The organism is Rhodococcus sp. MurmanLake-1 (genome assembly GCF_056945715.1).
Window position 1 is genome coordinate 1 of record NZ_JBWZNF010000011.1, and the last position, 56982, is coordinate 56982.

Here is a 56982-nt window from a genome sequence, read left to right on the forward strand (position 1 = left end):
AACCCGGAAGCTAAGCCCTTCAGCGCCGATGGTACTGCACTCGACAGGGTGTGGGAGAGTAGGACACCGCCGAACACAAATTACGAGAAGCCCCCCAACCAGTGATGGTTGGGGGGCTTTCTCGTACCCAAAACACCCCGAAACATCCCGTCGCCGGCACCCCCGGCTTCGAGCGAACGGTACATTCGTCGCCTCAGATCGACCGAACGCCCCGTTCGCACCATCACGAGCAGAAGAGCACGGCCGGCACACCCCCGACTTCGAGCGAACGGTACATTCGTCGCCTCAGATCGACCGAACGTACCGTTCGCACGATCAGGGCAGGCTCGGATTCAGGACCGCGGAAGTTGCCATGCGGGATCGCATAGCGACTGGTTAGCCAAGGTACAGATTGTGAACCCTCTCATAGGTGCGAAGTACTCTCCGATTTTGTGCCTTTGTCCCTAGTACTTTGGCCTAGGCTGAGTGTCATGGTGGGGTTGAGCAGCTCGCGGGTGTCGCATTTGCGACTCGTTCCGACGGAACCTGAAGAACTGCAAAGGTTTGTACAAGAAGCTGGCGGAGTGCGTGGGGGCATTCAGATTGCGCGATCGTTACGTTCGAAGAGGCGCGCGGTACCGGCGCAATACGCGATACGTATCAGCGTCGACAATGTATCCACTCAGATCTGGCGACGAATTCTCGTCGCGTCGGATTTGAATCTGGGCGACCTGCATTCGGTGGTTCAACGGGCAATGGGGTGGAGTGACCGTCATTCGCACTCGTGGTCCAAGTCAGGAACCCGATTTCCCGGCGAGGTCGAAGAGTATGTAGCTTCCGGAAGCAACGCCGAGCAGCGCCTCGCCGGACGAGTGGCGATCGTAGAGTCTGCGGTACGTCTGGACGAGGTCATGGTCTCGCCCGGCGATGAACTTAGATATCGCTACGGACGCTTCGGAAACTGGAGTCACACGCTGACAATTGAATCTTCGGAAGTACTGCCCGACGGATTCCAAATTGTGTGTGCCGCGGGTCGCGGTGCGTGTCCGCCGGAGGAATGCGTCGGGCCTGACGAGTACGAGCAGCTCCTCGGTGTCCTCGCTTCGGAGAAGTTGCGCTCCCACGAATGGACCCTCGAATGGCCGCAAACCGAATTCGAGCCGACACGATTCGAGATCGCTGAGGTCAACAATCGACTTCATATACCTCAACCGGACGAGATCGTTGCGCCGTACGACATCGCAATGCTCGTCGAATGCCTGGAACCCTCGCGAGTCCCGGAACTGCGCGCGGTCCTCGCTCGAGCCGGCATTGACGATGAGTCGGCAATCGGAGAGTTGGTCCACGTCGAGGCGGGCCAACGCCTTCAAGCGGTCTTGACGCTGATCGGTGTCGAAGGGGTCGACGCTGATGACTTCTTCACGACGGTCGACGCGATGCTCGACGAACCCGAACTAGGTCCTGTCAACCTTCCCAAGGGGCGATCACTCTTCGCAGTACTCAAGAGGTTTGGCCTGGTGCGAAAGCACAAAGGGCAGATTGTGCTGACGAAGCGGGGACAGTCAGCGCAGCGGGACGCATCAATCATGTGGTCGGTGATCGTCGACAGCGTTCCGGTTGCGCCGGGCGGCTCGCAGCGAGCAGTGGAACTTCTTGTCCTCCTCGCCGTAGCCGCTGGTTTGTCGCCGGCAGATCGTCATCGCTTCGTCGCGGGAGCACTGGAGTCGATTCGGTCGTCAAGCCTCCTCATGTCCGGCGCTCAGACTTCCAAACGTGACACGTCCGGGAGCACCGTAGAGGTGCTCGGTTTGATCGGCGCTACGGGGTACGAGCTGGGGAAGTTCGGCACCAAAGCGGACTCTCCCTGGGCAGCTCACCTCGCGAGGGCGATCCTGCAGCGTTAAACTCGCGCGTTCGATGCAGACAACCGAAACGGGGTTCGATCCGGCAATGCCGAATCGAACCCCGTTTCGTGTCCTGGTAGAGATCAGATGTTGACGCCGTAGTCGCGGGCGATGCCGGCGAGTCCGGATGCGTAGCCCTGTCCGACTGCGCGGAACTTCCATTCGCCGTTGTGGCGGTAGAGCTCACCGAAAAGCATGGCGGTCTCGGTGGAAGCGTCTTCCGAGAGGTCGTATCGTGCCAGCTCGGATCCATTCGACAGATCTACGACGCGGATGTAGGCGTTGGTGACCTGCCCGAAGGACTGGAGTCGGGCATCGGCGTCGTGAATCGATACGGGGAAGAAGATGTTGGTGACGTTGGGCGGTACAGCCGGGAGGTCGACGTTGATGACTTCGTCGTCGCCGTCACCTTCACCGGTGAGGTTGTCGCCGGTGTGCTCGATGGATCCGTCGGGCGAGCGAAGGTTGTTGTAGAAGACGAAGTGCAGGTCGGAAAGAACCTTGCGTTCCGGGCCGGTGACCAACGCGCTGGCGTCGAGGTCGAAGTCGGCACCACTGGTGCTGCGTGCATCCCAGCCGAGACCGACTGCGACCTTGGTGAGGTTGGGTGCGGCTTTCGACAGAGATACGTTGCCGCCCTTGGCAAGTGTGACGCCCATTCAGGTTCCTCTCGTTCGAACGAAGTGGATTTCTTCGTTCGGGAGTTCTGTGTTGTCCGTTCTCGACTCACATTACCGTGAGCGGGTAGGTGCGGTTCGACCGAATAGCTACCTCACTCGAACAGCGCGCGAAGATCCTCGGCGTCGAGTCCGGTGCCGAGTGTCCCTTCGGCGTCCATGACATTCGAGAACAATGCCGACTTCTTGGCTTTGAGCGCCATGACCTTCTCTTCGATCGTGTCTTTGGCAATGAGACGGTAGACCATGACGTTTCGTGTCTGCCCGATGCGGTGAGTGCGATCGACCGCTTGTGCCTCGGCGGCCGGGTTCCACCAAGGGTCGAGAATGAAGCAGTAGTCGGCCTCAGTGAGGTTGAGGCCGAAGCCACCAGCCTTGAGGCTGATCAGGAATACGGGGGCTACGCCAGACTTGAACTCCTCCAACACTTCACCGCGATTGCGCGTCGAACCGTCGAGATAGCTGTACGGAATTTTTTCCGCTTCGAGTCGTTTGCGGACAGAACCGAGGAACCCGGTGAATTGGCTGAAGATCAACGCACGGTGTCCGCCCGCAATGACGTCGTCCAATTGCTCGACGAGAGCGTCGACCTTGGCTGAGGGGACAGGTCCGCTTTCCTCGTCGACCAGCGAGACGTCGAGACTGAGTTGGCGTAGCACCGTCAGCGATTGCAGGATCGTGAATCGGTTCTTGTCGACGTCGTCGAGCAGTCCGAGAATCTTCTGCCGTTCGCGTTGCAGGTGGGTGTCGTAGATCGCGCGATGGCTCGGATGCAACTCGATCTCGAGTATCTGTTCCTGCTTCGGCGGCAAGTCTGCAGCCACCTGTTCCTTGGTGCGCCGAACCATCAGCGGTTTGACGCGCCGCCGAAGTTGCGCCAATCGCTCTGTGTCGCCTTCCTTTTCGATGGGGTTGCGGTAGACGTCGGTGAAGGTGGTGGGACTGGGGAACAGTCCTGGTGCAGTGATCGCGAGGAGCGACCACAACTCCATGAGATTGTTTTCCATGGGAGTGCCGGTGATCGCGAGTTTGAAGGGTGCGTTCACTGCCGTCGCACACTTGTGGACCTTGGACTTGTGGTTCTTGGCGAATTGGGCTTCGTCGAGTACCAGTCCGGACCAGACGCCCGCCGAATACGCATCGGTGTCGAGGCGAAAGAGAGCGTACGACGTCACGACGATGTCCGCCCCGTCGACGAGTGTTGCCAGGTCGGTTCTTCTGCGCCGCAGAGTATCCGTGATGACAGCGGTGTGGAGGGTTGGTGCAAACTTGGCCACCTCGGATTTCCAATTGGAGACCACGCTGGTGGGAGCAACGATCAGAAAGGGCGGCGCCGCTGGATTCGATTGCCGTGCAGTGCAGATCATTGCGAGAGTTTGCAGGGTCTTGCCCAGGCCCATGTCGTCGGCGAGTATGCCGCCCAGGCTGTGCTGCCGGAGGAAGTTGAGCCAGCGGAATCCGTCGACCTGATAGGGGCGCAGTGTTGCCGTCAACGTGGCGGGGACGTCGACGGGATCGATCCCGGAACCGCCGAGCAATCCTGCGATCTGCTTCTTCCAAGCTGCTGCCTGATGTTCGACTCTTCCCAGTGCCGTCAATTCTTCCCACAGCCCGGCTTGAAACTTGCTGATCGCGAGTTTGCCGGTTGGTCGATCGAGCAGCGACCGCGCTTCGGTGATGAGTCGGTGTAGACCGAGAAGGTCAGGTGCGTCGAGTCGGAAGAAGGCGCCGTCCGGCAGCAGTATGTGAGTCTCACCCTTGCTCAGGGCGGAGAACAGCGTGGTGAACGGAACGCCTTGTCCCGCAACGTCGACGGTGACGTCGAGGTCGAACCAGTCGGATCCGCTGCTCCCGTCGGGGGCTGACGTGCTGAGGCCGATCACGACAGCGTCGTCTGCGGGCCGATAGTCGGCGGGAGTGCCCACGACGGTGAGGTCGACGTCGTCGTTCGCGTCGAGTTGGGGGAGGAGGTCGAGTGTGAACTGCATGGAATCGAGGCCGGCCAACGTTCCCGCGAGAGTGGCCTTCGCCGCGGCCGCACCGAGGCTCTTGGCAATGGCGTCTTCGGCAACGTGGTTGCGGATCTCGGACTCGTCGGTGGTTGTGTCTGCGGTAGAAATGATCAGTTCGTCGGCATCGACTGTGTACTTCCATGCCGATTCGATGTCGATGCGGTGGTTGTCCGCGTACGTGGCGACCAGTTGTAGCCGAGGACCGGACACAGTCGGTGGGTTGTAGGCGCCGTCGGAAGATATGACGGGAGCGAGGTTTCCGAGTTTGAACACGAACCGCGAAGTGAATGCATCCCGATGCTCGGCGGGTATGTCGACCGATTTTCCGGAGTCGATCAACTGCCTCAGTTGGTGGGTTATCGGCGTGTGCAGTGGTGCGAGAGTGATCGCGTTGGCGGCGTCGAGCGCGAAGACGCCATGTGCCGGCGTGCCGACCAGTCCCCAGTCGGTATGGGTGACGATGTGCCCACCGGCCTGAATTCGGGGCGTCAGGCGGAGGTTGTTGTCTTCTGCACCGTGGACGTCGAGGCAGATGCTGGCATCGTCGAGTAGGGAGATGTTGCCGAGGCCGGCCTTCGAGTGAACGAGTGAAACGCCCACGGTGATCGCCTCACGAAGAAGAGACCAGAGTTGCGGGCTCGCGAACCCGGCAAGATCGATTTCCGCGGCATTTTGATTTCTGTAGTAATTGCCGGCGCTGTGGAGGAGATGTATGTCGCGTAGAACCCGGAGGTGATCTGCGGGGAACTGAAAAGTGCTTCCGAGTTTGTTCCAGGCGAGCCCGCCGGAGATCCACCCTCTCGCTCCTGGTTGTACGGGTTTGATGATGAGCCTTGTCGATGCGCCCTTGGTTCGGGTGGTGAATTGAATGCCAAGTCCACGTGTAGTGCGGCCGGCCGGGTCTGGTCGGAGCAACTCCTCGAGCGCGCTGTCCCATCCGAGGTGTTGTGGAGTCTTGTTCGCCTCGGCAACCGCTGCGAGCACCAACGCGACTACGTGCTTGCAGTTCATCCGCACGGGACACGTGCAGAGGCCACGCGTGAACGTTGCTGTACCGGCCGCGCTGCGACTTACCGAAATCGTGCAGGTGTACGGCTCTCGCGCAGTTCCCGATACAGCGCCGGTCAAGGTGTCAGCGGTGTCGTTCCATGCGATGGATTCGACTGCATTCTGCCGCAGGTAGACAAGTCCGCGTTCGTAGGTGGTTGTGCCCACGACAGCGCGAATTCGGTCGAGGTCGAGGGCCCTGACTGAATCCGGTTGCACGGGGGCCAGCCTAGTAGCGGTGACCGACAGATCTTGTCGTGGTCGTTTGTCCAAGAAAGTCCGAACTGCACGGTATGTTCACGGAAACATCTTTGACTGGTTTGGGAGTTTCATGAGGACTGAGCGGCGTGCGTGGATCCGATCTGCGCGCACAGGTGCGGTGTGTTTGGCCGTTTGTGCACTTTCTTTGCAGTTGGGCGGACTGTCGACGGCAGCGCCGAGTTCCGGGAGCTCGGGAAGCTCGGGAAGTCTGGGCAGCGTCGAGGGCAGCGTGAGTTCGGGGTCGACGATCCCAGGACCGCTTCAGGAGGATCCGGGCCCCAAGCCGGAGCTGCGCGACGACATCGTCGTCCCGGCCATCGTCGGCGAGAAGGTGACCGCACCGCAGGCAGTCAGGCTGACGGTGGCGTCGCCTGCACTTCGACGCGAGGTCGGCGTCGAGATCTTGCTACCCGCGGACAATTCGGTTCCGCGCCCGGCGCTGTACATGCTCGAGGGTGTCGACGCCGGTGAGAAGAGCAGCGGATGGATGACGATCGGCGGCGCCCCGGCGTTCTTCGCCGACAAGAACGTCAACGTCGTGATGCTCAACGGTGGGATCGCGAGCCTGTACTCGGACTGGGAGAATCCGGATCCGCGGCTGGGACTGCACAAGTGGGAAACCTTCATCACCGAGGAGTTGCCACCGCTGATCGACGCGCGACTCAAGACCAACGGAATCAACGCGATTGCCGGCAATTCCATGGGCGCAATGGGTGCAATGATGCTCGCCCAACGCTTTCCGGACATGTATCGCGGCGTTGCCGTGTTCAGCGGCTGTTATTCCACGATGGATCCGCTCGGCCGAACTGCCGTCCAGGCCACGATTTCTTCTCGAAGCGGAGATCCGGCCAACATCTGGGGTGTGCCAGGAGGCCCCGAGTGGGAGGCACACGATTCGTTGATCAACGCAGAGAAGCTGCGTGGCAAGGAAATCTACGTGTCGACGGCAAATGGTCGTCCCGGATCCGACGAGACGCTGCAGACTCCGGAACTACTCGAGCGTCTGGTGATCGGCGGCGGCATCGAGGTTGCTGCGCATGCCTGCACCAAGATGTTCGACGCGCGGTTGCAGGAGCTGAAGATTCCGGCGCAGGTAGATTACGAGCCGAACGGCACACACGCGTGGGCATATTGGCGTGAACGACTACCCAAGGCGTGGCCGACTTTGTCCCGGGCGTTGGGCGTCTGACGGTTCGACAACAGTGCTCGGGTTGTGGGTGCACCACAATCCGAGCGTTGGATCACTCGCAGGCGATGCCGTCGTTGTCCCGGTCGAGATGCGGGGCATATCCGTTCTGGCCCCGGTACAACGGAGCTGCGCCGGCGTTACGCACGGCAGTGCAGTTCTGGTAATACCGCGCCGGTGCGGGAGTGTTCTGCGGCGCCGGCTGGTTCTGGGGCGCTTGCGGAGCGGGCGGTGCAGGCGGTGCGAAGACCGGGGGAAGGAACGGCTGGACTGCGTCGGCAGAGCCAGTCGGAATCATGCGTGCGATCTCGATCGGTAGGAAATCGAAAACCGTGGATGCCTGAGCGGCGGGTGCGGCAACCAGAGTGATTGCGGCGCAACCTGCGATGCTGAATGCCAGACGGCGGAGCTTCATGTGACCTCGTGTTCAACTGGGCAGCCCTTCCACTTCGGAGGGCTGTGCCGGCTGAGCATACTGGCCATAACGACCAAATGGTCTATTTCGGTAAGGGTGAAACCTGGGGTGAAAAGCAGCGTCCCCGCACCGTATTGCTCGGGTGCGGGGACGCTGCTGCTGTCAGCGAGGGTTACGCGTCGACAAGTTCCTCGGCGAAGGGATCACCGTTGCGGGGAGCGTCGAAGCGCTCCTTGTCGAGGATTCCCTCACGCTTTGCGACGATGACCGGGACCAGTGCCTGGCCGGTGACGTTGACTGCGGTACGGCCCATGTCGACGATCGGTTCGACTGCGAGGAGCAGTCCGACGCCGGCCAAGGGAAGACCCAGGGTGGAGAGTGTGAGTGTGAGCATGACTGTCGCACCCGTAGTTCCGGCCGTTGCTGCCGAGCCGATGACCGAAACGACGACGATCAGCAGGTAATCGGTGAAGGTCAGCGGAACGTCGTAGAAGCCGGCGACGAAGATTGCCGCGATCGCGGGATAGATTGCGGCGCAACCGTCCATCTTCGTGGTGGCACCGAGCGGAACGGCGAACGAGGCGTACTCACGCGGAACACCGAGGTTGCGTTCGGTGACGCGCTCGGTCAGCGGCAGGGTGCCGATCGACGAGCGCGAGACGAACCCGAGCTGAGTTGCGGGCCAGACACCGGAGAAGAAGCTTCGAACCGAGAGACCGTGTGCGGCAATCAGGATGGGGTAGACCACGAAGAAGACAATGGCCAGACCGATGTAGATGGCGGCGGTGAAGACGCCCAGCGAGCCGATCGCATCCCAGCCGTAGGTGGCGACAGCGTTGGCGATCAGCGCGGCGGTGCCGATCGGGGCGAGGCGGATGATCCACCACAGGACCTTCTGGACGATCGCGAGCAGCGAAGCGTTGAACTCGAGGAACGGCGCAGCCTTGGGACCGATCTTGAGTGCAGCAATGCCGATTGCGCCGGCGATGACGAGCAGCTGCAGGACGTTGAAGCTCAGCGATGTAGTCGCCACGCCTTCGGCGACGGAAGTCTTTGCACCCAACCCCAGGAAGTTGTTCGGAACCAGTCCGGTGATGAACGCCCACCACGAGCCGGAGCTCTTGGGTTCCTTCGCTGCTTCGGCGGCGACGTCGGTCCGTGAACCGGGATCGGTGATCAGGCCGACGATGATGCCGATGATCACAGCGATGAAAGCGGTGATCGCGAACCAGAGCAAGGTCTGCACGGCCAGGCGAGCTGCATTGGCGACCTGGCGCAGGTTGGCGATGGAGCTGACAATGGCGGTGAACACCAGCGGGATCACCGCAACGGTGAGCAGCTTGACGTAACTCGAACCGATGGTCTGTACGGTGCCGACCAACCAGTTGACGTTGCCGTCGGCTGCATCAGGCATTGCCCGGGCGACGAGACCGATGATGACGCCGAGTACGAGACCGGCGACGATCTGCGGTCCGAATGCCGTCGCCCAGGACGGAAAACGGGACGTGGACTTTTCCGGCACGCCGGTGGAGGTGGAGCTGGGCATGACTATGCCTTTCGAAAATCAAGGGAGCGAAACGCAGCGCGGCACCAGAGGCCGGGCAGATTCGAAGAAATGTTTCCTGGTACGCGTCAGGTCAGAGCGAGCGCGTACACATTGCGCTCGCCTGCAGGCGAAGGTCGACGTAACGCCGACTGGTCAGGAACAACACTGTCCACACACTACTCGCAGCTTCAACTACTCGATCCCGAGGGTCGCCGCGGGAGTTCGCTTCGTGTTCGTCGGGCGTGCCCCGATCAGTCACTGTTGGTCGGTTGACTAGTCTCGACGATCAGTAGGTGCCGCACCGGCGCCTAAGCGTCGGCAAGCGGAAGCGAGAGACCGATGAGCGTTCGGAATGCCGAGTACCCGCGTCCGAAGCATTTCCTGGTGCACCTCAGTGACACGCATCTGGTGGCTCAGGGGGAGTTGTACGACGCCGTGGATGCGTCGACGAGATTGCGGGAAGTGCTCAGCGGGATCGTGGCCTCGGGCGCACGCCCGGATGCACTGATATTCACCGGCGACCTGACCGACCAGGGACACCCCGACGCATACGCGGAATTGAAAGCCATCGTGGAACCCGTGGCGGCCGAGATCGATGCGCAGGTCATCTGGGCGATGGGCAACCACGACGACCGCTCTACTTTCAGGTCTCTGCTGTTGGGCGAGGACGCCACCGATCATCCCGTCGACAACGTCTACGACCTTGACGGACTGCGGGTGATCACCCTGGATTCGTCGGTTCCCGGTCATCACTACGGTGAGATCTCGGATCGTCAATTGGATTGGCTACGCACAGAATTGGCGGTGCCCGCGCCCGACGGAACAATTCTGGCGCTGCATCATCCGCCGGTTCCGTGCATTCAGGATCTCGCGGTTCTGGTGGAGTTGCGCGATCAGTCCCGGTTGGCAGACGTCTTGCGTGGCAGCGACGTCCGGGCGATTCTTGCTGGGCATCTGCACTATTCGACGACGGCGACGTTCGCCGGCATTCCGGTGTCCGTGGCGTCGTCGACGTGTTACACCCAGGACTTGAACGTGGAAGTCGGTGGTCAGCGTGGTCGTGACGGGGCTCAGGGGTGCAACCTGGTGCACGTCTACGACGAGACAATTGTTCATTCGGTCGTTCCACTCGGCGCGCACGTGACGGTCGGTGAGCCTGTCGACGCGGCCGAGGGAGCCCGGAGGCTCAGCGCTGCCGGTATTCGAATCCTCGAGAGCGAAAAGGCGGCACGCTCGATCATCTGAGGTGGCAGGCGGTTTCCGGCACCCCGGCGCAGTTCGGGGTGATTGCCGGGCTGTCGCGTACTCACTACCGTCGAGGTAGGTGCAGAGCTCCAGCAACAAGGACCGGCTAGCTGGACGGCAACCCTTCATGCCGATGGGGTGCCCCGGAATCACACCTGGCGATACGCGCGGTGCGTGTCGCAAGCGGCAGTCGCCACGAGAACCGTCAGTCGGGTGCTGACGGTTTCTGCGGTCGGCACTGTGCGCTCCCGAGTAGTTCTCGAACAGGAGTATGCGCCGATGACCTCCACCCCCTCTTCTCATCTTGCTCCGTTGCATCTCGCCGTAGCGCTGGACGGTGCCGGTTGGCACCCTGCAGCCTGGCGAGAGCCACACTCGCGCCCGAGTGAGCTGTTCAGCGCGTCGTATTGGACTGACGTGGTGACGACCGCCGAGCGTGGTCTGCTCGATTTCGTCACCATCGAGGACAGTCTCTCGGTGCCGGCCAACCCACTCGAGCCCGTCGACGACGCGGTTGATCGGGTGCGCGCTCGGCTCGACGCACATCTCGTGGCCGCCCGACTGGCACCGATCACGAGCAACATCGGCTTGATCCCGACCATCACCACCATTCACACCGAGCCGTTTCACGTGTCCAAAGCCGTTGCCACGCTGGATTACACCTCGCGCGGTCGCGCCGGATGGCAGGTGAAGGTTTCGGCGTCGGAATCCGAGGCAGCACAGTTCGGGCGTCGCGACATCCCAGCGCTCACCGATGCCGACCGTCAGTCGATCGTTTCAGGCGTCCTCCCGGACTTCGTGCGCGACCTGTTCGACGAAGCTGCGGAGGCGGCTGACGTAATCCGGCGACTCTGGGACAGCTGGGAGGACGGCGCCGAGATCCGCGATGTGGAGCAGCGCCGGTTCATCGACCGAGACAAGTTGCACTACATCGACTTCGAGGGAAAGTACCTCTCGGTCCGTGGACCGTCGGTGACTCCGCGCCCGCCGCAGGGGCATCCCGTCGTTACCGCGTTGGCACATCAGCGGGTCGCGTACGAGCTGGCGGCGCGGACGGCCGATCTGGTGTTCGTGACGCCGTTCGACGACGAGCAGGTCACGGCAATCCTGGGTGAAGTGCGAGCCGCCGAAGAACACGTGCAGCGCACCGGCGAACCTCTTCGGGTCTTCACCGACATCGTCGTCTTCTTCGATGCGCCGGAAGAAACCGGAAAGGAACGGCTCGCTCGCCTCGACGCGCAGGCCGGCGCCGAATACCGTTCGGACGCGCTGACCTTCACCGGCTCTGCTGCGGAGTTGGCGGATCTCCTGCTCCGGTGGCAGCAGTTGGGAATCGAAGGCTTCCGGTTGCGGCCGGGCGTCCTCGTGGACGACCTCGACGCCATCGCAGGTGAGCTGGTGCCTGAACTGCAGCGACGCAGCGTATTCCGCACCGAATATCCGCAGACGAATCTTCGCGGACTCCTTGGTCTACCCATCGACGTTCCCAACCGCTACGCCGCCGGCACTCCGGCCGCCTGACAGACGAGGAATAGATTTTCATGAGTTCTCAGAAGCGTAAGCAGGTCATCCTGGGTGCCTACCTCGGCGGCGTCAACCATCACACTGCATGGTGGGATCCGCAGGCGGGCAGCCAGATAGAGTTCGATTCTTTCGAGCACACCGCTCGAACCGCCGAGCGTGGGAAGTTCGACTTCTTCTTCCTCGCCGAAGGCCTCGCCCTTCGTGAGCGTGCGGGACAGATTTTCGACCAAGACATCATCGGTAGGCCGGACACCTTCACGGTCCTTGCATCGTTGGCGGCGGTAACCGAACACCTCGGATTGGCCGGCACTATCAATGCCACGTTCAACGAGCCGTACGAACTGGCCCGCCAATTCGCGACGCTGGATCAGTTGTCCGGAGGGCGTGCCGCCTGGAACGTCGTCACCTCGTTCGACGCATTCACCGGCCAGAACTTTCGCCGCGGCGGATACCTCGACCGCGCGCAACGATACGAGCGTGCGGAGGAGACCGTAGCGCTGGTGCGTGAACTGTGGGATTCGTGGCGAAGCGACGACATCGTGGCCGACAAGGCATCAGGGCGCTTTCTCGCGCGACCGGATGCCGGTGAATTCGCTTTTCATGGATCGCATTTCGACGTGAACGGCCGATTCACAGTGCCGCGTAGCCCGCAAGGGCGCCCGGTTATTCTGCAGGCCGGGGTGTCGCCGCAGGGGCGCGATTTTGCTGCCGGCAATGCCGACGCGATCTTCTCACCGTACGGTCAGTTGCCCGAGGCGGCCGATTTCTATCGCGATATCAAAGCACGTGCCGTCGCGGCCGGACGTGACCCGGGTGACATCAAGATCCTGCCGTCGGCGAGTTTTGTTCTCGGCACCTCGGAGGCAGATGCGATCGAGAAGTACCGAGAGATTCGCGACCAGCAGGTCACCGGCCAGACCGCTTTGGTTCTGCTCGAACAGATCTGGAATCTCGATCTGTCGAAGTACGACCCCGAAGGACCACTACCCGACATCGCTCCGGATCCCGAGGCTCCGCCGATCATCCAGGGCCGCGCCTTCATTCACCAAGATCGTTTCGCGACCGTCGCAAAACTGCGCGCGGTAGCCGAGAGCAAGAAGTTGAATCTGCGCGAAGTGGTGATCGATCAGTTCGAGCGTGGACCGATCGTCGGTACACCGCAGCAGGTTGCCGAGAAAATAGATTCGTTTGTCAGCAACGACGGTTCGGACGGATTCATCCTCGGGTCGCACCTCGTGCCGACCGGCCTCGACGAGTTCGTCGACGACGTGGTGCCGCTGCTGCAGGATCGAGGTGTTCTCCGCAGTGACTACGAAGGAACGACGTTGCGTGACAATCTCGGACTGCCCATCCCGGTGCAGCGAGAGCGTGCGACAGCACGCTGATCGACCGAAGTAGCAAGGGCCCAGCCGAAATCGGCTGGGCCCTTGTTTTGTCTAGGCTTCCCAGGGCGCCGGGATGGGGTAATAGCTCTCCAGAAACTCCGTGATCTTGCGTGTGCGAAGTTCCAGATCGATCTCCGGAGCGCTGCCGTCGTTGAGGCAGAAGAAGTCCATGGAGCGCTTGGCGAGCAGTGAGTCCATGTCGCGCAAACCGGCTTTGACCGTCGTATCGACGTACTTGACGGCTGCGGACTTCTGTACCACCGACCGTCCACTCATCAGTGTGTAGTAGTGATACAGCGAATTGGTCACCGAGATATTGGAACTCGCGCGGAAGGTGCTTGCTGCAGTTGCGGCGAAGTCTTCGGCGAACTCGCGTTCCATCTCGGCCATCACGCTTTTGCGTAGTGGCGTCGCTGCGTGCTCCAGATGCCTGGTGGTCATCAGACCGAAGCGGTCCTGGAGTAGCCGGCGGTTGACGCGAGCCGCATTCTCGAACCCGCTGCGGTCGTTGTCGTTGTGTCCCAATCCGATTCTGGTGTCGGCCTCGATGAACATGCTGATCCCACCGGGGGAGAAGAACATGTCCGGGCCAACGGGGCGACCGAAGAACATGTCGTCATTGGAGTAGAGGAAATGCTCTGCCAGACCCGGAATATGGTGCAGCTGGCACTCGACAGCTTGAGAATTATGGGTAGGCAACACACTTGGATCGGCGAAGAATTTTTCGCTGGGCATGAACGTGACTCGCGGATCGTCGGCAAGCCAGTCCGGACGATCGGAATCGGTTGCGACGAAGATCCGCCGGATCCACGGCGCGTACATGTGGATGGATCGAAGCGCGTATTTGAGCTCGTCGATCTGACGGAAGCGCGCTTCTGATTCGTCGCCCTCTCCGACGATGTAGTTCTGCATGCGCTTGGCGCGCTGAGCCTGAAACTCCTTGGAAGAGCCGTCGACCCAGGAAAAGACCAGATCGATATCGAAGCTGATATCGGAGGCATGATCGGCGAACATGTTCTCGATAGTCGGCCAGATCCGGCCGAATCGCTCGACGGTTCCTCGGACAGCTTCTTCGGGGAGGACGGTTCGTCGTGTCAGTGAGTTCTCGACGGGTAGGACGATTTCTTCGTCGGAAATCGACCACAATTCGATTTGAACTCCGATGTTGGCGCCGTAGTTCATGCCGCTTGCGACGTGAACCCGCGGACGGAACAAGCGGAAGATCCGTGACTTGTTGGTTTTCGACAGGGCACCGTCCGCGACAAGGAGCGCGGGGCTCTTCTTCGCGTCGACGGTTTTGGAATAGAAGGGTGCGTTGGCGCATCCCTCGACAAGTGCCTGCCGCAGGTTTTTGCGCTCGGTCCAGCTCACCGCGATCACGGGGCGCTCGTCGTTTCCGCGGACGAGTAGATACTCGATTCCTGCGGCGTCGAGGATGTCGCGGATGAAGAGGAGATCTTCGACCATCGCTTCGAGCGGCGTGGTGGTCGTGATCGCGAGGGCAAAACGATTCTTGAATCGGACGGTCTCGGGTAGCTCGCCCATCCGTGCGCGTGACGCGGCCGACGCCGGTTCCACGGGATTGGGGCTGTCCTGCTCCGGGGGTACGAAGTAGATGTCGTGCGGAGCGGGAGATTCTGTAATGGGATGCCTTCCGATTCTGATCCAGCTGTGTATCTGTCGCCCCCGACGCTGCGAGAGCGTGGTGGCGACGAGCTCAGTCTATGCCGTCGCCGCCGAAAGTCGGACATGAGTGACGGCGATGGGTAGGGCGGGGCGAGTCGGGTACCCCGAGGACCGAAGCGAGAGTGAAGGAGGAGAACCGATGCGTGTGAAAGCGATGGTCGGAACAGGCGCGATGGCGGTTGCGCTGGCCGCCGGCCCAGTTGCGACAGCGTCTGCGGAGCGAACCGAGGCAGCGGGGTCGGAGGGTTCACCGGAGATGCTGACCTGCGAGGTGGTCTTCGATGCACTGGAAGACATGAGCCCGGAATGGGCGGAAGAGGGGATCGATCAGGTCGAAGACTGGTGTGAGTTGATCACCGGCGAAGAAGACTGACCGTCAGCCGCGCGAGATCACTCGTCGCGACAGTCGCCACCGCCCGTCTTCGAGTTCGAACTCATCGGCGTAGCTCCCGACGCCGCTGAGCTTGGGCGAGGTGGTCGTGTCGACGTAGAACGTCCACACCGCATCCGCGCGGGCTGTAGTTTCCGAGGTCACGTCCACGGCGATCGCCGTGGTGACGTGGCGTGTGAATGTGCCCGGACCTTGAATGCCGGCGGCCCGGCGCTCGACTACTCCAGCGGCAATTTCTTCACGGCCACGTCGTACCTGTGCGGGGATACCGCGATCGGGATTGGCCGGCATGTTCCATTCGGCCTCGCGGGTGAACTGCTCGACGTAGTCCTCGACAGAGCCGGTGTCAGCCAGATGGGCGATCCGAGCGAGCGTTGAACGAATCTGTTCGGCAGGGCCCTCGGGTTGCATGCTGTCCTCCGTAGACGTGGGTGCGGCAGATCGCACGCTACAGCTCATGACGACAACGACGACGGCCTCGTCCCAGTGAGCGGCAATATTCTCCGGCGAGGGAGCGGCGAACTTTGAGATCACCTCGAGTTCAACCGTATTCGAGCCTGCAGCGTAAATGATTGAGTGTTCACAGTAGGCAGCGCCATGACGACTGCCGCGCCCGTAGGCTTGACCGACTCACAGGAGATCGCCATGTCCATCACCGAACTCGAACGCGCCACTCAGACCCCGGAGCAGATCTACGCTGCCGGGGGAATCACTGTCCACAAGGTCGGTGAACTGATCGGCGCCCGCATCGACGGCGTACACCTCTCCGGGGACTTGTCCGAAGAAACCGCCTACGCGATCAACTATGCGCTGGCAGCGCACAAGGTTGTGTTCTTCCAAGGGCAGCAGCATCTCGACGACACGTCGCAGTACGAATTCGCCGGAACCCTCGGCACCCAGACCACCCCGCACCCCACGGTGAAGTCCAAGGGAGACAAGCTGTTGGTGCTCGACCGTGCTGCCAACAGTTGGCACACGGATGTGACGTTCGTCGACCGCATCCCGAAAGCCTCGATTCTGCGAGCTACGACCATTCCCGAGTACGGTGGAGCGACCACGTGGGCGTCCACTACCGCTGCGTACGAACAACTGCCGGCTTCGCTCAAGGTATTTGTCGAGAATCTGCGTGCCGTTCACACCAATGCCTACGACTACGCCGAGGTTGTCAACCAGGCGAACCCAGTGGACGCGCAGCGCCTGGCCTACTACGCCGAATTCACTCGCGAGATCTACGAGACCGAACACCCGGTAGTGCGGATCCATCCGGCGACGGGGGAGAAGACCCTCCTGCTCGGTCACTTCTTCAAGGAGTTCGTCGGCCTCAAGCCGTCGGAGTCGGTTGCTCTCTACCAGCTGCTGCAGGCACGAATCATCAAGTTGGAAAACACTGTTCGATGGAACTGGTCGGCCGGCGACCTGGCGATCTGGGACAACCAGGCGACTCAGCATTACGGTATCGCCGACTACGGGACTCAGGCCCGCAGTGTGCACCGGGTGACATTGGCCGGCGACGTCCCCGTCGACGTCCGCGGCGAGCAGAGTCGAATCCTCCAGGGTGACGCCGCGGAGTATTCGATCATCGCGGACATCGATCGGCTTCCCGGCTTCGCCGCGAACTGATCAGTCGTGCTGTGGGTGATCCGGCGGGAACATCTGTCCCCATGAGTGATTGCATGCTCGGCACGTCCATTCCGGGGTGTCCGGTCCCACGACGCAGCCTGTTCCGGCGAGCCACGGTAGGTGATCGAATGGATGGACCGGCATCCCCGGGGAACACTGAGCGGTTCTGTGTGCACCGCACTCTGGGCACGGTGGATTTTTCGCCAGCATGTAGTCGATGAAGTTGGTGTGCCCGGACGTGGCCATCCTTCCGGTGCATTTGCGGCACAGGACGGCTGGGTAGTCGTCACCAGGTTCAGCCTGCCTGAAGATCCGTGATGCGGAATGAAAGTGAAGGCGATCACCGCTGTTGAACATTCGCAACGGCAGCGGTGAGCGGCAACCTGTGCAGTTTCCCCGCTCGTGCATCAACGTTCGGGCGTGGGCAGCTGTGGACGTCGGATCCAGCGTGTCGATGTCGCCGAAGTAGTGCGCATAGTGTGACTGGCCGGCCGTGAGAATCCGGTCGGCCAGTGCGTCGTCGACCGGCCCTGGATCCGTGGGAAACGTGATGGACCATCGTTGTTCGAGTTCGGGAACGGTGGGCAAACCGTGGAGTTCGTACGGGCGTTCATCGACTTCCATCGGCGACGTGCCGTCGAACGGCGCAGCCACGGTCTCGATGCAGAGCAGCGTGCGAGGAGTGGTGTCGAGAACAGTGATCAACAGGTCGCCGATGGCCATCTTTCCGCGCATGATCCAGGGATCGACACGGGCACGGGGTTCGAGAAACGCGACCACGGCATCGAGCCACGGCGTGCCGAGTGCGATGAATACGTGCTGACCGGAGCTCCGCGTGATCATCGAACGATTCTCGCAAGGGCTGCCGACAACGTCAGGCTTTGACCACCTTGCGCCCGAGCAGCGATGCAACCAGTCCGTCGACGAAGGTCGCTTGCCGTCCGAGGGGATCGGAATCCGCTGCCGCGACGCTGCCGATCGAAATCGATCTCGTCAGGCCGGTCTCGCTGATGAATTCGGCGGCGAGGTGCGCTTCTCGGAATGTGAGGCCGCCCAGATGTGTCGTGTCGTCGACTCCGAGAACACGTCCGTCGATGATGTCCATGTCGAAATGGACGTGGACGCCGTTCACACCCTGGCCCGCCGCGGCGAGGACGCGAGGCATCAAGGCCGCCATGCCACGGCGATCGATCTCGTCGATCGTCACCAGCAATACCCCGTACTCGTCGAGTGCGCGCTTGTGATCGACCGTGGCGTTCTTGACGCCCACCAAGACGGTGTTCTCCAAACTGGGGCCGTGCAGATCCGCCGCTGACGACAGCAATTGTTCGATATCGCCGTGGGAGGCGAAAATGATTGCACCCAAATCGGTTCCGGGTTCGGTGGCGATCGGAATTCTGGTGTTCTGCCAGGCCTCGGTAGCGAGCCACAGCGGCAACGTCGTGAGATCCGCGGCGGCGTTCTCGGCTTGAATGCAGCTGAAACCGATTCCGGACATGTCTTCGCGTAGGCCGTGATCGAGGAGATGGCTTGCCAGCCCGGTAGTTTCGAGGTCGATCAATTCGACGGTCGCATTGGCATCGATCGGTTCGGTGCCCAGGACGTAGCGCTTTTCGACGTAGGGCGATGTCATCGCCATCAAGAGCGCGCCGTAATCGATCGTGAAGTCGACGGTGCCACCCAGTCGGTATTCGTCGCCTGTTTCTCCGGCGTCGACGAGGAGGTGATCGCTACTGGCGCTGATCACCTTCAGACGCGGATCGATCGGGGTCAAGCCTTCCGGCGAGATGTCTTCGCGGCCGATGGACAAGATCAGGCGTCGGCTCGGCTTGTCCTCGTTGTCGAAGACGGGGCGTCGGCCGAATGCGTCTTCCCCTGAGACTCCATACGGCCGCGACGGCTTGACCTTGGCCTCGATGATGTCCGCGGTGAGAGTGAAGGCATCGCTGTTCAGCAGTTCGTACAGTCCGGGGGGAGTAGGTGATTCGGCCAGTACGATGCTGGCACCCAAACGCAGATGGTTGATCCCCTCGGGCATCGTGCCCGTCTCGAGGAGTGGCAGCGAGAACGTATTGCCGCCGGAAACGATCGGCAGTTCGATCGAGAACCGCTTCGTGATTTCGTCGGCTAGGTAGACCAGATTCGACAGGTTGTCGACGGTCGGTTGGATGCCACCGACGCAGGCGAGGTTCGCGCCGATTCCGATCAGTCTGATGCCCTCGATGGGAAGGATTTCAGCGACTACGTCCAACGCCTCCGCCGGCAGGATCCCTTCGCGGAGATCTCCGAGGTCGATCATCAGCACGATGTCGTGGACGACTCCTCGCGTTTGTGCTGCTCTGCCCAGAGCAGCAATCGTCGTCAACTCGGAGTTGAGGCTGATGTCCGCGTAGCGGATCGTGTCGTCGATCTCGTTCAGCGACGGTGCGCGGATCAGCATCAGGGGAACGGTGATGCCGTCGCGGCGAATGCGGGCCAGGTTGTCCAGGCGGGAGTCGGCGATCTGCGTGACGCCGCCGCGGACCATTGCTCGTGCCACTTTGGGGGATCCGCACGTAGATTTGCTGACACCGGCCACCGATATACCGTGAGCGCTGGACGCCTCGACGAGGACGCGCGCATTCTGTTCGATACGACGCAGGTCGACGGTGATGGTCGGTCCGGTCATGATCTCCCCGTTTTCTCCGAAGGCGGTTCACGATCCGGGCATTCCAGACCGGACGGTTGGCGTGAGCTGGGCAACTTTGCTCCAACTGTTGTGTCGCAGGACACTTACGTGCAGTATGAGGATACAACAGTTTCCTACCAGGCACTCTAGAGGAGCGTCGATGGCTACTCTCGTCAAACACGTACTTCGGCGCAAGCCGGCTTTGCAGATAGACCAGGAGACCGGCGCAGATACCAACGGCGGTGAGCTGACCCGCAGTATCGGTTTGGCGCAGTTGTCCATGTTCGGCATCGGCGCCACGATCGGCACCGGTATCTTCTTCGTCCTCTCGCAGGCAGTCCCGGTTGCGGGTCCGGCAGTGATCATCTCCTTCGTTGTTGCCGGTATCGTCGCGGGACTCACGGCGATCTGTTACGCGGAGTTGGCCGGAGCTGTCCCGGCGTCGGGCTCGTCGTATTCCTACGCTTACGCGACGCTCGGAGAGCTTCCGGCCATGGCCGTCGGCGCGTGTCTGCTTCTCGAGTACGGAGTCTCGGCCGCGGCGGTGTCCGTTGGATGGTCGCAATACTTGAACCAGCTGCTTGGCAACCTCTTCGGGTTCCAGATCCCCGACGCGCTGTCACAAGCGCCGGAGCAGGGCGGCATCATCAATCTGCCCGCAGTGATCCTGGTGTGCCTGTGCGGTGTTCTGCTCATTCGCGGCGCCAGTGAATCGGCCAAGGCCAACGCCATCATGGTCTCGATCAAACTCGCGATTCTGCTGCTCTTCATCGTGGTCGGCATCGCCGGATGGAACAGCAATCACTTCGCCGACTTCGCACCGTTCGGATTCAGCGGCGTCATGTCCGCCGCCGGAATCATCTTCTTCTCCTATATCGGCCTCGACGCAGTGTCCACCGCCGGTGAAGAAGTGAAGAACCCTCGTCGCAATCTCCCTCTCGCGATCCTCATTGCACTCGTGTCCGTCACCGCGATCTACATCGCCGTTGTCGCCGTGGCGATCGGTGCACAGGATTCCGCATCGTTCGAAGGTCAGGAAGCCGGACTGTCCGCTATCCTCGAACAGGTGACCGGATCTACCTGGCCGGGAACACTTCTGGCCGCCGGTGCGGTGATCTCGATCTGCAGCGTCACGCTCGTGGTCATCTACGGTCAGACCCGCATCCTGTTCGCGATGTCACGCGACGGCATGATTCCGTCGATCTTCCACAAGGTGAACCCGCGGACTCTGACGCCGGTGCCCAACACCATCATCGTCTGCGTCGTCATCAGCATTCTGGCCGGATTCATTCCGATCAACTTTCTCGCCGAAATGACCAGTATCGGAACCCTGGTGGCCTTCCTCGTTGTCTCGATCGGGGTCATCATCCTGCGGCGCAGTGACCCGGACCTGCCGCGCAGCTTCAAAGTTCCCGGCTATCCGGTGACGCCGATCCTCTCGATCCTGGGTTGCCTGTGGATCATCAAGGACCTCCGAACCGTCACGATCTACGTGTTCCTCGTCTGGGTGACCGTCGCGATCATCTGGTACTTCGCCTACGGTATGAAGCACTCGCGCCTCGGTGCGAAGAACCGCGCCGAATTGGGATCGGAGTCCGACTCATGACGCTGCTCGCGGGATACGCACCCGACGGTGACAGTTCCGGAACCGTCCATCTGGCAACGCTGTTGGCACGCTCGTCCGGTGAACCGTTGGTGATCTGCGCGGTGATTCCCTCGCCGCCACCGCCCGGGATGGCGCGGGTCGACGCCGAATACCACCAGCAGTTGCGAGCCGAAGCCGAAGCGGCACTGGCGAAAGCGCGGGCAGACATGCCCTCCGATGTCGACGTGACCTATGTCGTGCATGAGGCTCAGTCGACGTCGAGTGGCCTGCTCGATCTCGTTCACGAGCACGAAGCCAAGATGATCGTCCTGGATTCGTCTACGGCCGGGGTGTTCGGTCACGTGGCTCTCGGCAGTGTCACCTCACGCTTGCTGCACAGCTCCGACGTTCCGGTCGCCCTGGCGCCGAGGGGATTTCGAACCAAGCCCGGTGAGGTGGTTCGCCGCGTCACCGCCGCATACTCGGGCACACCCGATCAAGACGATCTGGTGCTCGCCGCCGCGACCGTGGCTGCGCGTGTCGATGCCGGACTCAGACTGGCGGCGTTTGCAGTTCGCGCAAACGCGCAGTACACGACCACACTCGGGACCGAGGGGGATTCGCCGATCATCTCCGAGTGGGCCGAGGTGGTCGAGCGCGAGACCAACGCTGCCTTCGAGCGCGTGCGTGCACTGCCCGAAATACCCGACGTCATGGAATCGGTTATCAGCCATGGTCGTAACTGGGCCGAGGCGCTCGAGGGCGTCGAGTGGGACCGAGGTGACGTTCTGACTGTCGGCTCGAGCAAGGCAGGTCCACTGGCGCGGGTGTTCCTCGGCAGTCGGGCGGCGAAGATCGTGCGGTACTCACCGGTTCCGGTGGTGGTGGTCCCGCGATCGGCGTCGACCCGAATAGTCGATCAGGCCGAAGCGGAATAGCGATCAGGGCCGACGAGCGGAGTGCTTGTCGGCCCTGATCTTTCAGATGGAGCGAGCGAAGAGCGCGGGCTCGGAGCCGGGAACCTGAGAGACCTGCTCTCGGGCAACCAGATGGCGAAGGTGAGCTGCACCTTCGGACAACGCCATCGTCTTTCCCATCGGGGAGATCTCGGCCCACGGCTTGTACCACTTCATCTTTGCCGCGACGTCCCACACGGTGAGCTTGTCGTCGGCGAACTCTTGCAGCAGGTGATCGAGTCGCTCCTGGTGATGCTCGATCAGCTCGCCGGCGCGGCCACCGACGTCGTCGATCGGAATGCCGTGAGCGCCGAGACCGCGGGTGATGTTCATGTTCTGCACGCGTGCGAGCGAGTGGAGGAAGTCGGCGAGGGCGTCTCGCTCGTCGAGTGGGTACACGAAATTGCCGACGTGTGGTGTGGTCTTCTGCAGGACGTGGTCGCCGGTGAACATGACGTCGGCGTCGTCGAGGTAGAAGCAGACGTGACCAGGCGTGTGGCCGGGGGTGTAGACAACGCGGAGGCCTCGGCCGGTGAGTGCGATGATCTCGTCGTCCGCGAGAAGGCGGTCGGGAGCCGACTCGGGGCCCACCGGAGACTCACCCGCGGCAGCCAGGCGGAAGGCATCACGGTCGGCTGCGGGTGCTCCAGCGCGTTCCATGTTCTCGAGCTGATATGCCATCCACTCGTCGTTACGCGCAGTCGACATCTGATCGAACAGGTAGTGGTCGTCCTCGTGCATGGCGATCCAGGCGCCGGATGCCTCGCGGACCCGTCCGCACAGTCCGGTGTGGTCCGGATGGAAGTGCGTGACCACAACGCCCTCGATGTCGGTCACCGAATGTCCGATCTCGGCGAGCCCCGCGTTGAGGCCCTGCCAGCCGTTCTCGTCACCCCAACCAGCGTCGACCAAGATCAGTCCGCCGGGGGATTCCATGGCGTAGACGAGCGTGTGCCCGAGCGGATTGTCCGTGATCGGGACAGGAATCTGGAATATGCCATCACCGATGGCTGCCGCACCATTCATAACAAGTACCTCTTAACGAGTAAGGGAACGCACTCTTAGTACTTCATGTTTACCGTGCGCTCGTTTGGTTGGTGACACAGGTCCTGCCTGGCGGGAGTTCGGCATGTTTTGGGTCGACTTCGGATCGGTGAGAATTTTATCGACTGAATGGTCTCATTGAGTCGAAAGATCCTGCTGAATAGCGTGTTTCGCGAATTCGTTGCGTTGGGCGCGTCCTCGGATCGCGGATCCGTCGATGAGCCGCGCACTAGCCTCCGAGGGACAGGCGCGCTGTGCGGTTATCGAGAAAGACGGGTCATGCGTTTTCAGGTTCTGGACATCATTTTCAACCCACCCCATCCAGTGACCGGCGAGGAAGTTGCCCCGTCCGATCGGCTCAACCGCGTCGTCGAACTGGCAGTTCTCGCCGAAGAACTGGGTATCGATTCGTTCTCGGTAGGTGAGCGCCACGCCGGGCCGGTTCTTTCGTCGGCGCCAACCGTCGTTTTGGGGGCGATTGCGCAGGCCACGGACAGAATCCTGCTCTCGACGGGTGTCACGGTCCTGTCGCTACTCGACCCGATCCGAGTCGCCGAAGATTTCGGAACCATCGATCAGCTGAGCCGGGGACGCCTCGAGATCGTGATCGGCAAGGGCAACGAGGTTCTCCAATACCCGCTCCTCGGTCTGGACATCGCCAAGCAGTACGAGTACCTCACGGAGAACTACGAACTCCTCAAACTGCTGATCAGCGAGGAAAACGTCAAGTGGGTGGGTACCCACCGACCATCGCTCGAGGACGCGACGACGCTACCGCGTCCGTACGACGGCCCGTTCCGTATCTGGCATGGATCGGCTACCTCGTTCGAGGCCGTCGAACTGGCGGCGAAGTGGGGCGACCCCATCGTCACCGCCAACGCCTTCCAGCCTCGTGAGAACTACAAAGTGCTGATCGACCACTACCGCGAGCAGTACCTGGCGTACGGGCACGACCCGTCCAAGGCGTACGTCGGTTCGGGTTCGGGCGGATTGTTCCTCGCCGACACGACCGAACAAGCGATCGAAGAGTTCCGTCCGATCTACGAGGGCGCCGTTGCGCAGGCCGACAAACGCAAGCACGATCCCAAAGCTGTCGGAAAGTCGACAAGCTTCCGGACCATCGAGGAAGCTGTCGACCGTGGGCCGGCGTTGGTCGGGTCTTCGGAGCGAGTCGCCGAGAAGATCATCGATTACCACCAGAGCTACGGCCACGATTTCCAATCGGTGTCGGTCAATCACGTGCTCGACTTCGAGCAGCAGAAGGACACGCTGCGCCGATTTGCGGAGGAGGTGATCCCGCTGGTGAAGGCAGAACTGTCGACGACGCTGTGGACCTCGGCCGACAAAGATCGGGCGAAGGGTTTCACCGCCGTCGCCTGAGCCGTCAGATTTCGGTTGTGCCATTTGTGCTTCAGTTTGCGCGGCATATGGTCGTCTTCCTCCCGGGCGGAGGCAGTAAAGCAGCTTCGGATCAGGATTCTGTCTTCTACAGCAACACCGTGGATGAGGACGGCGCAGTCAAACTCTCCGTCGGCAGTGCGAGTGATAGGGGCCGAGTGTCCGCGTAGATTTCGATGCTCTACCTGCGGGTCGCCAACTTGTTGTCCCCGCAGCGGCAGTCGACGGCGACAATTCTTTCGGCGACTTAGGAGCAGTCTCAGTCGGCTTAGGGTCCCGACGGAAACTTGCCATTTATGTACTCGGCCTCGTGACCGTCGAACGAACGATGGTTCTTGCCGATCTATCCGCCGCGCAGATGTTTGGCGCCGTCGGGCGGCAGGTCAGGGGCATAACCACGGACTTGGCGCTATTGCTGTCCCGGTTACGGTGTCGAGGTGGGCGACTGACCTCGATTTCGTTCTCTGAAAAGTGAAGTGAGATCCAGCCGCATTGCAGCGAGTGCGGGCCAGCCGAAACGACTCGGAGCTCGCCGATATACCGCCATGCGAAAATAGCCGGCTGCGCCGCTCAGCATCGAGGCCCTGGCGTTGACAGCGTGGCTCATACACTGACAACGCGTCGACTGAAGTTACGACAACGATGACAACTGCGGAGCCTGCAAGTACACCGAAACCTCGGCTCTCAAAGCGAGAACCAGGCAGGTGCCGGTGCCGTTGGGTCTTGGTGAGCAAGCTCAGAGCAGTTCCGGAGCGGTCACGTTGCATGGAGTTGATTACCCGGTTACTGCCAGTGGCACCGCAAGCCGGATATAACCAGCCGGTATAGAATTCGCCGTCGCAGATCTCAAGGGTTGCCCGAGATTCAGTACTGATTTTCTGCATCGGCCTTCAGATCCGCCGCATCGGGCGCTGTCACATATACGTTCGGGAATGTTCAGGTTCGGATCGCACGATCCGAACCATTGTCACAGTTTATGCTTGTGGATGGTTTGCGATCCCCGATTACTTGATCGTTGACGTAGCCGCATGACGGATGCCGCGACATACCCGCAAATAATCGCGAGGACCCCATTCGAGCGAAGCCGATCTCGATAATTGGCTGACCTCATGCTGTGGTCGCGAACCAAATTTGGCAAGCTGGTCGCGGAGGTGTCGGTCCTCCTCTGTACGGTATTGCGAAGTTAGCGCAGAGAACCCGTTCGAGATTTTCGGCGGTGCTCATCTTTTTCGAATCTTTGTAGCGAATAACAGTAGTGGTTTAGGTGATACCAGGGTTCGACCTTCGAGAGGGACATGGTTGTGAAGATTGTTTTTCTGCACGGAATCGGTGACGGCGACCCGGAATCGAGTTGGCTCGACGGTCTCGACCGCGGTCTCGAACAGGCCGGTTTCGGCGTGGTCAATCGGGATATGGTCATCGCACCTCACTACAGTTCGTTCCTCACAACAAACGGTATTGGTGAGAAGCTGCCCCCGGTGACGTACAAACCGCGCGACGACTCGGCCAGTCGCCGCGGCTTTGAGCGGCGTCAGGCGAGAGTCCAGCGGATTCTGGGTCTCGAGGGCGGGGTCCGCACCTTCGGTTTCCATCGTGTGCCCGGGCAGGTTCTCGCTCCACTGCAGCAGGCCGCGATCGGATCGCTATCACTCTTGGATCTGCAGCAAGTACGCAAGTACGTTCGGGAGGAACCGGTCCGCGGAGCGATCCTGCGGCACATCCTTGACCATCTGCCCACCTCTGGCGAGATCATTCTGATCGGCCACAGCCTGGGCAGCGTCATCGCGATCGATCTTCTCGACCACCTTCCTGAAAATGTCCATGTCCGCAGGTTCATCACCATCGGTAGCCCGGCGAATGTGCAGGCCGTTCACGAAAGCAGCGAGCGATTGCTCAAGAAGTTTCCGTACGGCCGGGTCGACGACTGGTCGAACTTCCTCGATGTCGGCGACGTCGTCACCGGCGGCAGGGGGCTGGCGACCACCTTTCCCGGCGCCCAGGATTTCGTCATCGACAACGGCGCATCCCATGCCTCCGGTGCGTATCTCGGACATCGCGCCCTCGCCATGCTGGTTGCAGATCTTCTGTACCCCTCGAAGGAAATCGCAATCCGCACATCGGATATCGCGGTTCGTCTCAATGACAACGAGGCCTCGGTGTTGTTGATGCTGCACTACGCGCATGCGGTCCACCGCAACCTCAAAGACAAAGCGCTGGCCGAACGCTACCGACATGCACTCGACATCGTCCAGGACAACATCGTCGCTCAAATAGAGCAGGCCGCGTCAGTGAGTGGACAGCCCGTCGCAGTCGAATTACAGCAACTGAGCAATGGTCAATTGCCGATGATTCCGCATCGATGGGAGATACACGAAGTGGTCGGCGAGTTGGTGGTGCTCGCGCTGACGAACATCATCGATCCGTATGAACTCGAAATCGGCAACGCCCCCCGCGACGCACTCGCCGACATCGCCGTCGAATTGGGGTTTGTTCGTCAGCTCGGAAAGACAGTGAGCACCGCCCTCGAAGACGTCCAAAAATGCTTGGACAGTCGCGGTGGCGTCCCCTGGGGCAGGGTAATTACAGCCGCAGTCGGTCTCGCCTTGGTCGCGGCCGGACCGGTCGGGCTTATGCTCGCAGCGCCGGCTGCCGCGGCAGGTGGCGCCGCTATCGTCGGCGGGCTTGCAGCATTCGGGCCGGGAGGGATGATCGGTGGTCTCGGAATGCTTGGTGGTTTGGCCGGAGCGGGCGCGGCGGTGGCCGCGGGCGCGGCGGTAGGCGGCAGTGCCCCCGACCAGCCGATCACGGATTCGACCACGTTGATCCTGCGGGTATCGACCGAGCATGCACGCAAGATGCTCGGCCTTCCTCATGATGAAGCGCTCTGGTACCAGTTGGCGGATGTGGAGACGAAACTCTCCGCCCGAATCAACCGCCTGACGGCGTTCAGCGATCCGAAGTCGGGGCAGTTGGCTCAGCTGCAGGCGGCCAAGTCGACAATCACGAAACTGATGGCATTCATGCTCGATCGAGGATTGGCGCCGCGAGCCATCGAAGCAGCAACTGGAGAGAAGCCCTTAGCTGACATTGAAAAGGAACTCGTCAACTTCACAGCGCTGACGTGATGCGTTTCAGTGGCTGGTTAACGTCATTTCAGTCGCGAGGGTACTTGCCTCACTTACTGGTGATACGGAATTGACCACACTTTTGCTTCGATTACCGGCGGACAGGTCGCGGAGCCAATGTCGGTTTGCGCAAAGATCAATGAAGCGCACTGGGCCATTGGTCAGTACGGATACGCAGTAACGCGCACTCGCTTCCTCCCGTCAAGGCTCTCGATCGGTCAATCAGCGTCGGAACTAGTCGATACGCCGACCACTGTCGCGAGTACCGCAAACACAAAGGAGTGCTACCGAAAAAACTGGTGAACGCCGAATCCGAAGCGGGAAAGCTGGCTGCGCTCAACTTCTCGTTCGGGCGGTCGTTCGGGGGCTCGGTGCTGGCGCGATGTTGTCGATCACAGGCGAGAGAACTCGCAACTCCGTAACGAGTTTTCTCGTCTGCCGATTATCAATGTGAGTCGAATCGCTACCGCGTGAAGGCGGCACGATGCGGAGAATGCTCACGGCGATGATCGCCGGAATTGCTCGTTCGACACAACAGCGTGCGGGAACACACAGGAGACTGACATGAAGAGAGCGCTTATCCTCGCTGTTGGCGCATTGCTCTCGTCGTTCGGTCTTTCTGCTTGCGGCGGCCCAGGCACAGACTTGCCGTCGACAACCCCATCAAGCTCATCGGCAACAGCCGTCCCGGCAACTGAGTCCGTAGTACCTCCCCCAAGCAGTACACCCGAGGTCGCGCCGATCACCTTCGTATGCGGCGATCTCTCCCTGTACCAGTCGGGTACCGCGTTGTACTCCGATGGCACCACTGGCTACGAGGCATCCTGCGACACCTATGTGCCTCCGGCAACTACACAAGCTTCGGAAAGGGTTCTACGCTACTGCGATTACCCGGGAACTGCGGTCTACACCGATGGCTCGTACTCCACGACCGATCCGGCCTGTGCGGAGATGCGTGCGGAGGCGAACACGAATCCCGGAGGCGGTTACCCATATGATCCTGACGAAGACCGGAACGGTGATGGTGTCGTAAACGGATACGAACGCTGTGGTGTTAAGTGTGGCAAGGAGCCGACCAGCGGTGATATCCAAACGCAGCACGGCTGCGAGCAGGGCTACATCACCGGACCTGCCTGCGAGCCGTACTCAGGCTGATCTTGGGGTGGCCTCGCCCGCAATCCCAGTCGTCTGGTTGGTACAGCGACATCTAGGGGCGTTGCGTCGTTGGATTACACCGACGAAAGTAGCTGTAGGCGAGGGATTTTCGCGATTCAGGCGCGTTCGGCGTCTAAATCGGCGACTGATATGAGCGCTCTGCCGAGCCGCACAAAGGAACAGCAGGCCAGCCCGTCGTGGTCTGATTGATGAGTTTCGCTGCCAGGCCGAAGGTCATTGCGCTGCACAGTAGCGAAACCGGCAGTGACGATCTTTCCGTCGTCGTTCCTGCCGCGCAGTCGAATTTCATTCGGTCGCTTTCGGTCGTCCCGAGAAGCGATGACAAACGTAAGCGTGCGTGCATCTCAGCAATCGCAGAGATGCACGCACGCAGTACTGGCCGTGGCTTGTTGCCTACTTGTTGGACGTCGAGGTGACTGCCCTGATGACGAGCTCGCCGTCGACGGCGTCTGCTTCATCGCCGCACGCACAGTCACAGTCTCCGCCGCAACCGCCGGGATTGCAGTCTCCGGCGTAGCTGTCGTCATCCGCGTCACAGTCGAGGGACCCTCCGAAGGATTCAGCAAAATCGTCGTCGAGTTCATGAGTGAAGTCGTGAACCTCGTCGATCAAGTTCAGCAGATGCTGCGGGGCGAAGGGGTCCGCGTCGAGCATCGTGGAGACCAGCAGGTGGTCGCCGCTGAAAGCGAAGCGCAGGCGCGGCCATTCCTGCGCGAGTTCGATCAACCGGGTTGCAGCGTGCGAGGGATTGCCGAGGCCCGTCAGGACCGAGGACCAGACGTTGATCTGGGGTCCGTCGTCGGCGACGGTCACGTAGACGACAAATCCGTGAACCGGCACGACGATGTCGCCGTCGTCATCGGTGGCAGGCTCACTGCCCAGTAGTTCGGCGAGGGTCTGGACGCACAGGCGAACCAACTCGTCGCGCTCGTCCGTCACCAAGGCAATTGCGCCGTTGATATGGAGGGGCTGGTCGGCGGTCGTGTCTTGGTCGCTCATGGATCCTCATGTTCTGTGCCAGTCCGAGCAGGCGCCGGGCACTGTTTCGTGCGGTAGCTGTCAGGTCTACGGTAATCGGCGCACACTATTGTCCGCGCAGTGGATGATCAAAGATGCCTGGGTAGGTCCGTGTTGATCTGGACTTGACAGCCGACCAGCGAAGAGATGCGAGCCCCGACAAACCGGGCAACCTTGTGGCAGTGAGTATCTCGGCTGTCGGTAGGTAGATCTAGCCTCCATGCATGACGGGTCAGCGAGTTCGGCGAGCTTCACATCTGCGTTTGGTAGCTGCATATCAAGCGGCGCAAAGCCAGATGAAGGTCCTTACGCCGAGGCAGATACGGAATCAGCGTCGACGGCCGGCGGCGGCGAACTTTGTCATGCGGATCGAACTCGATTGCATCACGCCGCCTATTTGGAGACGGTTTTCGGTTCCGTCGAATATCGAACTGGACCAGCTTCATTCGATTGTGCAGGCGGTGATGGGATGGGGAGATCAACACGCTCATCAGTGGGTGAGTGTCCATCATTCAGCGGACAATGGCCCAGATCGGTATATCGCGCCAGAGGTGATCGAGCGCGACGGATACCAGGAAGACGAGTTTGGTGAGGACGAAGTCCGGATCGACGAGGCAGTTACCGCGGTCGGGGAGTACGTCCGTTATGAGTACAACGCCCGCGCAAGGTGGAGTCACACGTTGGTTCTCGAGCAGATTGTCGAAGACCAGCCGATTTCTGAGCCATCTTGTGTTGACGGTGCGAGGGCGTGCCCGCCGGAGGATTCTGGCGGTCCGATCGGGTATCGCGAGTTCCTGAACGGGCAGGCGAGTAATGGACTGTTCGATCCCGAACGTTTTGTTCCCGCAGAGTCCAATGCAGCGGTCACCATTGCAGTGGCATTGCATAAGTCACCGCCTGTGGGAAGCTCGCTGTTCGAGAAGTTCTTGCGCCGCTTGTCTGTTCATTCCGCGCCGAAACTGTTTGCCGCAGTTGCCGAAGCGGAGCTTCGTGGCGGATACGACAACTACTTCGAGGTGATGCGTGAAGGAGCAACCCGTCAACTGCTGTGGCTGCTGAACTCCGCGCGAGGTGGTGGGATTGTCTTGACGGCATCCGGGTCACTGCCTCCGGACCTTGTTGCGTATGCCCGAGACGAACTCGATTGGGGCAGTGACTGGATCGATGTCACGGCAGGGAGTGACTCGCAATTAGCAGTACTCGTTGAAGCCGCAAAGACACTGAGATTTGTCCGGAGACTCCGAGGCACAGCGATTCTGACTCGACTCGGCGCGTCAGTGCTTGCATATGAAGGCGAGCTGTGGCGTCACATCGTGACGGCCATGCCGTTGGGAAAGGGCGAGTTGGGGCAGGAAGCCGGCCGAATTCTGTTCCTTACGTTGGCTGCCGGCTTGTCGGAGTCCGAACGTAGTGAAGTCATGATCGAAGGCCTCACGGCATTGGGTTGGTCGACAACAGACGGAACACGACTCGGAGATGACGATTGGACGTGGATGGTGCGAGACACTCTCGTGTACCTGCGAATGATCGGGGCGATTGTCTCCAATCCGCTGGACGAGCATGTTTCCGCCGATCCCGAGTGGGGCCGACGGTTTGCCAGGATGGTGCTGTCGAAGTAGCTGAGCGCTCGAATCGAGCATCGATTTCAATCGATGCGGAGTTGTTATATGCGCTGGAAGCGCACGATTTTTCTGCTGCGGAATCATGAATATTTTCGGGTGGGAAAATATTGGAGTTTTTGTTCGAAATTGCCATCATGCTATGGTCGATTCTCAGTTGTTGAATTGCGTGGTCGAGCCAAAAGCTTGCGCAGAAGATATATTTTGTGAAGGTTGGGTTTCCGAAAAGGCGAAGTGCGTGTTGCTAGTCAATTGAATATGTGACCGGTGTTGGTATGGCGGTCGCTCCTAGGGCGTGCAGAAACGAAGCGCAAAGATCCTGAACAGGGGTTTTGTGCTTTGTTCTGCCGATTATGTGCGAAGGATGTGGCATGTGACGGGGTCCGACATGGTCCAGTTCAGTACCTTGGTAATTGTTTCACTGCTTGTTGCTTTTTATGGTGGAACATTTCTGATTTCTCTTCGTATTGGTAAGAAGCAGGAAAATGCCGACGGTTTTATGACCGCCGGAAACAAGTTAGGATTTGGTGTTTCGGCCGCGAGTATGACGGCCACCTGGATTTGGGCGTCGTCGATGTATGCATCCGCCACTTCTGGCTACACCTACGGAATCTCCGGCCCCATTCATTACGGTTTATGGGGCGCGTTGATGATTCTCTTCATTTATCCGTTCGGCCAGCGAATTCGCAAAGTAGCGCCGAAAGCCCACACACTGGCTGAGGTCATGTACGCGCGGCACGGACGCTCGAGTCAGCTGATGCTCGCGGGCTCCAATATCGTCGGTAGTCTCATCAGTTTGATGTCGAACTTCCTCGCTGGTGGTCTGCTGATCGCGTTGCTTTCGCCGTTCAACTTCATCCAGGGTGTGTTCATCGTTGCGCTGGGCGTTTTGCTGTACACGCTGTGGTCGGGCTTCCGCGCTTCGGTGTTGACCGACTTCGTTCAGCTGATCGGAATGCTCGGTGCGGTAGCGGTTTTGGTGCCGTTCATCTTCTTTGCGGCGGGGTTCCCGGCAGCCTTCGAATCCGGGGCAGGCAACCTTACTGCTGAGCAGGGCAACTTCTTCTCGAGCGTTGCCTTCTTCGAGCAGGGCGCGCCGTACATCGCGGCAGTTCTTGCCTACGCAATCGGCAACCAGACCATTGCCCAACGTCTGTTCGCGGTCCGCGAAGACCTGATCAAGCCCACCTTCATCACCGCAACCGTCGGATACGGCGCAACGGTCATTGGTGTCGGAATGCTGGGTGTTCTCGCTCTATACCTCGGAATCGAGCCGATGGATGGTGACGTCAACAACCTGATTCCGCAGATGGCCGCGTCGTACCTGCCCGGAATTTTGCTGGCTGTCTTCTTTGTCATGATCATCGGCGCGCTGTCATCGACGGCGGACTCGGACCTTGCTGCACTCTCGTCCATCGTGATGACCGACGTGTACGGCCAAGCCGTCGCAGGCAAGGCTAATGCGATCCCTCGACGGATGCTGCTCATCGGCCGAGTAACGATGATTGTTGCCACGGCGGCGGCTATCTCCTTGGCAAGTCTGCAATTGAGCATTCTGGATCTGTTGGTGTTCGTCGGCGCGCTGTGGGGCGCGCTGGTGTTCCCGGTTATCGCGAGCTTCTATTGGGGCAAGGTCACCAACAAAGCCTTCACTGTGTCGGTGCTGGCGGCTCTTGCTGCCTTCTTGCCCGTCCGATTCAGTTGGGTGCCGATGGATGGGATGTTCGGGATTCTCTCCGACATCGTTGCCGTTGTCGGTATCGGAGTGGTGCTGGGGCTCATGACATTTGGATTCTTCGGTCTGAAGGTTGCGCAGATCGTCGGTGGCCTGGCGATCGTGCTGTCCGCGCCGTTCGCGATCGGCTTCCTGCACGACTACCCAACGCTCAGCGGATCTTTGGTGGCCTATGCCGTCAGTACCGTCGTGTGCTTTGCGATGTCCGTCAATCAGCGTGAGACGTTCGATTTCGAACTCATCAAGCAGCGGACGGGAGACTTCGACGATGACGAGCTTCCTGCCGTGGGAGCGTCCGGAAAGTAACTTTCGAGACAAGTGGAAGGGCTACGGATGAGTACTGCTCTACTGACCATTTACGTTCTGATCTGGCCGGCGTTGGTCTTGGTCGTGCTGGGAGTTATCAGCAAGGGATTCTTCAAGGACTGGGCAACTGCTCGCCGCAACGGTGAGGATCTGGTCTAACTCTTCACGCCGCCACCGACGGACTTCTTGTCGGTGGCGGCGATCATATTGCGTCGGACACAGGGGGCAGCGTTATAGTTGCCCAGTGCAACACGACGGAGCAATGGCGCTCACCGGTCCACCAGCTGTTCATGACGAGCTGGTGCACCTCACGCGGCAGCTGATGACGGGGGATCGGCATTCCGATGACCACCCGTCGATCGCGCAGCATTCCTTCCTCTCCTTCATCGGCCGCAACGACGGCTGTAAGGCCACGGAGATCTCCGAAGTCTTCGGCGTCAATCGTTCGACCATCTCGCGCCAAGTGCGCGGGTGCATCGAGGCTGGCTGGGTGTATGCCGATCCGGGATCCGTTCGTCAGGGCAATCCGCTGCATCTCACGGAGGCTGGCCGCAAATACCTCGACGCCGCCGACGCGCGTCGGCTCGACCAAGTCGCCGGCAGGCTGCACGATTGGACCGAGTCCGAGGTCGCAGACTTCGCCCGCGCACTCCACCGCTTCAGAATCAGCATCGAATCGCAGACCAACGGAGATGACACCCTGTGAGTGAGTACAGCGCCAAAGCCCAGTTCACCATCTCCGACAACGAGTCCGTGGTGCACACCGTCTTCGCGCACGCCGAGCGCACACCAGATTTGACGGTGTTCTCCCGCCCCAAGGGCGAGGGTTGGGTAGACGTCACAGCCAAAGAGTTCGCCGAGCAGGTCACCGGCGTCGCAAACGGTCTCATCGCCGCTGGCGTGCAGGCAGGCGACCGCGTCGCACTCCTCTCCGCGACCCGATACGAGTGGACGCTCTTCGACTTCGCCATCTGGGCTGCCGGCGCCGCTACCGTTCCGATCTACGATTCGTCGTCTCAGGGCCAGGTCAGCTGGATCCTCGAAGACTCCGAGGCCGTCATCGCGATCGTCGAAACCGGCGCGCACGAGCAGCTGTTTCAGGACGCGCCAAGCACGCTCAAAGCCGTCATGCAGATCGACGACGGCGCTGTGGAGAAGTTGACCGCACAGGGTGCCGACGTTGACGACACCGAGCTGAAGAAGCGGCTCGCGGGCATCAAGGCCGACGATCTTGCGTCACTCGTCTACACCTCCGGCACGACAGGCCGTCCCAAGGGATGCATCCTCACGCACCGCAACTTCCTGTCCGAGGTGCGCGGGATTCTCACGGCATCGATCGGCAAGGTGGCGGTTCCGGGAAACCGAGTCCTGACCTTCCTGCCGCTCGCTCACGTGCTGGCTCGCGCGGTGTCCCTCGCGACGTTCGAAGCTGGCGCGTCGCAGGCGCACTGGTCCGACTTTGCCACCATTACAACTCAATTCGAGCGGTACAAGCCCAACACCATCCTCGGTGTTCCGCGTGTATTCGAAAAAGTCCGTGACGGCGCAGCACGCAAGGCGGAGTCCGGTGGAAAGATTCCGGGCGCGATCTTCGCTTTCGCAGAAACCACTGCAAAGGAATACAGCGAAGCGCTCGACAAAGGTGGTCCCTCGCTGATCTTGAAGGCGAAGCACGCAGTGGCAGACAAGCTCGTGTACTCGAAGCTTCGTGAAGCTCTCGGCGGCGAATGCTGGTTCGCGATCTCCGGCGGCGGCGCCCTCACTCCTGAGTTGGGGCACTTCTTCCGCGGGCTGGGAGTTCCGATCTACGAGGGCTACGGTCTCACCGAAACTACTGCGGCGCACTGTGTCAACGTCCCAGGTGCTCAGAAGATCGGAACCGTCGGACAGCCCATGGGCGGCAACGGGGTTCGCATCGCCGAGGACGGCGAGATCGAACTCAACGGCGGGGTTGTCTTCAAGGGCTACTGGAAGAACGACAAGGCCACCGAAGAGACATTCGTCAACGGCTGGATGCGGACCGGTGATCTCGGTGAACTCGACAGCGAAGGTTACCTTTCCATCACCGGACGCAAGAAGGACCTTCTGGTGACAGCGGGTGGCAAGAACGTCTCGCCCGGCCCGATGGAAGACCGTATCCGTTCGCATTCCATCGTCTCGCAAGCAGTCGTCGTCGGCGACGGGAAGACCTACATCACGGCGTTGCTGACCGTCGACCCCGAGGTGTTCGAGAAGTGGAAGGCGGAGAACGGCAAGCCTTCTGGTGCCACCGTCGCCGAACTACGTGACGACAAGGGCCTTCGAGCGGAGCTGCAGAAGGCTGTCGACGACGCCAATGCTGCTGTCTCGCATGCAGAGTCGATCAAGAAGTTCGTCATTCTCGATCGCGATCTGACCGAGGAAGACGGTGAGATGACAGCGACGCTCAAGATCAAGCGCAATGTCGTCGTCGATCGGTTCTCGAAGGAGATCGAAGGAATGTACGCGAAGAGCTAGGCGCGTTTGGGGAACTGCTCGCGGTAAGCCATCACGTCATCGAGGCGGAACCTGCGGTGGGTGCCGCGTAGTTCGATCGGGAGTTTCCCGGCGTCGGCGAGTTTGCGTACATAGGTGTCCGAAACGCCGAGGATCTCTGCTGCCTGCGAGGTGGTGAGGAGTTCTGCAACTGGCCCGAGGGCGACGCTGTCCCCGGCAGCGAGGTAGGTCAGGAGCTGCACGACGGCGTCGCCGACCGACGGCGGAATCTCGATGCTCACGCCGTCGAACACCAGCGTGGTCGTGTCCGTCGAGGTTGCGGCTCTCTCGGCCAGGGCCGTTTTGATTCGCTCGGCAGCATCGCCGTCGACTGCGGAAACGATGTGGTCGATGCTCACGCGGTATATCTCCGATCGAAGGCAGTGTTTCGCAAGCATAGACAGCGACAGTGTCCGTCGGCACGCTGGCTAGCGCCGTGTGCGTTGCATTACATGAGTGCCGTGAGTGGAAAACTATTTACCCACGTAGATCGGAATTCGAAGGTTTTGGCGCCCAAAGATATTCGACTCGACGCATATGTAACTCACCAAATTTGGTGTACCCGCAAGTAACATCCTGAGCGTGGCTAGACGATCGGTAACGGTGAGATTCGACGTAGAGGAACTGAGGGCCCTAGAGACCCTCCAAGAGCTCACGGGCGCGGACATTTCCAGCGTCATTCGTGAAGCTGTGATCGAGCATGCTCGTCGATGTGTTGCACAGGGAAAGCCCCGCGACATCGCCGAGCGACGCAAATCGCTGACCTTGCAGGAAGCCTTCGCCAAGTACTCCGCGTTGTGCACCGACGAGGAGCGGGAAGCGTCGTAGCGCTCTGTCGATGCAACGGTGAGCGGTTGAGTTCACAGTGATTCTGACTGTGGCGCTGGGTAGTTCGTCCGAGGAATATTACGGCAACAGAAGTGTTGCGTAGACCTCTGACAGGAGCTGGCCAGTGACGGACGTCCTCGAACTCTCCACCGATGTATTGGTGATCGGTGGTGGCCCCGCCGGCGCGTGGGCAGCGTTGCGCGCGGCCAAAGCCGGTGCAGACGTCGTCCTGGTCGACAAGGGCTACTGCGGAACGAGCGGCGCAACGGCCCCCTCCGGAACGGGTGTTTGGTACGTCGAACCGGATACGACTGCCCGTGAGCGGGCAAAGGCCGGTCGTGAGGCGCTCGGCGGATATCTTGCCGACCACCATTGGATGGACCGCGTCCTCGAGCAGACCTACTCCAACATGGATCTCCTCGCGGTGGAGGGCAGATATCCGTTCCCCGTCGACCCCACCACGGGCAAGCAGATACGCACCGGCTTGCAGGGACCTGAGTACATGCGGCGGATGCGCACCTGGATTCGTCGAGCCGGGGTGCGAATCCTCGACCATTCGCCGGCGCTGGAGTTGTTGGTGGACGACGCCGGGCGAGTTCGCGGAGCTGCGGGCTACCAACGCCACGAACACCAGGACTACCGAGTGTCGGCAGGCGCGGTAGTGGTCGCCAGCGGAGGTTGTGCGTTTCTCTCCGGTGCTTTGGGCACCAACGTCGATACCGGTGACGGTGCATTGATGGCAGCCGAAGTCGGAGCCGAGTTCTCCGGCATGGAGTTCTCCAACGCGTACGGAATCGCAGCGGCCGGATCGACGATCACCAAAACGGCTTACTACGCGTACGCGACATTCTTTCACGCAGACGGAAGCGTGCTCGAAGGTGCCGGTTCGGCGAAGGGGAGGTCCGTCATCGCCAGCACGTTGCGGAACGAGCCGGTCTTCGCGCAGATCGATCGGGCCGACGCTGAGGTGCAGCGTCGAATGAGGCTGGGGCAACCCAACTTCTTCCTGCAATTCGATCGCCGCGGAATCGATCCCTTCACCGACAAATTCGAGGTCGGCATGCTCGCTGAAGGCACGGTGCGCGGCACTGGGGGAATCAACGTCGTCGACGACGATTGCGCGTCATCCGTTCCAGGACTGTTTGCCGCCGGGGACGCTGCGACCCGAGAGCGAATCTGCGGAGGGTTTACCGGCGGGGGAAGTCACAACGCCGCGTGGGCGATGTCCTCTGGTTCATGGGCAGGAACCGGTGCTGCGCGGTATGCGCTGTCGGTCGGACGCGGGGCTACCAGTGGTCTACGCGGAGCCGGAACCGTCGCACTGCGTAGTCCGGTACGAACCCGGTTTGCTGCCGACGATGTGGTGAAAGCTGCTCAGGCGCAGCTGATTCCCTTCGACAAGAACTACCTCCGCAGCGGTGATCGAGTATCCGCAGCGCTCGGTGAGCTCGAATCGCTGTGGGGTGCAGTGAGTGCGGATCTGGGCGCGGATCCAGCAGGTCGGATGGCGGCGCGGCAGGCTGCCGCGATCACGGCCGTCGGTCGCTGGATGTATCACTCGACGTTGGCGCGGACCGAGACTCGGGGAATGAGCAAGCGGGACGATTATCCCGAACTCGATGTGACGCAGCACCATCACGTCCTCACCGGCGGTTTGGATTCGGTGTGGACCCGGACTTCTGAATCTGTCGGGTCTGCACTGGTGGCGTCATGATCGAGCTGGTGTCCGCGCCTGACTGCATCGGCTGCGACAAGTGCGTAGATGTGTGTCCTACAGATGTTTTCGATCGGACGCCGTCGGGCGTCCCGGTGATTGCGCGCCAATCGGATTGCCAGACCTGCTTCATGTGCGAGGCATATTGCCCGACGGATGCGCTGTATGTGCATCCGCAATCCACGCCGTTGGAAACGGCCGATGTGATCGAGGACGATCACATCGGCCGCTACCGAGAGAAGATCGGATGGGGCAAAGGGCGGGCACCTGGGTCCCTGACTGCGGTGGGTCCCGAGGTGCCCCGTCCGGTCACGACCTGACGAGAATCTTGACCGCGGTGTCGTTGTGCTCGATCAGAGTGGTGAACCCTTCGGAGATCAATTCTTCGAGCTGAATACGACCGGTGATGAATGGCGCCAGATCGACGACACCGTCCTGGACCATCTTGATGACCGCTTCATGGTCACGTACGTACGCGATGGTTCCGCGTAGATCGATTTCCTTGAGGACCAGCTTCTGCATGTCGATAGTCGCGGGTTTGCCCCAAATCGACACGTTGACAACAACTCCAGCGGGCCGGACCGTGTCGAGCATGGTGTCGAGGACCGCGTTGACGCCTGCACACTCGAAACCGATGTCTGCGCCGATGCCTCCGCTGAGTTCGAGGACGCGCGCTTTGACGTCTTCGGTGGTGGGATCGATGACGTAGTCGGCGACTCCACTGGAGAGGGCCTTGGCCTTGCGGGCTTCGCTGAGTTCGGTGACGATCGTCGTGACACCCAGACCCTTGAGAACTGCCGCAACGAGGAGTCCGATCGGTCCGGCTCCGCCCACAATTGCAACGTTGCCGCTTTCGGCTCCACTGCGTACGACCGCGTGATGGGCGACGCTCAACGGTTCGATGAGAGCTGCCTCGTCGAGCGGGATGTTGCCGATCTTGTGGATCCAGCGACGGTCGACGACTACCTTCTCGCTGAGCCCGCCACCTCCGCCAGCCAAGCCGATGAACCCCATCTTCGTACACAGGTGGTAGTTGCCCGCCTTGCACGGGGCGCACTCGTTGCAGACGAAGTACGGCTCGACGACAACATTTTCACCGACCTCGACGTCCGTGACACCTTCGCCGACCTCTTCGACGGTGCCGGAGAACTCGTGGCCCATCGTGACCGGCGCATTCTCGTGTGAGAGTGGATGTGGGTGTCCGGGTGCGGAGATGAAGATCGGTCCCTCGAGGTACTCGTGGAGATCCGTGCCGCAGATTCCGCACCATGCGACCTTCAGCTTGACTGTTCCTGGCCGCAATTCGGGCTCAGGGATCTCTTCGATCCGGATGTCTTTCTGCCCGTGGAACCGTGCTGCCTTCATTGATCCGCACCTCACTTCGTTGTGAATCCCCTGGTAGATCGACGCTAGGCCGATTATCGGCGTGGGTGAAGGGTTGCAACGGAATGCAATGGGGTGGAACCGATCGGCGCTGGGGAGCGTCCAATACTGTGAGCGGGCCGCGAACGAGGGGGAGTGCTGTGGGAGTGAGGGGTGCAGTGGTCTTGGTCGCGGCCACGCTGTTGGTTGGGGGTTGTTCCTCGACGGTCGAGGGGCATGCGGTTCGCCCAGATGGAGCTGATGGACTCTTCGACCCATGCTCGGCAATTCCGGACGAAGTTGTCTCGAGTCTTGGCGTTGACGTCGGGACGGAGGACAATGGAGTGCTCGGCGTACGTCAAGCGGAGTTCGAAATCTGTAGCTGGGAATCCGACTGGTACGCGCTGGGCGTTTGGTCGACATTTCACACGCTTGACGACGTTCGTCGAAATCCCAAGGACACTGACATCCGTGATGCTCCAATGGTTGCTCCCGGCGCTGTCACCTTTCGCGAGGTCACCGACGTCCAAAAAAATCTGTGCATGGTCGCGATTCCAGTTGTTCAGGGTGCGGTGTTCGTAAGAGTGGACGCATTTCTGGGCGAGCGACACCAGGAGGAAGTCTGTGCATTGGCGACCCGCCAGGCGATCGCCCTGCTGGCGTACTTACCAAAGTGATACTTGCGTTGAGAGGGATGGCGGCAATGGTTGAGATGTTTTCACTCGATCCGAAAACTGCGGAACTACTGCGCGATTATTGCGGCGACTGGCTTGCTGAGTTGCGCAACCTCTCCGTTCCCGCTCAGCGATTGGGAACAGTTGACGGCTTCGGGACTCTGGGTTCGGCGCAGGCGTTGCGGGACAAGTTCGCGCAGAAGGCTGTCGGTGGTCCCGATGCGCTGGTCGATGTGTTGGCGAGTCATATCGCGGTCGTGGAGGCGATGCAGGCTCAGTTTCAAGCCTGCATCGACAACGCATTGGATCAGGAGTCGTCGAACGTGTCGACTTTGAGGTCGGTCGACCTGCCAAATTGAGGCAGCGAAGTGTCGCTGGAGTGTCCGGGCAGCGAATGAGGGGGAGTGCTGTGGGAGTGAGGGGTGCAGTGGTCTTGGTCGCGGCCACGCTGTTGGTTGGGGGTTGTTCCTCGACGGTCGAGGGCGAGGCTTTCCCTGTCGATGTGATTGGGATGTTTGATCCGTGTGAGGTTCTCAGCAATGAGGAATTGGAGAGAGTCGGAGTTGACCCGGCAACAAAAGAGGTTGACATAGTCAACACCCATATCGATGGGTTCAATATATGCAAGTGGGAAGGATCTTGGTTCTTCCTCCGTCTGACTTCCACAACACACTCGCTTGCGGACGTCGAAGCAAATCCGGTGATGCGCGATCTACATCGAATTCAACTTGCCGGCCGAGAGGTCCTGATGTTCCAGGAACACAATGACAAGGCGGACACCGCGTGCAATATCGCCTTCGCGACTGCTCAGTCCACGGCGATGATTCGAGTGGGTGCGAAAGTCGGTGACCAGCGCCCCGAAACTTCGTGTGAACTGGTTGAGCGGGTCGGTCTGACCGTGTTACCGCTGCTTCCCGAATAACGCTCGGAAGAGATTCGACTCGTAGTGAATTGGAGTATGTGATGTCCGGTTTGTATCTGGAGAAGAGGGTCGCAGAGGATCTGGCGAAGGCGTGTGATGATCTAATTTCGCTGTTCAGGTCACTGTCGGACGATGCGAACTATCTCGGGCAAGTGGGAGGCTTCGGCACTCTCGGATCCGCCCGGGCACTGCAGGTTAAGTTCGAGGAAAAGGCGGTTGGCGGCCCGGATGCGCTCGTCGATGTGTTGGCGAGTCATATCGCGGTCGTGGAGGCAATGCAGGCTCAGTTTCAAGCCTGCATCGACAACGCATTGGATCAGGAGTCGTCGAACGTCTCGACTTTGAGGTCGATCGACCAACCGAACTGAGTCAGTGGATGTGTTGCTGCCAATCGGCTGGGACACGACCCTTAGGTCCCGGCGTCGGCTGATCTACGGGATGTGAAGTGGGCGCCGCCAATTCAGGTCCGTCGTACGCCTCGTTGGTTTCGAAGCTCCAGAACCAATCCTCACCGGGTTCGTAGCTCTGCATGAACGGATGCTTTGTCGAGGCCGCATGCTTGCTCGCGTGCTGTGACGGTGAGGAGTCGCAACACCCCACGTGACCGCATTGCGCGCATCGACGCAGGTGCACCCACCAACCGCCGCTCGCATCGCATTCGACGCATCCCGCGCCACTGGGCGGCACACTCGGATCGATCCCCGCTGGAAGTCCGTCGGTCATGGTCCACCCTCTCGCTGACTGAAGTCGGTCATTTCATCGTGCGCTTTGCCTACCGGCCGTGCAAGGGCGACTAGTCGTCGCGCGTATCCCGCGGTGGGCCCGCGATTGGCAACAAAACTCTGAACCGGGTGTTACCGGGCTCAGACGTGACCCGCAGCTCACCACGATGCTTGCCGACCACAATTCGCCACGAAATATCAAGGCCGAGACCGGTTCCCTCACCGACAGGCTTAGTCGTGAAGAAGGGTTCGAAGATCCTGTCGATGACGTCATCGGGAATCCCGGCGCCGGTGTCGCAGATCTCGATGCACACGCGGTCACCGTCGCGGCTTGTCCGAACGGTGAGTGTTCCCGATCCGTCCATGGCAGACACCGCATTGTCGATCAGGTTTGTCCACACCTGATTGAGTTCGGCGGCGTAGGCGTCGATCGGTGGCAGCGCGAGGTCGTATTCCTTGACCACTTCGATTCCGCTTCCGATCTTTTGCCCCAACATGATCAACGTGCTGTCAAGTAGTTCGTGGACATCGATGGTCTGGAAGGGCGCGCGGTCCATCTGAGAATACTGTTTAGCCGCACCGACGAGAGTCGAAATCCTCGTTGTGGAGTCGGCGATCTCGTTCATCAGGAGTTCGGATTCGATGGTGTAATTCAGCCAGCGAATTGCGCCTTCGAGTACGGACTCGTCAACGGCTGCAGCAACATTCTCGAGCCAAGCGGTGTCGAGACCAGCCTGCACGAAGGTCGGAGCCAGATCCCAACCCTCTCGAATCGAATGATCCTCGAACCATTCACCCAACGAATCCTCTCGATCCGAGGCTTCGAGGGGAGTGAGCGTCGGCGCCTTGGCGACAACCTCTGCAACTTCCTCTTGAAGCCGCATGAGCGTCACGAGGGCATCGCGGTCGTAGGTGCCCGATGCAACCATTCCCAGTTTGTGACGCATACCTGCGACACGCTCGCGCAAAGACGCGGTCGCTCGAACCGCTGCGGCTGCAGGGTTATTGAGCTCGTGAGTCAACCCGGCCGAAAGTGATCCGAGTGCAAGGAGTCGCTCTCGCTGATCGATGATCTGCTGAGTGTTCTTCTTGCCGAAGAAAACACCTTCGAGCAGATGAACCGCCATCGGAAACCACTCGCGCATCGCGTTGCCGAATTTGTCGGCGTCCAGGACGAAAAACGTCGAAGGCGTCGTCACTCGCATCGACCCCGCGTAGACCTGCGGTACACGATCGCCGAGATACGCCGTCCAGCCTCCCGAGTAGACGCCGCGCTGGGTGGTCCTGTTGATCTCGATGTCTTCGCCGCCCGACAGCTTGGACAGCACCACCTCGCCCTCGATGAGGACGTAGAAGCAGGTGGCAGGCTCACCTTCGAGGTAGACCTGACCTCGATCGATCTCGGTGATATGGCCTGCCTGGCACAGTGATTCGAGCTGATCGTCGGTGAGCTTCTCGAACAGGAACAGGGTGCGAAGCAAGTCTGGGCTGCATTCAGGAATGGACATCGAATCTCCCTATTGTTGAGCGAGATAGCGGTGGACGAACATCACGGCCATCGCGCCCTCTCCGACGGCCGACGCGACGCGCTTGGCCGATTCGGCGTGTACGTCCCCGGCGACAAACACTCCGGGGACACTGGTTTCGAGATGATGTGGTGCGCGGTCGAGCGGCCACCCGTCCGGTGTGACGCCTTCGGACGGAAGGTCCGGGCCGGCAAGAACGAAGCCATTTCCGTCGCGGACCACCACGTCTCCGAGCCAGTCGGTCAGGGGAGCGGCACCGATGAAGATGAACAACCACTGAGCATCGACAGTGTCTTCTTCTCCGGTGGCTCTGTTACGCAGTGTGATTCGTTCGAGGTGATCGTCACCCTCAGCGCCGATTACCTCCGTGCACGTGCGCACGGTGATCTTCGGATTCTTTTCGATCTGCTGAATCAGGTAGTAGGACATCGAGGCTTCGAGCGAGTTGCCGCGAATGAGAATGGTGACGGACCTAGCTCCGCGGGAGAGATAGACCGCAGCTTGGCCTGCCGAATTGGCGCCGCCGACTATGTATACATCTTGTTCGCTGCACCGAGCGGCTTCGGTGACAGCTGACCCGTAGTAGACCCCTCGGCCAGTGTATGTATCGAGCCCCGGCGCCGAAAGTTGGCGATAGGAAACACCGGTCGCCAAGATGACCGAGTGGGCGTCGACCGACGAACCGTCGTCGAAACGCACGGTGCGGGCCGAGCCGTTGATTTCCAAACCGGTGACGTCTCGCGCGGTGATGACTTCGGCGCCGAACTTGGTTGCCTGGCGCCTCGCCCGATCGGCCAACTGTGCGCCGGAGACTCCGTCGGGGAAGCCCAGGTAGTTCTCGATCCGCGAACTCTGGCCGGCCTGACCGCCTGTCGCTCGCCGTTCGATGAGGACCGTCCGAAGCCCCTCCGAAGCGCCGTACAGAGCAGCTCCTAGACCCGCAGGGCCGCCGCCGATGACAACGAGATCGTAAAAGTCTTCGGAGAGAGTGGTACTCAACCCGAGTTTGTCGGCAAGTTCGGCGTCGGTGGGCTCGACGAGTACATCTCCATTGGGTGCGATGACGACGGGAAGGCGCAGTTCGTCGGTACCGGCAGCCGAGAGCAGTCGTTGGCCTTCCGGCTCGTCCGACATGTACCAGCGATAGGCAAGTTGGTTGCGTGCCAAGAACTCTCGAACGTCGGATGATCGCTCGGACCAACGATGGCCGATCACCTTTGTTTCCTCGGCGGGGTGATGACTCGAGCTTGCCCAGGCATCGAGCAGCGCATCGATGACGGGGTACAGCTTCTCTTCCGGCGGATCCCACGGCTTGAGGAGGTAGTGGTCGAGGTCGACTACGTTGATGGCGTCGATCGCAGCATCAGTATCGGCGTAGGCGGTCAGTAGAACGCGCCGAGCTACGGGATACAGGTCCATTGCCTGTTCGAGGAACTCGATTCCACTCAAACCGGGCATGCGGTAATCGGCGACGATCACTGCGACTGCATCGCCGCGAAGTTTCATTTCGCGCAAGGTTTCGAGAGCCTGGTCGCCGGACTCCGCACGAATGATTCGGTACTTCTCGCCGTACCGCTTGCGGAGGTCTCGAACGACGGCACGCGAAACACCAGGGTCGTCGTCGACGCTGAGGATCGCTGGTTTGGCCGGGGCTTTCGGTGCGCTCACTCGGTGCCTTCCCGAAGTTGTAGTCAACCTCTCCAGTATGCGACTGCTGAGCTGAGCGTCAATCGCTGGAGATGCGCTCTGAGTGAACCAGCGATCGTGACCTGGGAATTTCAAGATTGCGGGAACCGATCCGGCCTCCGATGCATCCAATACAGTGGGTCCACATCAACAGGGGGTGCCATGCGGGGGTCGGTGGGGGTTGGGCGACTGCTCATGGCTGGGATGTTGGTGTGGGCTGCGGCAGGATGCAGCTCAGTCGTGGAGGGGGCGGCTGAGCCTGCATCCGGCCAAGAGGGTTTGTTCGATCCGTGCAAGGACATCCCGGACTCGGTTCTGGAAGAAGTGGGGCTTGATCCGGCGACCGAGGAAGTTGATATCGCCGGCGTCGAGCAGCCGGGTTGGAAAATCTGTTCGTGGACTGAGTCCTGGTATTACTTGTCGATTTTTTCGACCGAAAGTTCCATCGAGACCACCAAACAGAATCCGAACTACGTGGGATTCAAGCCCGTGACGATCGGCCAGCGAGACGGTGTCGAGTTCCATCTTCAGGCGGATGCCGACCTTGTCAGATGTTTCGTCGCCTTGCCTGCTGCGCAGGGGGCGATTTGGCTCAGCGTCGATACCAAACTTGCTCTTAAGCCCGAAGGGTCGACATGCGAGCTCACGCAACATTACGCGAACCTGCTCGATCAACGTCTCCCCAGTTAAACACGTGTTCTATCGGCCGAATTGAGGATCTAATGTCTGAGACCGATACCTGGCGAACTCCAAGTGCCCACAGCATTGACCTCGACCCAAATGTTGCAGCACAGCTTGCCGTCGCGTGTGAGGGGTTTCTTGCCGAGTTGCAAGACATGGCAGGCAACTTGAACAGACTTACTGCCTTGGACTGCTTTGGGACACTTCAGTCGGGGAAAGACATGGCTGGCAAGTTTGCCCAAAAGGCCACCGGTGATGCCGATTCACTCGAAAAGTCTCTTCTCAGTCAGGCGCTTGTAATCACCGAGATGCGGGACTTCTTCCAGCAATGCGTCGACCGCTACGGCGAAGTCGACGACTCGAATGCCTCTGCACTGGCAAGCGTCGACACCCCTCGATAGACACAAAAAATCTCGCTGAGCCGATGGCATTCGACTCAGCGAGACTTGGGTAACGACTAGCTGGTGGGCAGGGCCTTCAACGACTTGACGGTGGCGTCGACCGCGCGAGCAGCCTCGGCGCCCTTCTTCACGAAATGCGTGCTGAAGTAGTCGACGTGCTCGGCGTGCTCGTGGAAGTGATGCGGCGTCAAGACCACCGAGAAGACCGGAACGTCGGTGTCGAGCTGCACGCGCATCAGACCGTCGATGACAGCCGTCGCCACGAAGTCATGCCGGTAGATACCGCCGTCGACGACCAGACCTGCGGCAACGATCGCCTGGTAGCGGCCGGTCTTGGCCAACCGCCGGGCGTGCAGGGGGATCTCGAAGGCTCCCGGTACCTCGAAGAAATCAACCGTGTCCTTGGGGTAGCCGAGCTCGACGATCGCGTCGGTGAATCCGTCGCGTGCACGGTCGACGATGTTGCGATGCCACGTCGCCTGAATGAACGCGATGCGCTGTCCCTGGATCTCACTCATAACCATGAAACTAGCGCACTTGGAAGCATCGACGCGACCACCCGTCCTAGTCCTGCTGACGGGGGAAGGCGGTCGAACGACCCCATCCGGCGTCATTGGTGAGGTGCTCGAGGAGAGGCTGAATTCGATATGGAAGGGGATTGGTCAGAGCGATGGTCGTGGTCGAATGCGTGACGCCTGGAAGTGACACGATCTGCTCGGCCAACTTCTGCAGCGCCGCGTGCGTCGAGGTGGCGACGCGAACGAGCAAATCCTCGCGACCGGTTGTGGCGTGAATTTCGATCACCTCGGGCAACTCGGTCAGACTCCGAGCGACTGCGCTGATCTTGCCCTGCTCGAGTTCCAGACCGACAAATGCCTGAATCGGGATACCGACCTCGGGGAGATTGAGATTCGGCCGAAACCCGGTGAGAAGTCCGTTGGATTCCATGCGCTTCATTCGCGACTGGACGGTGTTGCGGGCGACGCCCAACGAGTTGGCCAACTCGGCCACACTCATCCTCGAGTCCTTGCTGAGCAGTCCGAGCAACTGGACGTCGAGCTTGTCGATGCTGAGCACTTTGTGAACCTCTCCTCAGTGATATGGGTCACTGGATGATCGAATTGACTAGTTCAAGAGATTTGCATTGACCAAATCGTAGCTCAGGCAGAGCATTGGTTCCACGAATTGCTCAGCGGGATTCTCTTTGGGTTATTTGTCCCCAATAGTACCCAACGGCCATTTCGTCCCAATGTTTCGACTGCACCCCGTTTATCCTTCGGAAAGGTCTATCCCACAATGACTCTCACCGCCGAGCCCGTGAACTCTGTTGTTTCCCATGACGACACTGCGGGCGTGTTCGATCGCGCCGACTACCTGCGCGATTACCCCCACGAGCAGGTGAGCTTCTTCCAGGATCCCGCGAGCGGCCTTAAGGCTATCGTCGCCATCCACTCCACGACGCTCGGCCCCGCGCTCGGCGGAACGCGCTTCTACCCGTACTCCGACGAATCCGCCGCAGTCACAGACGTTTTGCGTCTCTCGCGCGGAATGACCTACAAGGCTGCGGTTGCCGGCGTGGACCTCGGCGGCGGCAAGGCCGTCATCATCGGCGACCCCGCAACGGCCAAGACCGACGAATTGCTCGGCGCCTACGCAAAATTCGTCCAGACCCTCGGCGGCCGCTACATCACCGCTGGTGACGTCGGAACCAACTCCAACGATCTTGACATCATCGGTCGTAACACCGACTTCGTCGTCGGCCGCAACGCTACGGTCGGCGGTTCCGGCGACAGCGCTCCGATGACGGCCCTCGGCGTATTCCAGTCGATGCGCGCCGCGGCACAGTCGCATTGGGGCACTCCGTCGCTCGCAGGCAAGACTGTTGGTGTCGAAGGCACAGGCAAGGTCGGCTACGAGCTGATCAAGCTCCTCCTCGCAGACGGCGCGACCGTTCTCGCGACCGACGTCAACGCCGCAGCGCTCGACCGCGTCAAGGCTGACTTCCCGCAGGTGAGCATCGTCGACAGCATCATCGACGCCGATCTCGACGTTTACGCACCCTGCGCGATGGGCGCAACCCTCACCGACACGACCGCACGCTCGATCAAGGCCGAGGTTGTCTGCGGCGCTGCCAACAACCAGCTCACCGTGCCCGAGGTCGAGAACATTCTCCGCGACCGCGGCATCACCTGGACCCCCGATTACGTCGCCAACGGCGGCGGCCTCATCCAGGTTGCCGGCGAGCTGAAGGGCAACTCGGCCGAAGAGGTCAAGCTCAAGGTCGAGAAGATCTTCGACACGGTCACCGAGATCTTCGCGAAGTCGAAGAACGACGGAATCCTCGCCGGCGAGGCTGCTGACGCGGTCGCCGAGGCTCGGATCGCCGAGGCAGCTCGCGTCGCCAAGGGCTGACATCCCTCTCGCAGTCATGTAGCGCGGCCGGTCCCGACTAGTGTGGACACCAGACGAGCAGATTTTGCAGATCTGGACCACATCAGCCGGTAGACCGGCCGCTATGCGTCGGACGCCGGAAGGGCTTACATGACTGAACAATTCGCAGTGTGGACCGAGAACGACGTCGAGCAATCGGCCCGTTGGGGTTCGACGAGCAACGCCCCGGTGCCCAAGCGCATCGTCGTCGCCGACGACACGATGAAGGCCGACGACGCCTATCGCTTGGCATGCGAAGGCACGGCGTTGTTGTGGCGCGGAGATTTTCAGAACGCTCGCCAACTGTCGAAGGCCGTCGCGTCGCGCATCGACCGCAAGCCGCGCCGAGCGTCCGACGACCCAGCCAAAGCCTTCCATCTCCACCGGCAGACCCAAGGACGCCGCGCGCAGATCCTCGGTATGCTGCTCATTCCCTTGGATGCAGATCTGTCGATTCCACTCCGGCGAGCCCCGGACGCGCAAGTAGCGTTGACCGAAGCCTTCGGGATTACCGGTGAGCCTTCGGTTCGCTCGTTGCGTGACATCCTCGGCGCGATCGGCGCTCACGAGTGGCACCGCAAAGGTGTTTTCATCGAGGCTCTCGACGCACGAGTGCATCCCGCCTTCGGAGTGTTCTCACCCGTCCGCGGGGAGTATGTCGATCTTGTCGCGTCTGCTCCGCTACCGTCGACGGAATCTGCTTTCGATATCGGAACAGGTACCGGCGTTCTTGCTGCCGTCCTGGCGCGGCGTGGAGTTCAGACAGTGACCGCCACCGACCAGGACCCCCGGGCATTGCAATGCGCGCGCACCAACCTGTCGCGGCTTGGCTACGGCGATCAGGTGAACGTGGTGGAAGCAGACCTCTTTCCCGAAGGCACCGCTCCGTTGGTGGTCTGCAATCCTCCCTGGATTCCGGCCAAGGCCACCTCGCCCATCGAATACGCCGTCTACGACCCTGCTGGAGCGATGCTGAAGGGCTTCCTGACTGGTGTCGCAGCGCATCTGGACGATGGGGGAGAAGCGTGGCTGATCCTCTCGGACATTGCCGAACACCTCGGTCTCCGAACGCGATCCGAACTACACGACCTGATTGCGGCCGGTGGGCTCACTGTTGTCGATCGCATCGACGTCAAACCGACGCACGCAAAGGTCAGTGACCGAACCGATGCGCTTCACGCCGCCCGGGCACGAGAGACGACCTCGCTCTGGCGGCTTCGCCGTCGCTGAATTCATTCTCAGTCAACGGCATTTCCCTGCCATGAAATGGTAATGAACGAGTAACAAATCGGGTCTAGCTTTCTTCGCAGTCGCACATCATCACGCACTTCGGAGGAATCTCGATGGAAAACACTCTTGCCCGCAACGCAGCCGAAGACCTGGCGAAAGGTCTTGGCCGACGCGGATTCATGAGGGCAGTCGCGGCTCTCGGTGCGGGAGTAGGCGTTGCGGGTGTGGCTTCGGGATGCGCGCACTCGAACGCATCGCCGGCTGGATCATCCTCCTCTGCGCTGCCGTTCGCCGATGGTGTGCCGATTCTGCAACCGGGCAGCGGAAACGTCAGTGGCGATCACTATCTGAGTTCGGATCCGTCGGACGTCATGTGGGGTTATGTGCCCAACATCCACACCCGCGAGGTGATGCGGATGAAGTCGGGTCAGACCGTCACGATCGACGCCCTCTCGCACGAGGGAATTCTCGAGGATCAAGGGCGCAATCCTCTCGAATACTTCGGTAGCAAAGGCGTTTCCGAGAAGGACGTGCTCGAAGATGCGATTGCCGTTGCGGCCGAATACAACCGAACCGAACGAAACTTCGACAAGGACGGACCGCACGTCGTCACCGGCCCGGTCTTCATCGAAGGCGCCCAGCCTGGAGACGTACTCAAGATCGAGACTCTCGAAGCCATTCCCCGCGTGCCGTACGGCGTTGTGTCGAGCAGACACGGCAAGGGCGCTCTCGCCGTCACAGCAGACGGAACCGCTCCAGCGGGAATCACTCTGGACGAAGTCATGCCGCCGGTCGCCACAGACGGGCGCGCAACAAAGGACCCGCTGAAGTACGGCGGTGTTTCCACTTTCACGGCGATCGAAGACGGCAAGGGCGTGATGCCTTTCGGACAGTCGAAGGTGCGGTTTCCCCTGCGGCCCTTCATGGGAATGATGGGAGTTGCCTATTCCTCGGATGCCGACCCGACGTCCCCGTCGTCGAACTCCATTCCTCCGACCCTGGGCGGCGGAAACATCGACATCAGGCATCTCGGTGTCGGATCAACCTTCTATTTGCCGGTATTCGCTGAAGGCGCCCTCTTCTACGTCGGTGACCCACACATGGCCATGGGCGACGGTGAGGCGGCGCTGACGGCGATGGAAGGATCGCTGCGCGGCACGTTCCGACTCAGTGTGTGCAAGAGGGATTCCGGCGACGCCCCATCGGTGGCATTTGGATACCCGTTCGCCGAAACCGAGGAGGCCTGGATTCCGATCGGCTTGTCCGACCCCAACGGCTCGGTCGATGGCCAGAACAGTGACCTCAACGGAGCCATGCGACGTGCGGTGGTCAACGCACTCGACTTCCTCGAGCATGATCGCGGAATGGATCGAGCGACGGCCTACGCCTATCTTTCTGCCGCAGCGGATTTCACGGTCTCACAGGTAGTCGATCGAACCGTGGGCGTCCACGGCCAGATCTTCAAATCCCACTTCGAATAGTGGGAAACGCGATCTGTCGTGTCAGGACGGATCGTCGAAGAGACTCTGTTGCAAGGGGTCGGCAAACAAGCCCATTTGCTCAGGTTGCGGCTTGGCCGGCGTCTCGGTTCGAGAATTGGGCAGGACCACCAGTCGCAAAGCCCCACGCAAACGGTCGACCATGAGTTCCCACCCACCGACCTGATCTTCGTAGCCCGCGGCTTCTTCGGCATCTCCGCGGCTGTGGGCGTCGACGGCCTGACTACGCAGCTGAATCTGCCATTCGTTACTGATGTGGAGGAGCTGAAGAATCAGATCGCGATCGCGACCGCAGACATCGGCTACCGCATCGAGATCCTCGGCCACATCCAGATCGAGGTGCAGCAGGGTCTCGAGTTCGGGAGGCAGGTCCTCGGCCGTCAGATCGGGCTGCAGCGAGGAGGAATCACCGCTCTTGTTCGCGAAGAAGAGGTCTCCGCCGACGCGCGCGGCGAACTCGTCGTCCACGGTACGCAAGAACGACGTCAGGGCCGCGCACGTATCCGTGAGTTGCTTGGGAACGAATGGCGAACCCGCCACCTCGAGGAACACCGACAGACGGTCGTCGATCAAGACGAACTTGATGCGTGACCACTTGCGGTTGAGATCGGCGATCACCTCGGCTGCACGAGTGCGGTTGCTGATGTCCTGAACGAGCGGGGAGAACAACTGCACGTCCATGGACTCGGACAGTGGACCGACGAACATGACAGTCGAACCGACACGAATGGGTATGTCGCCGTCGCTGTCCCGCTCGGGAAGAGTGCCGAGCATGGGAAGCAGTGCGAGAGTGACCAACTCCTTGAGGTGGTCGACATCGTTGGGCATGTAGGCCGCAGTGGGGTCCAGTGTCGGAAGTTCGGTCGACTCGACAACCGACGGATCGAAATCCGGAGTCTGCTCGTTGCCGGTGAGATCGCTGGATAGAAAAGCCGGGTGCTGCACACCGAACACATCACGGAATGCAGCGACAGTCATCGCTGCGAGCTGATCGGCCCAGTTCTGCGCCTTGTCGACGCAGAAGGCTGGGGAGGTGTTCGGATCGTCGAGATTTTCGGAAGGCGGATGCCAGCCGAGTGCGATCAACTTTTGTTCGTCGGCATCTTCGAGTCGATAGCGCGGATGAAGGAAGTCGTTGGAAGGAACCTCGCAGCGGACTGTGTTCTCGTCCCACACGAGGAACTGAACGCATGGCGCTGCGCCGTCAGCAGGATCGAAGTCGCCGGTGGACGATTCCACGGCAAGCACGTCGCCGTCGACCATGATGGAAATGTGATCGCCGAGGCGACGTTGAAATTCTGCCCACGCACGGTCGACACTGACATCGAGATCGAAGCCCATTGCGCTCATCAGCCACCTCCTTCCGCAAAAGCTCAGACCTATACGGTATCGCGAGGCTCCGACAATGCTGCTGTCCTTTTCCGGTCGACCGGATTGCAGAGGGCGACGAACCGTGACGACGAGCAAGGTTGCCGCAGGTAGATCGGGTATTCGAGAGTGGCGACCGAAGTGTGCCTGTAACCGCCGTCACGCCAGGCGGTATGCAGGCGAAAGACCGAGGACTATCCGGCGAGAACGGGCGAGACCTCGACGACAGGCGGCGTGGACCCGGTCGTGACAACGGGGGTGGTGCTGGTCTTGGTGGTCGTGGCTGTCGCAGTCGGTGACGACGTCGCGGTAGCCGACGCGGTGGTCGTGGACGAGACCGGTGTTGTCGTGCTGGTTGCCGTCGTAGTCGAGGTAGCGGAACTCGAGCTTGTCGCGGTCACCACGAGCGGTTGATTACGAGGAGCAGTCGTTTCGTCTGCGACTCGCCAGGTAGGCGTCGGCGGAATGACAACCGTGGGGACTGCAACCGAGCTGTAGAACGCGGCGGGTTCGATCCCGGCGACGGACTCGACGGAAACCGACGAGACCAGAGCGGGAGGCGTCACCACAGGGCCGCCGGCACCGAATGCGCCGGCTGCTCCGCCGAACACGAGGCCTGATGTCAGAGAGAGAGCGGCCACTGCGACAGCGCCGATCATGACTGTTCTGTCTTTCATGCACACCTGTCCTTCGGGAGCAGTACGGAAGTACTGTAGGCGAAAAGATGCCGCAATGGAGTATCAGGGCCTGCTGGGCGGGACGCGAATCTGTGTGGCGTAGAACACAAAAGGCCCTGGGTGCCGACGCGGACGTCGGCACCCAGGGCCAGGTCAAGCGGTGAATCAGGCGGGGATCGTCAGCACCTGACCGGCGTTGATGAGATCCGGGTTCGGGATGCCGTTTGCATCCGCGATGCGCTGGTACTGGTTGCCGTCACCGTAGAAACGCTCTGCGATCGCCCACAGGGTGTCGCCGCTTTCGACGGTGTAGCTCTGCGCTGCCGGAGCTGCGGGTGCAGGCTCGGGCTCGGGTGCCGGAGCGGGCTCCGGAGCAGCCTCGGCGGCCGGGGCCTCGATTGCGGTGTCCGAAGACCACAGAGCATTTCCACCGGCGGACAGAACGACGTTGCGATCGTCCTGAACCGAGAGGGAGGCACCGTCGTTGCCTGCGGTCTGCGATGCCCACACGGCGTCGGAGTCCTTGTAGATGACGAAGTTTCCGTCAGCCTGCACCTCGGCGCGGTTGGCGCCGGATCCGTTGGTGCCTGCGGCCCAAACAGCCTGTCCGCCCTCGGACAGAACCAGGTTGCCGTCGTCCTGCAAGGTGAGGGTGTACGCGCCGTTGTCGGACTTGAGTTCCTGGCCGACTCCGAGGCTCTGACCTGACTGCAGTGTGCTCACGCTGTCCCTTTCCAAATCTGTTGCGATGACTGTGCCTCCACGATCCCGCTTTACCGTCCAGTTACCTTCTGGCCGTTGGTCTCGTAGGCGACCGAGTGTACGTTACCGAAGAGTACGGAGAATTGTGCAGCGTTGACGGACTGCGTGTCGAGCGTTCGGATCTTGCTGATATTAAGGCGTTTTGGGTGAAAGTGCCGGATCATGGTACGTGACCTCGTCAGGTTTCGGTGCGCATTCTCCTGAACTCCAGGTGAACTCGAAACTCTCTCAGCGCATTATCAGTAACTACTGCATTATCAGTAACCGCTAGAGGCGTAGCGACTTGCGCGTCTCGTCGTGGAGAACGGCAAGCAGTTCACGCTCGACGTCGGCGAACTCGGGCGCGGTGATCATGTCCAGCTCGCGTGGTCTCGGCAAGGGAACGTCGACTACGCACCTGACCGTTGCCGGACGCGCAGACAGAACGACCACGCGGTCGGACAGATAGATCGCTTCACGAATATCGTGGGTGATCATCAGCACGGTCCACCGGTACTGCTGCCACACGTCTTGCAGCCAAGCCTGCATCTCGGTGCGGGTCAACGAGTCCAGTGCGCCGAACGGCTCGTCGAGCAGCAGGACAGGTTTGCCCTGAACAACGGTGCGCAGCATCGCCGCTCGCTGGCGCATACCGCCCGACAGCTGTGACGGCCGGGCGTCCTCGAATCCGGACAGGCCGAACGCGGGGAACAACTCACGAGCACGCTCGCGTGCTTCCTTCTTGCCGACTCCCTGCACTTCCAAACCGAGGGCCGTGTTGTCCAGTACCGAGCGCCAAGGGAACAGAAGATCCTTCTGCGGCATGTACGCGGTGTGCACCTCGGCGGCTGCTTCGGATTCAGTTGCGCGCGTGCCTACACGGACCGAACCCGAGGTCGGGGATTCGAGCCCGGCCAGGACGTTGAAGATCGTGCTCTTGCCGCAGCCGCTCGGCCCGATCACCGACACGAATTCGCCCGCGGCGGCGCGGAAGGACACCGAATCGAGTACGAGACGCGATTCTCCGGCAGTGTCGAACCTCTTGGTCAGGTCCTGAATTTCGACCATTGCATCCTCGACCATCGGGTCAGTCATGTCCGCGACCTTTCGTTCATCGCCCATGGTGCAACGATGCGCTCGATGGCGAACGTCAGCAAGTACAGCGTGACGCTGATCAACGCGGTCACCAGTACGGCCGCCAACACCAGATCGGTGCGGAAGGAGTTCTTCTGGGTGCTCATGTAAATGCCCAAACCGGAAGTAGCGCCGACGTATTCGGAGAACACCGCACCCACGACCGCGTAGGTGATGCCGATGCGCAGGGCGGTGAAGAATCGCGGAATCGCCGAAGGAAGGCGAACGTATCGGAACTCCTGCCAGCGAGTGCTGCCCATACTGCGCAGCAGAGCGCCCGCTTCACGGTCGGCCGCGGCGAATCCCTCGATGAGTCCGATGGTCATGGGGAAGAACGTCGCAAGTGCGATCACCAACACCTTCGGCAGCAACCCGAAGCCGAACCAGATGATCATCAGCGGCGCGATGGCGATGATCGGCAGCGTCTGCGAGACGACAAAAAGTGGTACCAGCGCGCGTGACAACCACGGCGAAAAGTCCACGACCACAGCAAGAATCCAGGCCAACACCAATGAAACAGTGAAGCCGACCAACGTGACCTGCAATGTCGACCAGGCGTGGCCGGAGATGATCTCGCGGTTGTCCCACCCCTGGGACAGAACGCGACCAGGAGACGGAAGTACCTGCGGCCGAATCCCACTGATCTCGACGTAGATCTGCCACGCCGCTACGAGGAGCACCACCACGGCGAGCGCGGGAAGCGCCCGCCGCATGGCCGAGACCAGCCGTCCGCTCACGTCAGGACGCGTCGAGATACTCATTGGTGAAGTACTCCGACCAGTCCGGCTTCTGGGTCAGCGGCTTCCCGTCGGGTCCGGCGAGCAATCCGTTGTCGAAGAGGAATCCCGAATAACCCGACCAGGTTTCGAGATTCTGCGTACCGACGACGCCGTTGGCGTCTTTCATGTAGTCGGCGGCAAGCATCCGCTGACTGTCACGGACGAGGTCTTCGTCGGTGAAAGCTCCGGGGTTCGCGTCGATGAGATCCTGCGCGGCCTGGTCCGGGTTGTCGGCAGCAGTCTGATATCCGCGTTGAACGGCTTTGACGAACTTGCGTGCCTCGTCGGGATGGTCCTTCAACCACTGCTGGTTGCCGTTGATCACGATCGAATACGCATCGGGGAAGCCGTAATCGGTGTACTGGAAGTACCGCATCGGAGTTCCGTTTCGCTCCGCTTCGAGGCCTTCCCACGCAAAGTAGGAGACCGTGAAATCTGCCTGCCCCGAGTACACGGCTTCGTACGCGGACGTTCCGAGCGTGACCGTCGTGAAGTTCCCGGTCCCGCCGTCGTTGCGGATGATCTGCTGCAGCGTTTCGACTTCGCCGGGATCGCCGAACCCGGCGTACGTCTTCCCGTCGAGATCA

Annotated in this window: 52 protein-coding genes, 1 rRNA gene and 1 riboswitch (1 of these 54 only partly in view); of the genes, 30 read left to right on the forward strand and 23 right to left on the reverse strand. The window is 60.8% G+C overall.

All coding sequences use genetic code 11. The annotated features are described in order from the left end of the window. Together rrf and AC2ETI_RS25205 are read left to right on the forward strand one after the other, a co-directional pair. Positions 1-75, forward strand: a 5S ribosomal RNA gene (gene rrf, locus AC2ETI_RS25200); the annotation flags it as partial. A gap of 488 nt (positions 76-563) precedes the next feature. Further along, positions 564-1883, forward strand: a complete 1320-nt coding sequence (locus AC2ETI_RS25205) for a plasmid pRiA4b ORF-3 family protein (protein WP_483634566.1) — start codon at positions 564-566, stop codon at positions 1881-1883. Positions 1884-1966: 83 nt separating this feature from the next. Here the strand turns inward: AC2ETI_RS25205 and AC2ETI_RS25210 are convergent, their stop codons facing one another. After that, complete coding sequence (locus AC2ETI_RS25210) at positions 1967-2542, reverse strand: TerD family protein (RefSeq protein WP_003940660.1); 576 nt, start codon at positions 2540-2542, stop codon at positions 1967-1969. A gap of 113 nt (positions 2543-2655) precedes the next feature. Then, complete coding sequence (locus tag AC2ETI_RS25215; RefSeq protein ID WP_483634567.1) at positions 2656-5838, reverse strand: DEAD/DEAH box helicase; 3183 nt, start codon at positions 5836-5838, stop codon at positions 2656-2658. A 112-nt stretch (positions 5839-5950) separates the two neighbouring features. On the opposite strand from AC2ETI_RS25215, the gene AC2ETI_RS25220 reads away from it, so the two are divergent. Next, entirely contained in the window at positions 5951-7069 is a 1119-nt protein-coding gene (locus AC2ETI_RS25220) for an alpha/beta hydrolase (RefSeq protein ID WP_019749282.1), read from the forward strand. Between the two features lie 52 nt (positions 7070-7121). Here the strand turns inward: AC2ETI_RS25220 and AC2ETI_RS25225 are convergent, their stop codons facing one another. Then, entirely contained in the window at positions 7122-7481 is a 360-nt protein-coding gene (locus AC2ETI_RS25225; protein WP_020970160.1) for an excalibur calcium-binding domain-containing protein, read from the reverse strand. A gap of 172 nt (positions 7482-7653) precedes the next feature. Then, positions 7654-9027 (reverse strand): dicarboxylate/amino acid:cation symporter, encoded by a 1374-nt coding sequence (locus AC2ETI_RS25230; protein ID WP_003940669.1) that lies wholly within the window; start codon positions 9025-9027, stop codon positions 7654-7656. 339 nt (positions 9028-9366) lie between these two features. Here AC2ETI_RS25230 and AC2ETI_RS25235 point away from each other — a divergent pair, with 339 nt between their 5' ends. From AC2ETI_RS25235 to AC2ETI_RS25245, 3 genes are all read left to right on the forward strand, one after another. Continuing rightward, positions 9367-10272, forward strand: coding sequence for a phosphodiesterase (locus tag AC2ETI_RS25235; RefSeq protein WP_080910609.1), 906 nt, complete (start codon positions 9367-9369; stop codon positions 10270-10272). Positions 10273-10350: 78 nt separating this feature from the next. Beyond that, a riboswitch (SAM riboswitch) is annotated at positions 10351-10464 on the forward strand. After that, complete coding sequence (locus AC2ETI_RS25240; protein WP_151531919.1) at positions 10447-11793, forward strand: LLM class flavin-dependent oxidoreductase; 1347 nt, start codon at positions 10447-10449, stop codon at positions 11791-11793. It overlaps the preceding riboswitch by 18 nt. Before the next feature lie 20 nt (positions 11794-11813). Next, complete coding sequence (locus tag AC2ETI_RS25245; protein WP_020970157.1) at positions 11814-13181, forward strand: NtaA/DmoA family FMN-dependent monooxygenase; 1368 nt, start codon at positions 11814-11816, stop codon at positions 13179-13181. Between the two features lie 51 nt (positions 13182-13232). Here AC2ETI_RS25245 and AC2ETI_RS25250 read toward each other — a convergent pair whose 3' ends face one another. Continuing rightward, positions 13233-14726, reverse strand: coding sequence for a stealth family protein (locus tag AC2ETI_RS25250; protein WP_020970156.1), 1494 nt, complete (start codon positions 14724-14726; stop codon positions 13233-13235). Between the two features lie 280 nt (positions 14727-15006). Here AC2ETI_RS25250 and AC2ETI_RS25255 point away from each other — a divergent pair, with 280 nt between their 5' ends. Then, a complete protein-coding gene (locus AC2ETI_RS25255; RefSeq protein WP_041815078.1) occupies positions 15007-15240 on the forward strand; it encodes a hypothetical protein in 234 nt (77 codons plus the stop codon). A gap of 3 nt (positions 15241-15243) precedes the next feature. Here AC2ETI_RS25255 and AC2ETI_RS25260 read toward each other — a convergent pair whose 3' ends face one another. Beyond that, positions 15244-15792, reverse strand: a complete 549-nt coding sequence (locus AC2ETI_RS25260) for a nuclear transport factor 2 family protein (RefSeq protein ID WP_020908401.1) — start codon at positions 15790-15792, stop codon at positions 15244-15246. Positions 15793-15903: 111 nt separating this feature from the next. Here AC2ETI_RS25260 and AC2ETI_RS25265 point away from each other — a divergent pair, with 111 nt between their 5' ends. Then, positions 15904-16878 carry a TauD/TfdA dioxygenase family protein gene (locus AC2ETI_RS25265; RefSeq protein ID WP_020908400.1) on the forward strand — a complete coding sequence of 325 codons (975 nt, stop codon included), beginning with the start codon at positions 15904-15906 and terminating at the stop codon, positions 16876-16878. On the opposite strand, the gene AC2ETI_RS25270 is transcribed toward AC2ETI_RS25265, so the two are convergent. Both AC2ETI_RS25270 and AC2ETI_RS25275 read right to left on the reverse strand, forming a co-directional pair. Beyond that, on the reverse strand, positions 16879-17721 hold the full coding sequence (locus tag AC2ETI_RS25270) for a hypothetical protein (protein ID WP_483634568.1): 843 nt from the start codon (positions 17719-17721) through the stop codon (positions 16879-16881). 31 nt (positions 17722-17752) lie between these two features. Next, positions 17753-19546: an alanine racemase gene (locus tag AC2ETI_RS25275; RefSeq protein WP_483634569.1), complete on the reverse strand. Its 1794-nt coding sequence runs from the start codon at positions 19544-19546 to the stop codon at positions 17753-17755. A gap of 160 nt (positions 19547-19706) precedes the next feature. Here AC2ETI_RS25275 and AC2ETI_RS25280 point away from each other — a divergent pair, with 160 nt between their 5' ends. Together AC2ETI_RS25280 and AC2ETI_RS25285 are read left to right on the forward strand one after the other, a co-directional pair. Further along, positions 19707-21152: an amino acid permease gene (locus tag AC2ETI_RS25280; protein ID WP_047889245.1), complete on the forward strand. Its 1446-nt coding sequence runs from the start codon at positions 19707-19709 to the stop codon at positions 21150-21152. After that, positions 21149-22069 carry a universal stress protein gene (locus AC2ETI_RS25285; RefSeq protein ID WP_003940649.1) on the forward strand — a complete coding sequence of 307 codons (921 nt, stop codon included), beginning with the start codon at positions 21149-21151 and terminating at the stop codon, positions 22067-22069. Before AC2ETI_RS25280 ends, AC2ETI_RS25285 begins: the two co-directional genes overlap by 4 nt. Positions 22070-22111: 42 nt before the next feature. Here AC2ETI_RS25285 and AC2ETI_RS25290 read toward each other — a convergent pair whose 3' ends face one another. Further along, positions 22112-23113 carry an MBL fold metallo-hydrolase gene (locus AC2ETI_RS25290; protein WP_483634570.1) on the reverse strand — a complete coding sequence of 334 codons (1002 nt, stop codon included), beginning with the start codon at positions 23111-23113 and terminating at the stop codon, positions 22112-22114. 297 nt (positions 23114-23410) lie between these two features. On the opposite strand from AC2ETI_RS25290, the gene AC2ETI_RS25295 reads away from it, so the two are divergent. From AC2ETI_RS25295 to AC2ETI_RS25305, 3 genes are all read left to right on the forward strand, one after another. Further along, entirely contained in the window at positions 23411-24511 is a 1101-nt protein-coding gene (locus tag AC2ETI_RS25295) for an LLM class flavin-dependent oxidoreductase (protein WP_162114806.1), read from the forward strand. Between the two features lie 1319 nt (positions 24512-25830). Next, on the forward strand, positions 25831-27654 hold the full coding sequence (locus AC2ETI_RS25300; protein ID WP_483634571.1) for a lipase family protein: 1824 nt from the start codon (positions 25831-25833) through the stop codon (positions 27652-27654). A gap of 564 nt (positions 27655-28218) precedes the next feature. Next, a complete protein-coding gene (locus AC2ETI_RS25305) occupies positions 28219-28809 on the forward strand; it encodes a hypothetical protein (protein WP_225989302.1) in 591 nt (196 codons plus the stop codon). Between the two features lie 414 nt (positions 28810-29223). Here the strand turns inward: AC2ETI_RS25305 and AC2ETI_RS25310 are convergent, their stop codons facing one another. After that, positions 29224-29829, reverse strand: coding sequence for a T3SS (YopN, CesT) and YbjN peptide-binding chaperone 1 (locus tag AC2ETI_RS25310; RefSeq protein WP_070385701.1), 606 nt, complete (start codon positions 29827-29829; stop codon positions 29224-29226). Between the two features lie 380 nt (positions 29830-30209). Between AC2ETI_RS25310 and AC2ETI_RS25315 the strand changes: the two genes are divergently transcribed. The 5 genes from AC2ETI_RS25315 (at position 30210) to AC2ETI_RS25335 (ending at position 36003) form a co-directional block, all read left to right on the forward strand. Next, positions 30210-31466, forward strand: a complete 1257-nt coding sequence (locus AC2ETI_RS25315; RefSeq protein ID WP_483634612.1) for a plasmid pRiA4b ORF-3 family protein — start codon at positions 30210-30212, stop codon at positions 31464-31466. 388 nt (positions 31467-31854) lie between these two features. After that, positions 31855-33507, forward strand: coding sequence for a sodium:solute symporter family protein (locus tag AC2ETI_RS25320; protein ID WP_483634613.1), 1653 nt, complete (start codon positions 31855-31857; stop codon positions 33505-33507). 27 nt (positions 33508-33534) lie between these two features. Then, on the forward strand, positions 33535-33666 hold the full coding sequence (locus tag AC2ETI_RS25325) for a putative transporter small subunit (RefSeq protein ID WP_003941363.1): 132 nt from the start codon (positions 33535-33537) through the stop codon (positions 33664-33666). 103 nt (positions 33667-33769) lie between these two features. Further along, positions 33770-34213, forward strand: coding sequence for a MarR family winged helix-turn-helix transcriptional regulator (locus AC2ETI_RS25330; RefSeq protein WP_007726042.1), 444 nt, complete (start codon positions 33770-33772; stop codon positions 34211-34213). Beyond that, a complete protein-coding gene (locus AC2ETI_RS25335; protein ID WP_483634572.1) occupies positions 34210-36003 on the forward strand; it encodes an AMP-dependent synthetase/ligase in 1794 nt (597 codons plus the stop codon). The genes AC2ETI_RS25330 and AC2ETI_RS25335 overlap by 4 nt, the downstream gene beginning before the upstream one ends. Here AC2ETI_RS25335 and AC2ETI_RS25340 read toward each other — a convergent pair. Continuing rightward, complete coding sequence (locus AC2ETI_RS25340; RefSeq protein ID WP_003941392.1) at positions 36000-36380, reverse strand: helix-turn-helix domain-containing protein; 381 nt, start codon at positions 36378-36380, stop codon at positions 36000-36002. The two genes, AC2ETI_RS25335 and AC2ETI_RS25340, sit on opposite strands and share 4 nt — an antisense overlap. A gap of 223 nt (positions 36381-36603) precedes the next feature. On the opposite strand from AC2ETI_RS25340, the gene AC2ETI_RS25345 reads away from it, so the two are divergent. From AC2ETI_RS25345 to AC2ETI_RS25355, 3 genes are all read left to right on the forward strand, one after another. After that, the gene (locus tag AC2ETI_RS25345; protein ID WP_020908376.1) at positions 36604-36849 is read left to right on the forward strand and encodes a hypothetical protein; all 246 of its coding nucleotides are present in this window, start codon (positions 36604-36606) and stop codon (positions 36847-36849) included. Positions 36850-36973: 124 nt separating this feature from the next. Beyond that, a complete protein-coding gene (locus AC2ETI_RS25350; protein ID WP_483634573.1) occupies positions 36974-38563 on the forward strand; it encodes an FAD-dependent oxidoreductase in 1590 nt (529 codons plus the stop codon). Continuing rightward, complete coding sequence (locus AC2ETI_RS25355) at positions 38560-38883, forward strand: 4Fe-4S dicluster domain-containing protein (RefSeq protein ID WP_007726052.1); 324 nt, start codon at positions 38560-38562, stop codon at positions 38881-38883. The genes AC2ETI_RS25350 and AC2ETI_RS25355 overlap by 4 nt, the downstream gene beginning before the upstream one ends. On the opposite strand, the gene AC2ETI_RS25360 is transcribed toward AC2ETI_RS25355, so the two are convergent. Continuing rightward, entirely contained in the window at positions 38873-39928 is a 1056-nt protein-coding gene (locus AC2ETI_RS25360) for a 2,3-butanediol dehydrogenase (RefSeq protein WP_003941279.1), read from the reverse strand. The genes AC2ETI_RS25355 and AC2ETI_RS25360 overlap by 11 nt on opposite strands. Positions 39929-40011: 83 nt before the next feature. Here AC2ETI_RS25360 and AC2ETI_RS25365 point away from each other — a divergent pair, with 83 nt between their 5' ends. From AC2ETI_RS25365 to AC2ETI_RS25380, 4 genes are all read left to right on the forward strand, one after another. Next, complete coding sequence (locus AC2ETI_RS25365; RefSeq protein WP_483634614.1) at positions 40012-40602, forward strand: DUF3558 domain-containing protein; 591 nt, start codon at positions 40012-40014, stop codon at positions 40600-40602. A gap of 26 nt (positions 40603-40628) precedes the next feature. Beyond that, complete coding sequence (locus tag AC2ETI_RS25370) at positions 40629-40958, forward strand: hypothetical protein (RefSeq protein ID WP_228117901.1); 330 nt, start codon at positions 40629-40631, stop codon at positions 40956-40958. A 68-nt stretch (positions 40959-41026) separates the two neighbouring features. Continuing rightward, entirely contained in the window at positions 41027-41521 is a 495-nt protein-coding gene (locus AC2ETI_RS25375) for a DUF3558 family protein (protein ID WP_483634574.1), read from the forward strand. 41 nt (positions 41522-41562) lie between these two features. Beyond that, positions 41563-41889: a hypothetical protein gene (locus AC2ETI_RS25380; RefSeq protein WP_007726060.1), complete on the forward strand. Its 327-nt coding sequence runs from the start codon at positions 41563-41565 to the stop codon at positions 41887-41889. 1 nt (position 41890) lies between these two features. On the opposite strand, the gene AC2ETI_RS25385 is transcribed toward AC2ETI_RS25380, so the two are convergent. From AC2ETI_RS25385 to AC2ETI_RS25395, 3 genes are all read right to left on the reverse strand, one after another. Continuing rightward, entirely contained in the window at positions 41891-42244 is a 354-nt protein-coding gene (locus AC2ETI_RS25385; RefSeq protein WP_003941317.1) for a UBP-type zinc finger domain-containing protein, read from the reverse strand. A gap of 70 nt (positions 42245-42314) precedes the next feature. Then, a complete protein-coding gene (locus tag AC2ETI_RS25390) occupies positions 42315-43751 on the reverse strand; it encodes an ATP-binding protein (RefSeq protein WP_003941311.1) in 1437 nt (478 codons plus the stop codon). A gap of 9 nt (positions 43752-43760) precedes the next feature. Continuing rightward, positions 43761-45437 (reverse strand): NAD(P)/FAD-dependent oxidoreductase, encoded by a 1677-nt coding sequence (locus AC2ETI_RS25395; protein WP_021334150.1) that lies wholly within the window; start codon positions 45435-45437, stop codon positions 43761-43763. Between the two features lie 213 nt (positions 45438-45650). Here AC2ETI_RS25395 and AC2ETI_RS25400 point away from each other — a divergent pair, with 213 nt between their 5' ends. Both AC2ETI_RS25400 and AC2ETI_RS25405 read left to right on the forward strand, forming a co-directional pair. Further along, the gene (locus AC2ETI_RS25400; protein ID WP_080657184.1) at positions 45651-46145 is read left to right on the forward strand and encodes a DUF3558 domain-containing protein; all 495 of its coding nucleotides are present in this window, start codon (positions 45651-45653) and stop codon (positions 46143-46145) included. A 212-nt stretch (positions 46146-46357) separates the two neighbouring features. After that, positions 46358-46537 (forward strand): hypothetical protein, encoded by a 180-nt coding sequence (locus AC2ETI_RS25405; RefSeq protein WP_483634575.1) that lies wholly within the window; start codon positions 46358-46360, stop codon positions 46535-46537. Between the two features lie 56 nt (positions 46538-46593). Here AC2ETI_RS25405 and AC2ETI_RS25410 read toward each other — a convergent pair whose 3' ends face one another. Together AC2ETI_RS25410 and AC2ETI_RS25415 are read right to left on the reverse strand one after the other, a co-directional pair. Continuing rightward, positions 46594-47055: a 6,7-dimethyl-8-ribityllumazine synthase gene (locus AC2ETI_RS25410; protein WP_003941401.1), complete on the reverse strand. Its 462-nt coding sequence runs from the start codon at positions 47053-47055 to the stop codon at positions 46594-46596. 46 nt (positions 47056-47101) lie between these two features. Then, complete coding sequence (locus AC2ETI_RS25415) at positions 47102-47614, reverse strand: Lrp/AsnC family transcriptional regulator (RefSeq protein WP_003941343.1); 513 nt, start codon at positions 47612-47614, stop codon at positions 47102-47104. Positions 47615-47833: 219 nt separating this feature from the next. Between AC2ETI_RS25415 and AC2ETI_RS25420 the strand changes: the two genes are divergently transcribed. The 3 genes from AC2ETI_RS25420 to AC2ETI_RS25430 all read left to right on the forward strand — a co-directional run bounded on the left by AC2ETI_RS25420 (position 47834) and on the right by AC2ETI_RS25430 (position 51678). Further along, a complete protein-coding gene (locus tag AC2ETI_RS25420) occupies positions 47834-48949 on the forward strand; it encodes a Glu/Leu/Phe/Val family dehydrogenase (RefSeq protein WP_007726076.1) in 1116 nt (371 codons plus the stop codon). Positions 48950-49078: 129 nt separating this feature from the next. Further along, positions 49079-50197: a methyltransferase gene (locus tag AC2ETI_RS25425; RefSeq protein ID WP_256065412.1), complete on the forward strand. Its 1119-nt coding sequence runs from the start codon at positions 49079-49081 to the stop codon at positions 50195-50197. 113 nt (positions 50198-50310) lie between these two features. Beyond that, the gene (locus AC2ETI_RS25430; protein ID WP_483634576.1) at positions 50311-51678 is read left to right on the forward strand and encodes an acetamidase/formamidase family protein; all 1368 of its coding nucleotides are present in this window, start codon (positions 50311-50313) and stop codon (positions 51676-51678) included. 21 nt (positions 51679-51699) lie between these two features. Here AC2ETI_RS25430 and AC2ETI_RS25435 read toward each other — a convergent pair whose 3' ends face one another. The 6 genes from AC2ETI_RS25435 to AC2ETI_RS25460 form a co-directional block, all read right to left on the reverse strand. Then, the gene (locus AC2ETI_RS25435; protein WP_483634577.1) at positions 51700-53046 is read right to left on the reverse strand and encodes a T3SS (YopN, CesT) and YbjN peptide-binding chaperone 1; all 1347 of its coding nucleotides are present in this window, start codon (positions 53044-53046) and stop codon (positions 51700-51702) included. A 212-nt stretch (positions 53047-53258) separates the two neighbouring features. Continuing rightward, positions 53259-53741, reverse strand: a complete 483-nt coding sequence (locus AC2ETI_RS25440; protein WP_095971529.1) for a hypothetical protein — start codon at positions 53739-53741, stop codon at positions 53259-53261. A 165-nt stretch (positions 53742-53906) separates the two neighbouring features. Continuing rightward, on the reverse strand, positions 53907-54464 hold the full coding sequence (locus AC2ETI_RS25445; protein ID WP_020908363.1) for a LysM peptidoglycan-binding domain-containing protein: 558 nt from the start codon (positions 54462-54464) through the stop codon (positions 53907-53909). Between the two features lie 306 nt (positions 54465-54770). Beyond that, positions 54771-55565, reverse strand: coding sequence for an ABC transporter ATP-binding protein (locus AC2ETI_RS25450; protein ID WP_483634615.1), 795 nt, complete (start codon positions 55563-55565; stop codon positions 54771-54773). An 8-nt stretch (positions 55566-55573) separates the two neighbouring features. Next, positions 55574-56377: an ABC transporter permease gene (locus tag AC2ETI_RS25455; RefSeq protein ID WP_041815060.1), complete on the reverse strand. Its 804-nt coding sequence runs from the start codon at positions 56375-56377 to the stop codon at positions 55574-55576. Continuing rightward, on the reverse strand, positions 56355-56982 hold the 3' portion of the coding sequence (locus AC2ETI_RS25460) for an ABC transporter substrate-binding protein (RefSeq protein ID WP_020908360.1). It continues 401 nt past the right edge of the window; only the last 628 of its 1029 coding nucleotides appear in the window; the start codon falls outside the window, past its right edge — the gene reads right to left on this strand; the stop codon is at positions 56355-56357. The genes AC2ETI_RS25455 and AC2ETI_RS25460 overlap by 23 nt, the downstream gene beginning before the upstream one ends.

What these genes read in the sequence shown, in the direction of transcription:
- AC2ETI_RS25290 (WP_483634570.1), bottom strand. Translation starts at nt 23,113, where the DNA reads ATGAATGGTGCGGCAGCCATCGGTGATGGCATATTCCAGATTCCTGTC.
- AC2ETI_RS25360 (WP_003941279.1), bottom strand. Translation starts at nt 39,928, where the DNA reads ATGAAGGCAGCACGGTTCCACGGGCAGAAAGACATCCGGATCGAAGAG.
- AC2ETI_RS25370 (WP_228117901.1), top strand. Translation starts at nt 40,629, where the DNA reads ATGGTTGAGATGTTTTCACTCGATCCGAAAACTGCGGAACTACTGCGC.
- AC2ETI_RS25250 (WP_020970156.1), bottom strand. Translation starts at nt 14,726, where the DNA reads ATGGGCGAGCTACCCGAGACCGTCCGATTCAAGAATCGTTTTGCCCTC.
- AC2ETI_RS25270 (WP_483634568.1), bottom strand. Translation starts at nt 17,721, where the DNA reads ATGATCACGCGGAGCTCCGGTCAGCACGTATTCATCGCACTCGGCACG.
- AC2ETI_RS25450 (WP_483634615.1), bottom strand. Translation starts at nt 55,565, where the DNA reads ATGGTCGAGGATGCAATGGTCGAAATTCAGGACCTGACCAAGAGGTTC.
- AC2ETI_RS25310 (WP_070385701.1), bottom strand. Translation starts at nt 29,829, where the DNA reads ATGAGCGACCAAGACACGACCGCCGACCAGCCCCTCCATATCAACGGC.
- AC2ETI_RS25435 (WP_483634577.1), bottom strand. Translation starts at nt 53,046, where the DNA reads ATGAGCGCAATGGGCTTCGATCTCGATGTCAGTGTCGACCGTGCGTGG.
- AC2ETI_RS25245 (WP_020970157.1), top strand. Translation starts at nt 11,814, where the DNA reads ATGAGTTCTCAGAAGCGTAAGCAGGTCATCCTGGGTGCCTACCTCGGC.
- AC2ETI_RS25285 (WP_003940649.1), top strand. Translation starts at nt 21,149, where the DNA reads ATGACGCTGCTCGCGGGATACGCACCCGACGGTGACAGTTCCGGAACC.
- AC2ETI_RS25440 (WP_095971529.1), bottom strand. Translation starts at nt 53,741, where the DNA reads ATGAAAGACAGAACAGTCATGATCGGCGCTGTCGCAGTGGCCGCTCTC.
- AC2ETI_RS25420 (WP_007726076.1), top strand. Translation starts at nt 47,834, where the DNA reads ATGACTCTCACCGCCGAGCCCGTGAACTCTGTTGTTTCCCATGACGAC.
- AC2ETI_RS25410 (WP_003941401.1), bottom strand. Translation starts at nt 47,055, where the DNA reads ATGAGTGAGATCCAGGGACAGCGCATCGCGTTCATTCAGGCGACGTGG.
- AC2ETI_RS25225 (WP_020970160.1), bottom strand. Translation starts at nt 7,481, where the DNA reads ATGAAGCTCCGCCGTCTGGCATTCAGCATCGCAGGTTGCGCCGCAATC.
- AC2ETI_RS25430 (WP_483634576.1), top strand. Translation starts at nt 50,311, where the DNA reads ATGGAAAACACTCTTGCCCGCAACGCAGCCGAAGACCTGGCGAAAGGT.
- AC2ETI_RS25330 (WP_007726042.1), top strand. Translation starts at nt 33,770, where the DNA reads ATGGCGCTCACCGGTCCACCAGCTGTTCATGACGAGCTGGTGCACCTC.
- AC2ETI_RS25220 (WP_019749282.1), top strand. Translation starts at nt 5,951, where the DNA reads ATGAGGACTGAGCGGCGTGCGTGGATCCGATCTGCGCGCACAGGTGCG.
- AC2ETI_RS25385 (WP_003941317.1), bottom strand. Translation starts at nt 42,244, where the DNA reads ATGACCGACGGACTTCCAGCGGGGATCGATCCGAGTGTGCCGCCCAGT.
- AC2ETI_RS25320 (WP_483634613.1), top strand. Translation starts at nt 31,855, where the DNA reads ATGGTCCAGTTCAGTACCTTGGTAATTGTTTCACTGCTTGTTGCTTTT.
- AC2ETI_RS25390 (WP_003941311.1), bottom strand. Translation starts at nt 43,751, where the DNA reads ATGTCCATTCCTGAATGCAGCCCAGACTTGCTTCGCACCCTGTTCCTG.
- AC2ETI_RS25210 (WP_003940660.1), bottom strand. Translation starts at nt 2,542, where the DNA reads ATGGGCGTCACACTTGCCAAGGGCGGCAACGTATCTCTGTCGAAAGCC.
- AC2ETI_RS25275 (WP_483634569.1), bottom strand. Translation starts at nt 19,546, where the DNA reads ATGACCGGACCGACCATCACCGTCGACCTGCGTCGTATCGAACAGAAT.
- AC2ETI_RS25265 (WP_020908400.1), top strand. Translation starts at nt 15,904, where the DNA reads ATGTCCATCACCGAACTCGAACGCGCCACTCAGACCCCGGAGCAGATC.
- AC2ETI_RS25305 (WP_225989302.1), top strand. Translation starts at nt 28,219, where the DNA reads ATGAAGAGAGCGCTTATCCTCGCTGTTGGCGCATTGCTCTCGTCGTTC.
- AC2ETI_RS25230 (WP_003940669.1), bottom strand. Translation starts at nt 9,027, where the DNA reads ATGCCCAGCTCCACCTCCACCGGCGTGCCGGAAAAGTCCACGTCCCGT.
- AC2ETI_RS25355 (WP_007726052.1), top strand. Translation starts at nt 38,560, where the DNA reads ATGATCGAGCTGGTGTCCGCGCCTGACTGCATCGGCTGCGACAAGTGC.
- AC2ETI_RS25425 (WP_256065412.1), top strand. Translation starts at nt 49,079, where the DNA reads ATGACTGAACAATTCGCAGTGTGGACCGAGAACGACGTCGAGCAATCG.
- AC2ETI_RS25405 (WP_483634575.1), top strand. Translation starts at nt 46,358, where the DNA reads ATGGCTGGCAAGTTTGCCCAAAAGGCCACCGGTGATGCCGATTCACTC.
- AC2ETI_RS25295 (WP_162114806.1), top strand. Translation starts at nt 23,411, where the DNA reads ATGCGTTTTCAGGTTCTGGACATCATTTTCAACCCACCCCATCCAGTG.
- AC2ETI_RS25255 (WP_041815078.1), top strand. Translation starts at nt 15,007, where the DNA reads ATGCGTGTGAAAGCGATGGTCGGAACAGGCGCGATGGCGGTTGCGCTG.
- AC2ETI_RS25455 (WP_041815060.1), bottom strand. Translation starts at nt 56,377, where the DNA reads ATGAGTATCTCGACGCGTCCTGACGTGAGCGGACGGCTGGTCTCGGCC.
- AC2ETI_RS25380 (WP_007726060.1), top strand. Translation starts at nt 41,563, where the DNA reads ATGTCCGGTTTGTATCTGGAGAAGAGGGTCGCAGAGGATCTGGCGAAG.
- AC2ETI_RS25365 (WP_483634614.1), top strand. Translation starts at nt 40,012, where the DNA reads ATGCAATGGGGTGGAACCGATCGGCGCTGGGGAGCGTCCAATACTGTG.
- AC2ETI_RS25280 (WP_047889245.1), top strand. Translation starts at nt 19,707, where the DNA reads ATGGCTACTCTCGTCAAACACGTACTTCGGCGCAAGCCGGCTTTGCAG.
- AC2ETI_RS25315 (WP_483634612.1), top strand. Translation starts at nt 30,210, where the DNA reads ATGCGGATCGAACTCGATTGCATCACGCCGCCTATTTGGAGACGGTTT.
- AC2ETI_RS25325 (WP_003941363.1), top strand. Translation starts at nt 33,535, where the DNA reads ATGAGTACTGCTCTACTGACCATTTACGTTCTGATCTGGCCGGCGTTG.
- AC2ETI_RS25400 (WP_080657184.1), top strand. Translation starts at nt 45,651, where the DNA reads ATGGCTGGGATGTTGGTGTGGGCTGCGGCAGGATGCAGCTCAGTCGTG.
- AC2ETI_RS25235 (WP_080910609.1), top strand. Translation starts at nt 9,367, where the DNA reads ATGAGCGTTCGGAATGCCGAGTACCCGCGTCCGAAGCATTTCCTGGTG.